40 protein-coding genes (2 of these 40 cut by a window edge) are annotated in these 57,671 nt (G+C 52.1%); 29 read left to right on the top strand and 11 right to left on the bottom strand.

The window, feature by feature from the left end; genetic code table 11:
- On the top strand, window positions 1-955 hold the 3' end of the coding sequence (locus EG028_RS18020; protein ID WP_162946336.1) for a C25 family cysteine peptidase. The gene continues 2,177 nt to the left of window position 1, outside the view; 955 of the gene's 3,132 nt are visible here — the last part of the coding sequence; its start codon lies beyond the left edge, outside the window; its stop codon occupies window positions 953-955.
- 105 nt (window positions 956-1,060) lie between these two features.
- Here EG028_RS18020 and EG028_RS18025 read toward each other — a convergent pair whose 3' ends face one another.
- The 6 genes from EG028_RS18025 to EG028_RS18050 form a co-directional block, all read right to left on the bottom strand.
- Window positions 1,061-3,709 carry an ABC transporter permease gene (locus EG028_RS18025; protein WP_221198109.1) on the bottom strand — a complete coding sequence of 883 codons (2,649 nt, stop codon included), beginning with the start codon at window positions 3,707-3,709 and terminating at the stop codon, window positions 1,061-1,063.
- A gap of 1 nt (window position 3,710) precedes the next feature.
- A complete protein-coding gene (locus EG028_RS18030) occupies window positions 3,711-4,043 on the bottom strand; it encodes a PadR family transcriptional regulator (RefSeq protein WP_120515732.1) in 333 nt (110 codons plus the stop codon).
- 162 nt (window positions 4,044-4,205) lie between these two features.
- Window positions 4,206-5,033, bottom strand: a complete 828-nt coding sequence (locus EG028_RS18035) for a hypothetical protein (RefSeq protein ID WP_120515733.1) — start codon at window positions 5,031-5,033, stop codon at window positions 4,206-4,208.
- A 13-nt stretch (window positions 5,034-5,046) separates the two neighbouring features.
- Window positions 5,047-8,370: a TonB-dependent receptor gene (locus EG028_RS18040; protein WP_162946337.1), complete on the bottom strand. Its 3,324-nt coding sequence runs from the start codon at window positions 8,368-8,370 to the stop codon at window positions 5,047-5,049.
- 216 nt (window positions 8,371-8,586) lie between these two features.
- Window positions 8,587-9,543 carry a FecR family protein gene (locus tag EG028_RS18045; protein ID WP_162946338.1) on the bottom strand — a complete coding sequence of 319 codons (957 nt, stop codon included), beginning with the start codon at window positions 9,541-9,543 and terminating at the stop codon, window positions 8,587-8,589.
- A 137-nt stretch (window positions 9,544-9,680) separates the two neighbouring features.
- Window positions 9,681-10,292, bottom strand: a complete 612-nt coding sequence (locus EG028_RS18050; RefSeq protein WP_120515736.1) for an RNA polymerase sigma factor — start codon at window positions 10,290-10,292, stop codon at window positions 9,681-9,683.
- Window positions 10,293-10,571: 279 nt separating this feature from the next.
- Here EG028_RS18050 and EG028_RS18055 point away from each other — a divergent pair, with 279 nt between their 5' ends.
- The 13 genes from EG028_RS18055 (at window position 10,572) to EG028_RS18115 (ending at window position 29,769) form a co-directional block, all read left to right on the top strand.
- Window positions 10,572-12,059 (top strand): S8 family peptidase, encoded by a 1,488-nt coding sequence (locus tag EG028_RS18055; RefSeq protein ID WP_120515737.1) that lies wholly within the window; start codon window positions 10,572-10,574, stop codon window positions 12,057-12,059.
- A gap of 405 nt (window positions 12,060-12,464) precedes the next feature.
- Window positions 12,465-13,463 carry a DUF481 domain-containing protein gene (locus EG028_RS18060; RefSeq protein ID WP_206614402.1) on the top strand — a complete coding sequence of 333 codons (999 nt, stop codon included), beginning with the start codon at window positions 12,465-12,467 and terminating at the stop codon, window positions 13,461-13,463.
- Between the two features lie 16 nt (window positions 13,464-13,479).
- Complete coding sequence (locus EG028_RS18065) at window positions 13,480-14,127, top strand: outer membrane beta-barrel protein (protein ID WP_120515739.1); 648 nt, start codon at window positions 13,480-13,482, stop codon at window positions 14,125-14,127.
- Between the two features lie 129 nt (window positions 14,128-14,256).
- On the top strand, window positions 14,257-14,988 hold the full coding sequence (locus EG028_RS18070) for a GntR family transcriptional regulator (RefSeq protein ID WP_120516012.1): 732 nt from the start codon (window positions 14,257-14,259) through the stop codon (window positions 14,986-14,988).
- 78 nt (window positions 14,989-15,066) lie between these two features.
- Window positions 15,067-15,975 carry an ROK family protein gene (locus EG028_RS18075; RefSeq protein ID WP_162946340.1) on the top strand — a complete coding sequence of 303 codons (909 nt, stop codon included), beginning with the start codon at window positions 15,067-15,069 and terminating at the stop codon, window positions 15,973-15,975.
- A 28-nt stretch (window positions 15,976-16,003) separates the two neighbouring features.
- On the top strand, window positions 16,004-17,773 hold the full coding sequence (locus EG028_RS18080) for a class I mannose-6-phosphate isomerase (protein ID WP_120516013.1): 1,770 nt from the start codon (window positions 16,004-16,006) through the stop codon (window positions 17,771-17,773).
- 47 nt (window positions 17,774-17,820) lie between these two features.
- Window positions 17,821-20,157, top strand: a complete 2,337-nt coding sequence (locus tag EG028_RS18085) for a GH92 family glycosyl hydrolase (RefSeq protein ID WP_262707118.1) — start codon at window positions 17,821-17,823, stop codon at window positions 20,155-20,157.
- Window positions 20,158-20,207: 50 nt separating this feature from the next.
- On the top strand, window positions 20,208-23,300 hold the full coding sequence (locus tag EG028_RS18090) for a SusC/RagA family TonB-linked outer membrane protein (protein WP_120515742.1): 3,093 nt from the start codon (window positions 20,208-20,210) through the stop codon (window positions 23,298-23,300).
- Window positions 23,301-23,348: 48 nt separating this feature from the next.
- Window positions 23,349-24,926: a RagB/SusD family nutrient uptake outer membrane protein gene (locus tag EG028_RS18095; protein WP_162946342.1), complete on the top strand. Its 1,578-nt coding sequence runs from the start codon at window positions 23,349-23,351 to the stop codon at window positions 24,924-24,926.
- Between the two features lie 41 nt (window positions 24,927-24,967).
- Complete coding sequence (locus tag EG028_RS18100; RefSeq protein ID WP_120515744.1) at window positions 24,968-26,113, top strand: SusE domain-containing protein; 1,146 nt, start codon at window positions 24,968-24,970, stop codon at window positions 26,111-26,113.
- Between the two features lie 24 nt (window positions 26,114-26,137).
- Window positions 26,138-27,343: a glycoside hydrolase family 76 protein gene (locus tag EG028_RS18105; RefSeq protein ID WP_162946344.1), complete on the top strand. Its 1,206-nt coding sequence runs from the start codon at window positions 26,138-26,140 to the stop codon at window positions 27,341-27,343.
- Between the two features lie 58 nt (window positions 27,344-27,401).
- The gene (locus EG028_RS18110) at window positions 27,402-28,568 is read left to right on the top strand and encodes a glycoside hydrolase family 76 protein (RefSeq protein WP_120516014.1); all 1,167 of its coding nucleotides are present in this window, start codon (window positions 27,402-27,404) and stop codon (window positions 28,566-28,568) included.
- A 22-nt stretch (window positions 28,569-28,590) separates the two neighbouring features.
- On the top strand, window positions 28,591-29,769 hold the full coding sequence (locus tag EG028_RS18115) for an MFS transporter (RefSeq protein WP_120515746.1): 1,179 nt from the start codon (window positions 28,591-28,593) through the stop codon (window positions 29,767-29,769).
- 82 nt (window positions 29,770-29,851) lie between these two features.
- On the opposite strand, the gene EG028_RS18120 is transcribed toward EG028_RS18115, so the two are convergent.
- Window positions 29,852-30,367: a GNAT family N-acetyltransferase gene (locus EG028_RS18120; protein ID WP_120515747.1), complete on the bottom strand. Its 516-nt coding sequence runs from the start codon at window positions 30,365-30,367 to the stop codon at window positions 29,852-29,854.
- 222 nt (window positions 30,368-30,589) lie between these two features.
- Between EG028_RS18120 and EG028_RS18125 the strand changes: the two genes are divergently transcribed.
- From EG028_RS18125 to EG028_RS18145, 5 genes are all read left to right on the top strand, one after another.
- The gene (locus EG028_RS18125; protein WP_162946346.1) at window positions 30,590-31,192 is read left to right on the top strand and encodes an RNA polymerase sigma factor; all 603 of its coding nucleotides are present in this window, start codon (window positions 30,590-30,592) and stop codon (window positions 31,190-31,192) included.
- A 144-nt stretch (window positions 31,193-31,336) separates the two neighbouring features.
- The gene (locus EG028_RS18130; protein ID WP_120515749.1) at window positions 31,337-32,506 is read left to right on the top strand and encodes a FecR family protein; all 1,170 of its coding nucleotides are present in this window, start codon (window positions 31,337-31,339) and stop codon (window positions 32,504-32,506) included.
- 243 nt (window positions 32,507-32,749) lie between these two features.
- Window positions 32,750-36,019: a TonB-dependent receptor gene (locus tag EG028_RS18135; protein ID WP_162946348.1), complete on the top strand. Its 3,270-nt coding sequence runs from the start codon at window positions 32,750-32,752 to the stop codon at window positions 36,017-36,019.
- A 23-nt stretch (window positions 36,020-36,042) separates the two neighbouring features.
- Window positions 36,043-37,485: a RagB/SusD family nutrient uptake outer membrane protein gene (locus tag EG028_RS18140; RefSeq protein ID WP_120515751.1), complete on the top strand. Its 1,443-nt coding sequence runs from the start codon at window positions 36,043-36,045 to the stop codon at window positions 37,483-37,485.
- A 391-nt stretch (window positions 37,486-37,876) separates the two neighbouring features.
- Window positions 37,877-41,950, top strand: coding sequence for a carbohydrate-binding protein (locus tag EG028_RS18145; RefSeq protein WP_120515752.1), 4,074 nt, complete (start codon window positions 37,877-37,879; stop codon window positions 41,948-41,950).
- An 81-nt stretch (window positions 41,951-42,031) separates the two neighbouring features.
- On the opposite strand, the gene EG028_RS18150 is transcribed toward EG028_RS18145, so the two are convergent.
- Window positions 42,032-42,814: an NIPSNAP family protein gene (locus EG028_RS18150; protein WP_120515753.1), complete on the bottom strand. Its 783-nt coding sequence runs from the start codon at window positions 42,812-42,814 to the stop codon at window positions 42,032-42,034.
- Window positions 42,815-43,335: 521 nt separating this feature from the next.
- Here EG028_RS18150 and EG028_RS18155 point away from each other — a divergent pair.
- From EG028_RS18155 to EG028_RS18185, 7 genes are all read left to right on the top strand, one after another.
- A complete protein-coding gene (locus EG028_RS18155) occupies window positions 43,336-43,887 on the top strand; it encodes a sigma-70 family RNA polymerase sigma factor (protein WP_206614404.1) in 552 nt (183 codons plus the stop codon).
- A gap of 94 nt (window positions 43,888-43,981) precedes the next feature.
- Window positions 43,982-45,094, top strand: a complete 1,113-nt coding sequence (locus EG028_RS18160; RefSeq protein ID WP_120515755.1) for a FecR family protein — start codon at window positions 43,982-43,984, stop codon at window positions 45,092-45,094.
- An 89-nt stretch (window positions 45,095-45,183) separates the two neighbouring features.
- Window positions 45,184-48,600 (top strand): SusC/RagA family TonB-linked outer membrane protein, encoded by a 3,417-nt coding sequence (locus EG028_RS18165; RefSeq protein WP_120515756.1) that lies wholly within the window; start codon window positions 45,184-45,186, stop codon window positions 48,598-48,600.
- A gap of 1 nt (window position 48,601) precedes the next feature.
- On the top strand, window positions 48,602-50,083 hold the full coding sequence (locus EG028_RS18170; protein ID WP_120515757.1) for a RagB/SusD family nutrient uptake outer membrane protein: 1,482 nt from the start codon (window positions 48,602-48,604) through the stop codon (window positions 50,081-50,083).
- An 11-nt stretch (window positions 50,084-50,094) separates the two neighbouring features.
- On the top strand, window positions 50,095-50,811 hold the full coding sequence (locus tag EG028_RS18175; protein ID WP_120515758.1) for a DUF4843 domain-containing protein: 717 nt from the start codon (window positions 50,095-50,097) through the stop codon (window positions 50,809-50,811).
- Between the two features lie 18 nt (window positions 50,812-50,829).
- A complete protein-coding gene (locus EG028_RS18180; protein WP_120515759.1) occupies window positions 50,830-52,326 on the top strand; it encodes a PKD-like family lipoprotein in 1,497 nt (498 codons plus the stop codon).
- Between the two features lie 18 nt (window positions 52,327-52,344).
- Complete coding sequence (locus tag EG028_RS18185; RefSeq protein WP_120515760.1) at window positions 52,345-53,433, top strand: TlpA disulfide reductase family protein; 1,089 nt, start codon at window positions 52,345-52,347, stop codon at window positions 53,431-53,433.
- A gap of 96 nt (window positions 53,434-53,529) precedes the next feature.
- Here EG028_RS18185 and EG028_RS18190 read toward each other — a convergent pair whose 3' ends face one another.
- A complete protein-coding gene (locus EG028_RS18190) occupies window positions 53,530-53,742 on the bottom strand; it encodes a hypothetical protein (protein WP_120515761.1) in 213 nt (70 codons plus the stop codon).
- Window positions 53,743-53,817: 75 nt separating this feature from the next.
- On the bottom strand, window positions 53,818-54,714 hold the full coding sequence (locus EG028_RS18195; protein WP_120515762.1) for a helix-turn-helix domain-containing protein: 897 nt from the start codon (window positions 54,712-54,714) through the stop codon (window positions 53,818-53,820).
- A gap of 292 nt (window positions 54,715-55,006) precedes the next feature.
- Between EG028_RS18195 and EG028_RS18200 the strand changes: the two genes are divergently transcribed.
- Window positions 55,007-55,564: a class I SAM-dependent methyltransferase gene (locus EG028_RS18200; RefSeq protein ID WP_206614405.1), complete on the top strand. Its 558-nt coding sequence runs from the start codon at window positions 55,007-55,009 to the stop codon at window positions 55,562-55,564.
- Between the two features lie 11 nt (window positions 55,565-55,575).
- Here the strand turns inward: EG028_RS18200 and EG028_RS18205 are convergent, their stop codons facing one another.
- Window positions 55,576-56,196, bottom strand: coding sequence for an RNA polymerase sigma-70 factor (locus tag EG028_RS18205; protein WP_120515763.1), 621 nt, complete (start codon window positions 56,194-56,196; stop codon window positions 55,576-55,578).
- A gap of 184 nt (window positions 56,197-56,380) precedes the next feature.
- On the opposite strand from EG028_RS18205, the gene EG028_RS18210 reads away from it, so the two are divergent.
- Both EG028_RS18210 and EG028_RS18215 read left to right on the top strand, forming a co-directional pair.
- Entirely contained in the window at window positions 56,381-57,382 is a 1,002-nt protein-coding gene (locus tag EG028_RS18210; protein ID WP_120515764.1) for a FecR family protein, read from the top strand.
- 201 nt (window positions 57,383-57,583) lie between these two features.
- Window positions 57,584-57,671, top strand: the 5' portion of a protein-coding gene (locus tag EG028_RS18215) for a SusC/RagA family TonB-linked outer membrane protein (protein ID WP_120515765.1). The gene runs 3,263 nt beyond the window's last position; 88 of the gene's 3,351 nt are visible here — the first part of the coding sequence; the start codon lies at window positions 57,584-57,586; its stop codon lies off the right edge, out of view.

A 57,671-nucleotide genomic window follows, 5' to 3' on the forward strand; every position in this document is an offset into this window, starting at 1 on the left:
GCGTGCCCAGGTGGATGCGGAGCTGCCGGTGATCAAACATTTCAACAGGTTATATAAAGACGTGCAAAGCCTTTCAACCGCCGGTGCCGTGCCTCCGCAGAGGCTCACCTACGAACGGCTGGAAGCCGCGCTCAACGAAGGGCAGCACTTTGTAAGCCTTTCGGGGCATGGCAACCAGTGGGGCTGCTGTGATCTGGGCACGGGAATGGCGGCCTCACTCACCAACGGACCACGGACTTTCATCGCTTATGCGGATTCCTGCCTTACGAATGGTTTTGATGAATCCGACGCCATGGGCGAAGCGCTCGTGAAGAACCCGAACGGTGGTGCGGTAGCTTACATCGGCAGCACGCGCTTCTCCTGGATCGGCCTGGGGGACGATGTACAAAGAGCATTTTTCAACGAGCTGACCCGCACCCGTCACCTGGGCCTGCTGCACAACAGCCGCCTTCGTTTTGCGCAGAATCATCCCGGCAATCACTATTACAAGTGGTGTGTGCTGGCCCTGAACCTGCTGGGTGACCCTGAAATGGAAGTGTGGAAACGCAGTCCCGATCCATTCAGACTGGAATACATCCCACTGGAGAAAGACCTGCGCATCAGGGTGCTCTACGAAACGGACCTTACGCGGCATGCGGTAAGAGAAGCGGAAGTAGTTGCCTATGCAGGGGATAACATACTTACAGTGACCGCGAATGCGGAAGGATATTTTGATCTGCCGAATGAGCTTGCGGAATCCGGGAATCTCCGGCTCCGGGTAAGCATTCCGGATGGATTAAGCCGGATGGTGAGCGGGGAGGAGCTGAAGAAAAAAATGGAGCAGTTCCGCCGGCCGGAAATTGAAGAGGTGCCGGTTGAAAATTTGCAGGATGGATTTTCATGTATGCAAACGGCTGCCGTGAAACAGGGGAATGGGCATATTAATCAGCAGGATCATATAACAGTTGAGCTATAGCAGTGAAGACTAAACGCCTGCCGGGTACAGGAAACTCATCAATTTCCTTCCCGGCAGGCATTTTTGCTGTTGCGTTCTGTTTTGCTTTCCAGCTGTTATTCACATTTATTCGTTCTTCAGAACGGCTACCGGATTGCTTCTCGCCGCTTTCAACGTCTGCGACCCGATCATAATGAATGCGATCAGCAATACCGCCAGTAAGCCCACAGACATCTCGGTGATCTGCACAGGTGTGTGATAGGGGAAATTGGGAAGCACAACGGTTTTGAAGAAGAAATAAGTTGCAGGCAGGGCAATAAGCGCCGATACTGACAGGAGGATTAGAAAACCGCGGCTCAGCAAGTGTATAAGGTTGCCGACGCTGGCGCCCATCACCTTTCGGATGCCGATCTCTTTTAGTCTTGTTTCCGTCGTGAATACCACCATTCCGAACAATCCCATTGATGCGACGGAAATGGCCAAAAACGAAAGGAAGCCAATGATTTTGATCATGGTGGAAAATTCGCTGTATGCATTTTCTATTTCTTCGGAATAGAATTCAGCCGTAAACGGATGGACAGGGTCGATCTTCTTCCAAACGGATTCTATCCTGGCTATGGTGGCCGGCATGTCGGCGCTTTTTATTTTGGCGCTGATGATGGCCCTGTCTTCCGGTGTCCAGAACGTGAATGCTACCGGTCCGATGAGGTTCTCCACTTTACCGTAGTGAAAGTCCTGCATTACGCCAACAATGGTCATTTTGCGTCCATTCAGGGTGATCTGTTCCCCGATTGCGTTTCCGGGGTTGTTGGCGCTTATGTTGAACCGTTTTAAAACCTGCCGGTTAACGATCACCTCGCCGGTGGCCTGGGCGGTGGCGGGGCGTGCAATAAAATTCCCGCCGGCAACGAGTTTATAGTCGTGCAGCGGCAAATAGTTTTCGTCTACATGGTTGGTCATGACCAGCGCAGAATCCCGCGAGTCTTTGTATTTCATATTGCCGCCCCAGGCATTCCCAACGCCTGTCGTGATCAGCGATCGTGACAGGCCGGTTACTTCCGGCATCTCACTGAGTTCCTTGAGCATAACGTCTGGTTTATTGTCCAGCATGTTAATGTTCAGGATGTTTGCCGTGCTGAATCCCAGGTCGAAGGCCAGTATGTTCTTATACTGTACATAACCGACGGCGGTTGTTGTAATAAAGATCAGTGTAACGGTGTATTGAATCACCACTAAGGCGCGCCTGAGCGTCAGGTGTTTGAACATCTTCACCGATGAAACACTTCCGAATGCATTGATGGGGCTGACTTTCGAAAAGAATATGGCAGGCAGGAAACCAGCAATAACTCCTACGGTGACTGCAAAGACGATGAAAGCAACCACCATGGATGGCGTGAGATTGAGTTTCACCATCTGCTGCATCTCCGGAGCCATGTTGATCAGCAGTGGCCGCAACACGAGAAACAGGAGGAATGAAAGAAGAAGGGCCGCCAGGGAGATCAGGACCGCCTCGGCCAGGAACTGTAGCTGTACCTGGCTCTTTCCAGCGCCGATTGTTTTGCGGAGGCCTATTTCCTTAATGCGGCGCATTGCGCGTGCTATCGAAAGATTGGTATAATTGAAACATGCCGATAATATCACAACAGCCGCCAGCCCGACGAGTATCCAAAGCACGGCAGGGGACATGTGAGGGCCCGCGAAGCCAGGGCCGCCCTCGGACTGACGGAGGCTTTCTCCAACCACGATATTGTATAAAGGAAGCAGTTCAAGTTCAATCCTGGTATTTTCTTCAGCGAGGTTTTCCTCCCTTGCAAATGCGCTGAGCTGCGACCGGATTGCCTCCATGTCCGCATTTTCCGAGGGAAGGAGGTACACGGAATTGGACCACATGTTTGTCCATTCAGCAAAATGTTTATCGCCTTTATTGGTTTGTTCTGCCGTGGACAATGATACCAGCGCTTCAAAACTGATGTGCGAAAAGAAAGGAACGTCCTTCATGATACCGGTCACCTGGTAAACGAGGGTATCGACCTGGATCGTCTTGCCGAGGGCAGCCTGGGTGCCGAACAGCTTCCTTGCCGCCGTCTCCGTGAGAACAACCGAGTAAGGGTCCTTCAGCGCCGTTTCAGGGTTGCCTTCCACCATTGGAAATGAAAAAACCCTGAACAACGAGGGCTCCGCCCAGAAACCGCTGATGGGGAGAATATTGTCGCCCACCCTGGCATCACCCGAAAAGTTGTTGCGCATAACGGTTACTTCTTCAATGCCGTTCACTTTCTCGCGGATGAGTTTTCCCGTCTTGATGGATGTGGTCGCAAACTTGCCGCTTTGTTCGCTGTTGGAGGTCAGTATGTTCGTGATGCGATGGATCCGCCCGCCATTTTCATGGAACCTGTCATAGGATCGCAGGTCGAGCAGGAACGCGATAAGCAGCAGCCCAACGGACATACTGATGGCAAGGCCAAGGATATTGATGAAGGAGAACAGCTTGTTGCGCATGATGTTGCGCCCTGATGTTTTGACGTAGCTTCCGATCATGATCCGGTTCATAAAAAGGTGGGCAAATATTGATTTCCTTACCGTATAACTTCTGAAGAACTTGAAGGCATCAATTATGTAGATCAGCTTTGCACGGCGTGGCCCGGCGGATCGTACATTCCGTTCGAAACATTCGTTGAGGTCCCCCGTAAGGTCCTCTACGAGCCCGGGCTTACAATACCATTCCACAAATCGCTGCGCCCAGGAGGGCGGATGGTGCTGCGGTTGTTCTTTCATGCTACAAATTTTCCCAGGCAAGCGACGGTATCCTGGCCCATAGCTGATCGCGCATTGATTTGGCGCTGACCAATGCGGCCTTTCCCTGCATTGTGAGTTGATAGAATCTTTTGCGTTTGCCGCCACGGGCTTTCGTTGCTTCACCCAGCTCACTTTTCACAAGTCCTTTCTCTTCGAGACGGTTGAGCACCGCGTGCACCACGCCAAGTTTCACAGAACGGCCGGTGTGGCTGGAGAGTTCGTCGCATATCGCTACACTATATGCTTCGTTTATCAACGCTGCGACGGTGAGTAATACCAGTTCTTCGAATTCTCCGAGGTTTGTACCTTTCATATCCGATATTAATTACGTAAATGTATGTAAAAGGATTGTATTATCCATACAAAATGTGAATAAATGATTTTCATAAAACAAGAAGTCCCGCCGTGCGGCGGGACTTCCGGGATTATAAAATAAGCCCTCCGGATCAGGCAATACCCGCCCGGGGAAATGATGTTACTTCGGGAAAACACGCACAAGATCATTCGATATGACAGCGCTGATACCGCTATAAGTTTTTCCATACAGGTGATAACTCTGCACCAGCCCATTTGTGGTATATTCATCAGGCAATTGCAGTTGCAACGAGTTTCGCTCTATGGTGGTGAATATCTCTTCATCCTTGTTCACCACGTAATACTCATTCTTACCCGCCTTCTTCACGCATATGTAGGGCGCAAAACCCGATTCCGGGTGTGTATTCGGCAGCGTAGGCATCATTGGCAATGTGACATACTCCGTCCATTTGCCCGGTTGTATGTTACTGGCTATCGGAACGGACGTAACTCCCAATATTACGGGGGTATTGCCATCCATCCTGTATTCGATCATTTCAAGCGAAATGTCCGCTGTGCCAGATCCTGCCGGGAAGTCCAGGTAGAAGTTCGCTGTATATTCCGCTCCCTGCGGGGTAGGGTAGGTGTAGGCAGGCTGCATTTTGGCACCATCGAAATACAACTTCGGGATCGCGTTGTCAGCGTCCTTGATGTCGAACGTCTTTTGATATACCGTTTCGCCGGTCTTTTTTCTTTTCAGTTCCATGCTGGCCCTGTCTTCTTCGAAAGCGATCCTGGTGGTTTCCCAGTCGGAACCTATCGGCCCAAAGTAATCACGCATTTTAACGCCATCGAAATATAAAGTGAGCGTATCGCCCAATACATAACCTCCGGCAAACGTAACCGGCTCAATTGCCTTCAACGGTTTTACCACAAAATCGCCTTCCTTTTTGCAGGCGGCGGCCAGCAATAAAATCAGGAGGCATACTATATTGATCGTTTTTTTCATGATGAGGGGTGGTTTAGAAATTGTACGAAAGAGAAAAACTGAACGTGCGGCCAATGTAGCGGGTAAAGGTCTCACGGTCGCCGATCCGTTCTTTCAAACCGTTGGCGGTACCGATATAACCTTTTTCAAACTTCTCGGAAAAACCATACTGATACTCATAACGGTCGTTCCATTCGAGGTCCGGCAATCCCTCCGATTCCGGCTTAATGCGGTAGGTACTGTGGTCGTTGATGAAGAAACGGAAAGGGGCATCGGTAAGGTTGCTGATATTCAGTTTGGCTTCCATTTTTCCATTCAGCAAACGGTAGCTGATCTGTGCATCCAGCTGGCCTCTCGGGCGTTCGTACTCTATCATGTTGGGATCGCTGCCTGTAATAAAGGTTTTATAGCCCATATAGTTATATACCACGTTTATGCCGAGTTTTTTGCCGGCATATTGCAGGCCAAGGTTGTACTGGCGCGGAATCTGGCCGTACAGTGCACGGCGGTATTTCAAATAGGTATAATACACCGAATCCACACCGTCCACTGTTTTTACATTACGGTCCCTGGACCTTACTTCAGACCGTTGGATGGTGAGGTTGCCGCTGACGAACATGTTTTTCAGGAAAGGAACGCCTTCGTATAAAAAGCCAAGGTTCTTGCGTATCTCAAACTCCCAGCCGCTTACTTTCGCCCAATCGGAATTGGTGATCAGTATGTCGTAATTGCCGGTGTTGCTCTGGTCGTAAGAGTAGTACTCCGCTGGTTTGTCAAAATATTTATAGAAGTAAGTGGCCGATAACAGCTCGCCCGCACCGGGGAACCATTCCAGCTTAGCGTCATAGTTCTGTATCCTGGTGCTTTCCACGCCACGGCTTCTCAGTACGGTGCCGTAATTGGGGCTGAACCTTACGAACTGTGAGTTTTCCATCAGTCCCGGGCGTATCATGCTCTCTGAATAGGCAAGCCTCAGGTTCAGGTTTTTAACCGGGGAGTAGGTGATATTTACGGAAGGCAGCCAGCGTGTTCTTACCGAATCGAGCAACATCATTTTCATATTGGCATATACCACGCTTTCGCTGGCATTACTATCAAGGGTATCCGTCCTGAAATACTCAGCCCTTATGCCACCTACGATCCGCAGGTTATCGAACAGCTTACTGTCGATCATAACAAAAGCGCCTTTGTTGATGCTCCTACCTTCAAAGCGATTGAGGGAATAACCAATGGGCCTGTAATATAGGTAATTGGTTTTGTCGTCCATTTTCATGTGGTTGCCCCATTCCTGGACAGAAAGCGCGTCTTTGAAGGGAGTAGTACCTACGATAGGTAATATCGTCCAGTCGAAACTGGCGTGTTTATCCAGGTAGTTACCGCCCACTTTAAAAGTATGCGAGGTTTTGCCCAGCCTGAATTCATAAGCGGCACTCAGTTCGGCCGACCGGTTGGTTTCGTCGTAGACATACTGGTCGCGGTGAAACCCACCGATTTCGGGAGCATAGGCGGAACCGGAATAATATTGGTACAGGGGAGCTTTATTAAGGATTTCAATGCCGCCTAAACTGGCCGTCACTGCGTCTTTCTCTACTGTATTTAACTGCGTGCGGGCCACGTTCCATTCCACGTTTATTTTACCCAGGCGATGCTGGCCGCTTATTTTATTCTGCAGCAGATCGCTGAACTTAGGCCGGTCATCTTCCCTTATCGAAGGGAATTTGGACAGGCCGTCATCTTTGGGATTTTCGTGCGACCAGCCTGTAATGCGGCTGAATTGATTATCGAATATATGGGTGTACAGGTTGTATACGTTGACCTGGTGTTTCTCCGTTTTAAAACCTCCGTTCAGCAGGGCGCCGAGGGTGGTGGTGAAACCATAGTTATTGCCGGTATTCTGGTCTGTAACATCGTCGATATTGGCGGGTTTGCGTGCCCAGCTGCCCCTGCGCATACTGGCTATATAATCGTTATTCTGCGTATTACGGTAGCTGAGAGAGCCTACAAAACCCAGGTCGCGTTTTTTGGTTTTGCTCAGGGAATACGCCCTGCCGATGGCCAGCTGGTAATTTTGTGAGGGCATGGCCTGGTAGGTGCGGGCGCCCAGTCTTTCCGTGCCGCCGATACGTTTGTTTTGCTCCGCCACTTCAGCCACTTTGATCTTATTGCGGGCATCTGTTTCCCTGGGATCGAAGCCGCTATAATAGTCGTAAGGGACGGGGAACAGGCCTTTGGGGAAATGGTTCCTGCCGCCGTCGTCGAAACCGAGATAGTCATATTTACCGCGCTGATAACCCATAAAGTCTTTACCAACGGTGCGGGAGTTGACAGAAGTACCTAAAGTGACAGACAGAAAGTTGCTGGTTGGCACCGATTTAGTAGTGATCTGCACCAGCCCGCCGGCAAAACCATAAGGCATGTCGGGTGTGATGGATTTGGCCACCACGATGTCTTCCACCATATTGGTGGGTATCATGTTAAATTCGAAGTCTCTTTCCTGTACGTCCGTACTGGGTAAGGTGCTTCCGTTTAAGGTAGATACGTTATACCGTTCCGCAATTCCGCGTACCACTACTTTCCGATTGTCCGTGGTGCTTACGCCGGTAATACGTTTGAGGGTTTCTCCTACGTGTTTATCGGGTGTGGCGCCAATCTGTTCGGCCGAGATACCATCGGAAAGCACGGCGCGGTTCTGCTGTTGTGCATACAGGGCTGCTATCGATGCTTTTTTATAACCGGAAGTGACCTTTACTTCTTTCAAACCCTTTGTATTCACCTTCATCGTAATACTCAACGGTGTGGTTTTACCTTCGGTGATTACCACTTCGGTAATCTGCCGGGTGACAAAAGAAACATAACTGATCTCCAGGGTATACACGCCGGGAGGAAGATTCAACACATAACTGCCATCTACCGCGGACTGTGTACCACCGCCGGTTTCAATCACCCTGATAGTGGCGCCAGGCAACGGATCACCTTTTTCATCGGTGATCCTGCCCGATATCCTGCCGGGTTTGGCTGGTATGGCTTTTGGCTGTACATCCGCTTTTGTGATGGCAATCATCCACCCGGACTGCTTATAACTTAATTTTTTACTGTTCGAAATCTCCCGCAACACCTCGTACAGGGAATGGGCATTTTTCGGGATCGTTACACCAGGAATGTTACCGATTTCCTCCGTAAAGTAAAAACTGAAGCCCGACTGCTTTTCCAGCTCGTCCAGCACGGTTTTCAGCGGAGCCCCGCTGCTGGTGACCTTTACCCTTACGTCCCTGAGGTCCTGAGACTTCACACCCGATGCCATCAGCACCGCCGAGGCGGTCATGATGAAGAGGAGGGACAGGCAGGTTAATCTCGACATAACGAATACCAGTTTAATTACATTTTTTTTTGTAAAATTGCGCATAGCTTTAATGTTGATTTCATGTATACCCTTACTGGAACCCGTAAAGCTTACAGGAGCGAAGGTGTGAGATACCTTCGTTCCTTACTTTCCAGGCCCTTTTAATTTCTTTGTGATAGTGGCTGTAGCTTTAGTTCATATACTCCGTTTTTAGGGTGAATAATCTGGTTATTTTTATTTCCACAGGACAATCGTTGTATCTTTTATGCTATACCTGAATTCGCCCGTAACCGCCAGCATTTTCAGCACACCGGCGATATCTTCCGTCCCTTTTGTACGCAGGTTCATTTTTTGTTTTTCAAGCGCGGGCGTTTTGATGTGGATCTTTACGCCGTAGTTGCGTTCGAGCGACCTGCATACTTCACGGAGTTCTTTATTCCTGAATACCTGCGCGCCTTTTTGCCAGCTCAGGTATGCACTGGCATCGACGGTATGTTCGTCCGCGACACCGTTTTTCTTATCATAGGTAAGCTGTTCGCCAGGCAATAGGGTATGAGCCGCCGCCGCGGGAACCGCCACCGCCACTTTACCCGATGCTACCGTAACAGAAGCGTCTTTATCTTCAGTATAGTTACTCACATCGAAGGAGGTGCCCAGTACCCGTACTTCCAGTTTGCCGGCGTAAACGATGAAAGGCTGTCCGTTATCATGCCTTACATCAAAATAAGCCTGTCCCTCCAGGTATACCTTCCGGGCCTGGTTGCCGGCGTTGAGGGGATACCGCAGGTGGGTGCTGCTGTTCAGCACAATGCGCGAACTATCCTGCAGGGTCACCATCTTTCGTTCTCCCGCTTTTGTATAGATATCTGCATACCGAATGTCGGGGACTTTTGCCGGCGGGCGGAAATTTATCTTCCAGACCAGGAGCCCTCCCAGGAGTACGGCTGCCACCGAAGCCGCGGCCATCCAGGGGCGGAGATGCCTTACCCTGGCCTGCTGCCCGTTGAAACGTTCGTGTAACGCCAGCCTCGAACGCCGCTGCTCATCAGCAAGCGTTGCTTCGGAGATATCTTCCCGCCGGATGTCCAAACCGGCCATCCACTGTACCAGTTTCTCTTTATCGCCGGGAGACGCCGAACCCTGGAATACTTTCCTGTATAGTTCATTAAGATCGTCTTGTTGATCATTCATAATCGGCATTTTTTTTCAGGCAGGCTTCCCATCATTGCTGCTGCCCGCATATATATAAAGCAGTAAACAGCGAAATGCCTCACAGCTTTTCGGGGAAATCCGGTGTAGTTAATAATTTCTTAACATTAAGAGAGGTGTCAGGAGAGGAGCCACAAGATGAACAGTACTTCCAGCGCTGTAGGATCATAACTCTCGGTAGATTTACGAAGGCGTGCAATAGCCCGTTCCAGTTGGTTCCTGACTGTTTTGGGGGAAATGTTGAGTTGTAAGGCGATGTCGTTAACGGATTGCTGGCCGCTCCGGTTGAGCAGGAAAACTTCCCGCATCCGTTCCGGCATGTCTTCGATCGTTTTTTGAATAACCGCCATTAGATCTTCATAGGAGGCGGTGAGTTCCCGCAGTTCCGCCGGGTCAAAGCGCAGCGATCCGGTTTCGGAGCCAAGATATTGCCGGAAGTTCTCCTGGTGTTTTTCCCTGAAGCCTTTTGTACGAAAATAGCCGGAGAGTTTGAACCATAGGCGTTTTTGGAGCCAGCCGCCCAATTCATCGCCGAAATGAAGCGTTTCCCGTTTTTCCCACAGTTCGATGAACATTTCCTGCAGGAGATCAAAGGTTTCCTGCCTGTCGCCTATTTTCCGGTAGGCCAGCTGATGCAGTTTTTGCCAATAGCGCCGGTGCAGCTCTTCAAAGGCTGCATAGTCCGACATACAGATCAGCCTGATGAGTTCTTTGTCCCCGGTTTGTTCCATGCGGCGACGAAATTACTCGATTTATGTTAACAGTGTATTATTGTTGTGGTAGTAACATACACCCGCCATCCCCGGGGTTTTCAATAAGTAAACTGCATTACCGGATCTGCATGGGGCTTATTTTAAGGATTCGTACAAACTGTAATATTATTTTGGTAAATTAGTTGTGTAAACCCAAAATTGTCAGAAGACCCTAAGCACAAAACTACCCCGCTAGTATAGAGCAAATCAATCTTTCATTTACGCTTTCCGATTTTGTTAATCATAAAATTGAGTGTTATGAGAAGAAATCAACATTGTTATTTGTTGCTGTTCCTCCTTATGGCGGCTTCCTGTGCCAAGGAGCCAAGGGGGATCATTGCACCGGCAGCAGACCGTCCTGCCGTTCAGCGTGACAGAGGTTTTATTGTGATCGCCAAAGAAGGCGCCAGCCTGGAGGGAATTTCAGAAGACCTGAAAGCATTGGGTGTAAAAAAATTCGTGTTGAGAGAAGCTATTAAAGAGCTGGGGCTCATCAACGTGCAAACTCCCGATCCTTCTTTCCCCGAAAAAGCCAGGAAGGTAGACGGTATACAATCTGTTGTAGTTGACCCGGTATTGAATTGGCGTTTGCCTGAGAAACACGTCAGGATCAACAAACAGGAACTGCCGGTCGCGGGCGGTAACGCCAGAGCGGCAGCGCCGGCATTTGATCCGTTAAGTTTCCTGCAATGGAACCTCAAATCCGTCAAAGCCGATGAGGCCTGGGCGGCAGGCTTCCGTGGCCAGGGCGCCAAAGTAGCGGTGCTGGACGGCGGTTTCCTCCTGAATGACCCCGACATAGCACCCAACATCATTCTTTCCCATAGTTTCATTGACGGGGAGGAAGTGCAGTATCACGGGGCAGAGGGTTTCAGCCATGGCTCGCATGTTGCCGGTATAATTGCCGGTGCGGACAATGAGCAGGGCATCGTCGGCGTAGCGCCGGAGGCCAAACTGATATTGGTGAAAGTACTTGGCGACAATGGAACCGGCCCCACGAGCGCCCTGATAAACGGCATATTTTATGCCGTGAACAATGGCGCCGATGTTGTTAACATGAGCCTTGGTGTGGAGCTTCCGCGTAAGACATACAAAGATGACAATGGTACGCCGGACGATCCATCCGATGACTATATAGTCGAATATGACCGCGATATCAAGGACTTAGTGATTGCCATCAACCGGGCTACTTTGTTCGCCACCCTGCTGGGCACCACTTGCGTAGCAGCCGCAGGTAATGAAGCCTATGACTACGATGTGGAGAAACGTTTTATCACTTACCCCGCCGCCGCGCTGGGTGTAATTTGTGTTGCCTCGAACGGCCCGCTGGGCTGGGGAATAAACCAGGACACCACTTTATACGTACCTTCCATTTTCACCAATAATGGCAAGAACTTCGTATCCTACGGCGCTCCGGGCGGCAATTATTCGATACCCCTGAATACGCAGATCGTAAACGTAGGTGGTATCGTCCGGCCGGAATATGTGTTTGACTTCGTTTTTAGTATTGGTGGCTATGACGAGTTTAGCGGCAGTTTCTTTTATATATGGTCTACCGGGACGAGCCAGGCTGCGCCCCATGTAAGCGCGGTGGCTGCTTTGCTGTATGGCAAATCTCCGCGCATTATGTCACCGGTGCTGGTGGATCTTATATTCAGGCGTTCAGTGGATGATTACGGTGCTCCCGGTAAGGATAAATACTTCGGCCTCGGACAGGTCAATGCGGGTAAAGCCGTTCGTCTTTAAACACAAGGTAATAATGGCTTTAATATAGTCACAGCAGGATCAAAGAGGTACGAGTATCCGTACCTCTTTTCATTTTAATCCCTTGATCAGCAAAGGATTTCCCGGAATGTGTTTTTTAAGCCGTATGAAAGTGCGGGAAAAATGTCCGATTTGGATATTTTTTGTCTGAACAAGCGCAAGGTAACAGATGTTATAGAGTTACATTGCCCATCAAACCGTGGCTGGCGGTATAATTCTCCTGGCATTTACATTGCATTCAACAAAAAGTGAAGCCGTTTCTTCAGGCACAGCCCTCTTGCTGAGGCCTGCCGACCGGTATTTACGGACGCTAAAAAGTTGATCATGCAATGTCGTTTAATTAGTGAAAAATTTTACAGCTTTCCGGTGGTTTTTTGCACATTACTTGTGCTTACATTGCTGTCATTCCCCAAAGTTGTATCGGCACAGAAAAAAGACTCCCTGGTCACGAAAAACGGGAACGTAATTGTCGGCGAGCTCAAATTGCTGGACAAGGGTGTTGTAACCATCGAAACAGACTACTCCAAAAATGATTTTACGATTGAATGGAACGAGATCACTGCGATCTATTCAGGCAGCCATTTTTTAATCACCTTAAAAGACGGGCTTCGTGTGAACGGAAGTGTGAAAACAGATACTGCGAACCATACCGTCATTATCACAAAGCTGGACAGCCAGGTGGTGGTCACCAAAGTCAGCGACATCGTTTATCTCAAAGGCCTGAAATCTGACTTCTGGAGCAGGGCAAACGCCAGCATAGATATGGGGATCAGCGTAACAAAAGCGAATAACCTGCGGCAATTTACCGTGAGGAGCAACCTGGGGTATATGGCGGATAAGTGGGAGGCGGCCTTGTTTTACAACGACCTCCGGTCCAAGCAGGACAGTGTGAACGAAACCAGGCGTACGGAATGGGGGCCTTCATTCAAATACTTTATGCAAAATGACTGGTTTGGCGCCGCATCCCTCAATTTCCTGTCGAATACAGAACAGGCGCTGGACCTTCGCACCACCGGGAAATTGGGGGTAGGAAAATATTTCATTCACACCAATAAAACATATATCGGGGCAGCCGCCGGTATTGCGTACAACAGGGAAGTATTCACGAACGAAACGGCTTCCAGGAGCAGCGTTGAGGCGTATTTTGGTTATGAGGTAAACCTGTTCGACGTAAAAGATTTCAGCCTCTTAACCAACGGATATGCATACCCAAGCCTCACTGAGTCCGGCCGGTGGCGCGCGGATTTTTCCCTTGATGCAAAATATGACCTGCCCCTGAATTTTTACCTGAAGTTCGGCGGGACCCTCAACTACGATAACCAGCCCGCGGTGGCCGGCAAGGATACGGATTATGTACTTGCCTTCACTTTCGGGTGGGAACTATAATATAAAAACATAAGACATGAAATTATTATTCCTGGTGACCATGCTCACTATCAGCATGCAAATCGTTACCGCGCAGCAACCTTCTCCCAAATTCAGGATCAACGCGCTGGCGGGTTATGTATTTGATGACAGCTTCGACTCCTACTATGACGCCAACAGTTATTATGACGGCACCCTCAACGGCGGATTTCAATGGGGCGTGGGGCTGGAATACCTGCTCCGGGAGCAGTACGGCCTGGAAGTCCTTTACCTTCGCCAGGACACCAAAGCGCCGGTCACCTATTTCCAGAACGGTGTCAAAAACACCGATTTCGACGTTGCTGTCAATTACATCCTGGCGGCCGGCAACCGGTATTTCAGGCTCAGCTCTCCGGTGGTTGTACCCTTTGGGGGTATTATGCTGGGCGCCGCCATATTTGATATTAAAAACCCGGACAACGGCAGGAATTCCAATGCCACCAAATTTGCCTGGGGCGTAAGGGGAGGGACGAACATCAATGTCTCGCCGCGGTTCGCCTTTAAATTGCAGGCGCAGTTGCTTTCCGCCGTACAGGGAGCGGGCGGGGGCTTGTATTTCGGCACTGGTGGTGTCAGTACCGGGCTTACCACTTATTCTTCCATATTGCAGTTCGGTTTCAACGGCGGCATCGCGGTGTCATTCTAGCTTTTGGGCATCTATGCCGAAAATTGCGCATGGGAACATATGAGAATCTATCTTATCATGTGGGATAAAAAAAATTTCCCTGGGGACTTGTTTTATGTTTCAAACTTCAGTATGTTTGAACATTCATACATGAGTTTAAAGATAGACCATAAGAGCAAAATGCCGCTCCACATACAGGTGGAAGAACTGCTGCGGAACCTGATCAGCCAGCCAGAATACCAGAACGGCACTTTCCTGCCAAAGGAAGTGGAACTGGCCAACCGGCTGGGCGTTTCCAGGAACACGATCCGGCAGGCCACCAATAAACTGGAGTATGAAGGTTTGCTCGCCAGGAAAAAGGGGGTAGGCACTAAGGTGGCGCAGCGCCAGCTCTCTACCAGTCTGCAGGACTGGCAGAGCTTTACCAAAGAGATGTCCAAACGCGGCATCATCACGTCCAACCTGTTGCTCACGCTTGAAAAAGTGAAGGCCGACGAAAAAATGGCTGGTTTCTTTAACATCCCGCTCAACACCTCCATCTGTAAACTCAGTAAACTCAAAGGCGTAAACGGTGAACCCATCGTTTACTTCGAAAGTTACTTCCATCCTCGTATCACCCTTACAGAAAGTGACGACCTGAACCGTCCGTTGTATCAGCTTCTGTCCGAAAAGTTCGATATCATTGTCGTGCGATCCAGTGAGCATATCAATGCCCTGATGGCCGGCCATGTGGCGAAAAAGCTGCAGGTGGACCCTAAGTGCCCCGTGCTCTTCAGGGAACGTTTCGTTTATGATCCAGGCGACAGGCCGGTGGAATACAACGTAGGTTATTACAGGTCCGACAAATTCACGTATTCCATTGAAATAAGATCAGAACGCTGATCTATTTGTAATCTCTCCTTTTTTTGCTCCACGCAGGAAAAGGATATTTTTTTCTTAATTTTTAATATGTTCAAACATATGAACAATAGCTATGTGATCGGTGCGGATATAGGAGGTTCGCATATAACGGCGGCCCTCGTAGACCTGGCCAGTGGTGCGGTGGTGGACGATTGTAAGTTCAAAGAACCGGTGAATGCCGCAGCCGGCGCTGAAGATATCCTTGCGCATTGGACGGCTTGCATCAGCCGGGTATTGGCTGCCGCCGGCACAGAACCCGCCGCCATTGGTATCGCCATGCCGGGGCCTTTCGATTACCCCGGAGGTATTTCGCTGATCAAAGGCGTGTCCAAATATGAATCGCTTTACGGCATGAACATCCGTGAGGCGCTGGAGGCGTCCCTGGAGTTTTCAAAAGGTATTTATTTCGAGAACGACGCTTCCTGTTTTGCCCTCGGCGAAGCTTGGTCAGGCGAAGGCGCGGGCTGCAGCCGCATGGTGGCGGTTACGCTCGGCACCGGCCTCGGCGGCACGTTCCTGCTCAATAACAAGATACAACACGAAGGCAAAGGCATTCCGCCGGAAGGGTATATCTATCATCTGCCCTATAAAACAGGTATCGCTGAAGATTACATCTCTTCCCGCTGGCTGATCAACGAATATCACCAACGCACCGGCCAGCGCCCGGGCGAAGTGAAGAATATCGGGGAACTGGCGGAAAAACAGGATGCCGTTGCATTGGCGCTGTTCGCGGAAATGGGTGAGGCTTTAGGCGAAGTAATGGTTCCCTGGCTCCGGGATTTTGATGCGGAACGAATGGTGATCGGCGGCAACATCCGCAAGGCGCATCCGTACTTCCTGCCGGCGCTGCAGGCCAGTTTACAGCATAACAATATAAAAACCAGCGTACATATTTCCGGCCGTGGTGAAAACTCGGCCCTTTCAGGGGCTGCATGGATATGCAAATCCATGCTCGTTACCAATCAATAACAACAATGCGCGATAGAAAATGAACACCATGATGAATTGGAGAAAAACAACCCAACCCCTGATGCCGGTTACAACGGAAGAGAGAGAACTTCCCCCGGCGGGTGATTACGACATGTATCCTTTCGCCAGGCTGGAAGCAGGCAGTATCCAGAGCGGATATGCCAGTCTTGCTAAATGGATGACCGGCCGTAATGTTATTTTGATAGACGGATATATTGGTAACGACTGGGAGTATATCGCCGGCTCCCTGGAGCGGGAGCTGAGTGCTACCGGAGTAGCAGTGAACCTGGTATATACTTCCTCGCTGCTGAAACCTGCCGAAGAGCTGGAAGCACTGGTGGCGCCGTTTCTCGGCGAAAAAGGAACGGTATGGGGCAGAAGAGCTTCTATTATATTAAAAGATCTTTTTGATAACGAAAAATTGCAGCAGGTGCAGCCGGCGGCGGAAGGCATCACGCTCGTCATCGGTGTGGGCGCGGCGCTTACCGGGCTGAATGCACCGGTGGTATATATAGATCTTCCCAAAAACGAGTTGCAATACCGCATGCGCGCCCGTACGGCCAATAACCTTGGGAAGGAACAGTGGGAAGATAACCAGGAAACCTACAAACGTTTCTACTTCGTAGACTGGGTTTTGCTCAACGAATACAAACAACAGATACTGCCTTCCATTGAAGTGATCGCGGACGGCCAGTGGAAAGAACAATTCACCTGGGCCAGCCACGCCGCCATCAATAAAGGGCTGCAATACCTTTCCCAAAACGCTTTCCGCGTCAGGCCATGGTTTGAGGCAGGCGCCTGGGGAGGAGACTGGATGAAGGAAAAGATACCGGGGCTCAACAAGGAGGAGGTGAACTATGCCTGGTCTTTTGAAATGATCGTTCCGGAAAACGGGATCGTATTCGAAAGCGACGGCAAGCTGCTGGAGATAGCGTTCGACTGGCTGATGATGAAACATTCCAAAGAAGTGCTCGGGCAGGATGAGCAGCGTTTCGGTATTGAATTCCCGATCCGGTTCGATTTCCTGGATACTTTCGACGGCGGCAATCTCTCCATCCAGTGCCATCCGCGCGTGCAATACATCCAGGAGCAATTCGGGGAAACCATCACGCAGGACGAAACCTATTACATACTCGATTGCGGCGAAGGAGCGAAGGTATACCTCGGCTTCCAGGATGATATTGATCCCGCCGGTTTCCGCCGTGTGTTGGAAGAAAGCGCCGCGGAAAACAAAGCCATCGATATAGAAAAATACGTGCAGGTACATGATGCCGGCAAACACGACTTTTTCCTCATCCCGAACGGTACGGTACACAGCTCCGGGAAAAACAACCTGGTGCTGGAGATCAGCGCTACTCCTTACATCTTTACGTTCAAGATGTACGACTGGGTGCGGCTGGACCTCAACGGGAAACCAAGGCCCATCAATATCGATCATGCCTTCAACAACCTCGATTTCAGCCGCAAGGGCGCGCGGGTAAAGGAAGAGCTGATTTCCAAACAGGAGGTGATCGCCAGCGGCGAAAACTGGCAGCTGGTACATGCGCCCACCCATGCGGAACATTTCTATGACGTGCACAGGATCGAGTTTACCGGTTCTGTAGCCGTGGAAACCGACGGAAAGTGCCATGTGCTGATGCTGGTGGAAGGGAAGTCTGTATTGGTGGAAACTGCCAACGGGTTCCGGCAGCGGTACAACTACGCGGAAACTTTCGCGATACCCGCCGCAGCGGGGTCTTACAGGATCATCAACGAAGGAGATGCCACTGCTAAAGTGGTAAAAGCTTTTGTAAAATAAAAAGGAAAGTCCGGGGAACGGTCCCCGGACTTCATCATCACAAAACAATGTCAGGTATGAGAAAGGAAAATTGGATGCTCTGGTTGTTGCTGATCGTTTCAGTATCCCATCTCAGCGCACAGGAAAAGAACGATCCGGTTGGATATGTAGACCCCCTGATCGGAACGGCGCATTGCCGCTGGTTCCATTTTGCACCCGGTGCTTCGCCATTCGGTATGGCCAAACCGGGTCCGTCCACAAACGGGCATTACGGCAATCCCAGCGGCTGGGAGGCTGTGGGCTACGATTACAGGCATACTTCCATTGAAGGGTTCCCCAATTTTCATGAGTTCCAGGTGGGCGGTGTTGTGCTAATGCCCGCCAAAGGAAGGCTGGTGACCGTGCCGGGAAACCTGGAAGACAGTCTCTCCGGCTACCGTTCCGCCTTTGACCGCGCGCAGGAAACAGCAACGGCGGGATATTATTCCGTACTACTGAAACGCTACGGCATCAAAGCCGAACTGACCTCTACCAAACGGGTGGCTTTTCAGCGCTTTACTTTTCCCGCCGGCAGCGATTCCCATATTCTTTTCGACATCGGTAATAAACAGGGTGAAAGCGGTGAAGTGAAGGACGCGCATGTGTATATGTCGGCCGACGGCCGCATCGAAGGCTACGTGATCACCCTGCCCGCATACGTACAAAAATACCAGCAGGGCGCTGAGGTAGCCATGTATTTCTCCGCTGTGGTGGACAAAAAACCAAGCTCCTTCGGCACTTTCCGCGGCGAAACGCAAACGGCTGGCGCCGCGGACATCCGTGGAAAAGGAGCGGGGCTTTATCTCACGTTTGCTACAAAAGACCAGGAAGCCGTAACCGTGCGCATCGGTCTTTCTTACACTTCTGTAGAGAACGCCCGCCTCAATATGCAGCGCGAGGCCGCAGTGATGAACTTCGACCAGGCAAGGCAGCAGTCGCACCGGCAGTGGAACGAATATCTCGGCCGCATTACCGTGAGCGGCGGCACCCGGGCAGACCGTACAAAATTTTATACCGGCCTGTACCATGCAGTGCTGGGGCGCGGCCTTGCCAGTGATGTGAACGGAGCTTATCCCAAAAACACCGGCGGCAACGGGCAAATTCCTTTGAACAAAGCAGGTGTGCCCGTGCATAATCATTACAATACGGATGCCGTATGGGGCGCATTCTGGAATCTTACGCCGCTCTGGGCACTGGCTTACCCCGAATATTATTCGGACTTCGTGAGCAGCCAGCTGCTGGTATACAACGATGCAGGCTGGCTGGGCGACGGAATCGCCTCCAGCAAATATGTATCCGGCGTGGGTACCAACTTCGTCAGTCTTGTGATGGCCGGCGCATACAACTACGGCATCCGCGATTTTGATGTGGCGAAAGCATACGCAGCGTCACTTAAAAACGAAATAGGTTACGAGAACAGGCCTGAAGGCGCCGGTAAAGATGACGTGGCCCGGTTCCGCAAATATGGTTACGTGGATCATATAGACCCGAAGCCGGGCGAGTGGGCGTTTTCCGGTTCGCACACGCTGGAATATTCTTTCAGCGCCTACGCGGTGGCCCAGTGGGCAAAAGCGCTTGGTAAAACCGGCGATTACAACACCCTTTTGAAACTGTCCAAAGGCTGGGAAAAGATCTTTGACCCAGCTACCAGGTATATGCGGCCCCGTTATGCCGACGGCCGCTTTGTGGACAACTTCAAACCTGCCGAGCCCTGGCGCGGCTTCCAGGAAGGGAACGCGGGACAGTACACTTTTTATGTACCGCACGACCCTGAAGGCCTGGTGTCCAAAATAGGCAAGGCCGAGTTTAACAAAAGGCTGGACAGCATTTTCACCGCCGCACAAAAAACAACGTTCGGCGGCGGCAATACCATTGATGCTTTCTCCGGTCTTTCCGCGCCTTACAACCATGGCAACCAGCCCTGCCTGCAAATGCCCTGGATGTTCAACTACTCCGGCAAACCGCAGCTTACCCAGAAATGGGTGAGGGCTATCTGCAATGAGTTTTACGGTACAGAGGGCGTGCACGGATACGGTTACGGGCAGGATGAGGATCAGGGGCAGCTCGGCGCCTGGTTCGTGATGAGCGCCATGGGGCTGTTTGATGTGCAGGGTGGGGCAGCAGCCAAACCGGTGATGCAGATCGCTTCTTCCCTGTTCGATAAGGTGGAGATCAAACTGAATAAAAAGTATTACAGGGGTAATACCATCGAGATCGTTGCGCGTAACAACAGCGCGGAAAATGTCTATCTCCATCAGCCAACATTCAACGGTAAAAAACTTCCGCAGAACTCTATATCGTTCGAACAACTGACGAAAGGAGGGAAGCTGGAGTACGAATTGTCTGACAAACCAGCCGCGTATTAATGCGGCTATCAAGAGAAATATTCCACTACTGATCAAAAAAAATTAAGCCTATGCTAGCTTATAGTCACGTTATTACAGAAAAGCTCCCGCGCAGGAGCAGGCTCCCGCTGATGGTGCTGCTGCTCCTGCTGATGATGGGCAGCGCCGCGTACGCCCAGGAACCACGTACCATTACAGGCCGCGTTACAGACGATGTTACGAAACAGCCTATCCCTGGCGTATCCGTTTCGCTCAAAGGTACCGGTGCCGGCACGGCTACGAATGCCGAAGGTGCATTCTCTTTAAAGATACCGGCCGGCAGCAACCAGCTGCTGGTGTTCTCCTCCATCGGCTACACCAGCCAGGAGGTGCCGCTCACGACCGCGGCGCAGGTGAACATATCCCTTAAAACGGCCAGCAGCACATTATCGGATGTGGTGGTGGTAGGTTATGGCACCCAGAAGCGCACCAGCCTTACGGGTGCGGTGAGCGTGGTGACCGCCAAAGACCTGGAAGGTAAACCGGTTACCAGCGCGGTACAGGCCCTGCAGGGCGCTGCGCCTAACCTTATCATCCAGCAGAACGCTACGGAGCCAGGCGCCGCTATCAATATCAACGTGCGCGGCGTGAGCACGGTCAACAACTCCAGCCCGCTGGTGCTGGTGGATGGTGTGCCCGGATCGCTCGATCTGCTCAATCCAAACGACATTGAAAGCATCAGTGTACTTAAAGACGCGGCATCGTCCGCCATCTATGGCTCCCGCGCAGCTAACGGGGTGATACTCGTCACCACAAAAAAAGGAAAACTCAACAAAGTGCCCCGCATTACCTACAATGGTATGGTGGGCGCGCAGCAGCCTACTTTCCTCATCAAACCGGTGAGCGGGGTGGAATACATGCAGCTAAAAAATGAAGCGCTGGTCAATTCCGGGCAAACGGCACAGTTTTCCCCCGAACAGATCCGCCAGCAGGGAGAAAAAGGCTCTGAAAAATGGTGGATGGACGAAGTGATGCGACCCGCCGCCCTTCAGCAAAATCACAACCTAGGGGTAACGGGCGCGGTGGGTAAAGTATCCTACCTGGTTTCCGGAGGGTATATGGACCAGAACAGCCTTTACCGCGGGCCTGGTTATGGCTACCAGCGTTACAATGCGCGCACCAACCTCAGCACACAGCTGGGCAAATTAAAGCTGGGCGGTAATTTTGCTTATGCTAAACAAGATATCCGGGAGCATGCCTATTATTCCGACTGGCTGATCTCCACAGCTATCCGCATTCCCCGCATTTATCCTATTAAAGACGCTGACGGCAACTACTTCCTGGCGCCTACTGCATCCAACAATCCGCTGGCACAGCTGGATCAGGGTGGCCGCAGGCGGTATAACAACGATAGTTACAACTACATGGCCAATGCGGAATACGCGCTTACTCCACACCTGTCCGCCAAAGTGGTATACGGTGCGGATATCCGCGTGAATAACATGGATGAGTTCCGCCGCTCGATCGACTACACGCCCTATTCCGGGTCGGACAACCAGAGTTCCAGGACGGTGAACCACGCGCGCAGCATACAGGACAACTTCCAGGCATTGCTTAATTATGACCGTACCTTCAACAAGGTGCACGAAGTAAAAGTGTTGCTGGGTTATGCCACCGAAGGCTGGAAGAACAAGTACAGCCAGACCCGCCGGCTCAACGTTGATAACATGACGGGCGATTCCATCGCCGGCACCGAAACCCTCAAGGGTTTCAACGATACGTATGATACCCGTATTGACCAATGGGCGCTCAACTCCGCATTCGGCCGGTTGAACTACGCGTTCAACAACCGCTATTATTTTGAGTTCAATTTCCGTTACGATGCTTCCAGCCGCTTTGCCAAAGGCAACCGCGGCGCCTTCTTCCCGTCGTTCTCCGCCGCATGGCGTATTACGGACGAGCCGTTCATGGAAACGGTGAAGGAAAAGGTGGGCGACCTGAAGCTTCGCGGTTCCTGGGGCCAGCTGGGCAACCAGCAGATCATATCCAATTACGGCTACATGAATGTATATACCACCGTGAGCAATATGTACGGCTTCAACAACCTCGCGCAGCCAGGCTCCTCGTTCGCGGTAGGCAACCCGGTGATCACCTGGGAATCCGCCAACTCCGCCAACATCGGTTTTGACCTGTCTATGCTTGATAACCGTCTTACTATCAGTTACGATTATTTCCACAAGATCACGGATAATATTTTGCTGCAACTGCCCGCACCCGGCCTGTACGGTGCCACGCCGGCCTTCCAGAACGCCGGCAAGGTGAAGAACCAGGGTTTTGAACTGGCCATTAACTACAAGGCCAAAACCGGTGCGTTCAATCATACACTGGGTGCGAACCTGGCGGACAACCTGAACGAGATCGTTGATTTCAAAGGCCGCACCTTCATCCAGGAAGGAGACGTAACCTACATTAACCGGGAAGGATACCCGATCAGCGCCTATTACGGTTACGAAGCCGATGGTTTTTACCAGAACCTGGACGATATCAAAAACAGTCCTAAACCGGCTTTCGCGGGCCAGGTAAAACCGGGCGACATCAAGTACGTAGATCGTAACGGAGACGGCGTGATCAATAACGACGATCGTTTCGTCATGGGCAATCCTTTCCCCCGCTTCACCTTCGGGCTCAACTACGGCGTTACCTGGAAAGGCTTTGATGCCAGCATCTTCATACAGGGCGTGGGTAAAAGGAACGTGTTCCTGCGCGGTGAAGGGGTAGAGGCATTCCATAACAACTGGGATAACGTGTATTCACAGCATATCGACAGGTGGACGCCGAATAACCCCGACGCAGGTTATCCGCGCCTTACTATCGGTACGGAATCTGTCAACAACAGGGCTAACTCCACTTTCTGGCTGGAGAACGCTGCTTATGCGAGGCTGAAAAATGCGCAGCTCGGTTATACACTGCCCGCCAGCCTGACGAACCGTGCAAAGATCCAGAAGGTAAGGGTATACCTCACGGGGCAGAACCTGTGGACCGTTACAGGCATGAAAAACGGAATGGACCCCGAACTAACGGAATTTAACAATACCCTCAACCTGAACCAGCTGGGCAGCTCTACAAGCGGCCGCGTCTACCCGGTTCAGAAAGTATGGGCGGTAGGACTGGATGTCAACTTTTAACCACGTTTAAATGATCGCATTATGAGGATAAAAAAATATTGTTCAATAGTGTTGGGAGTACTGCTGCTTGGAGCGGCGGGCTGTAAGAAGCTGGACCTGGGCCCATCCTACCAGGATACCGATCTTACCTTCTGGCAAAAGCCGGAAGCCGCGGCGCAGGTGCTTAACAACTGCTACGCCGGGATGTATTCAGATGACTATTATTTCTTCAACGAAAGTCTCAGTGATAATTCCTTCAGCTCCAGCTCCGTGAATGGCGGCGCTGCGCAAAGCATTGCCGCGGGCGCCTACGACGGCCGTACCAACCGCGTGGCAGGGGAGTGGGCATTCCACTACGGGGGCATCCGCAACGTAAATAATCTCATCGCCAATATAGATAAAGTGCCCGGCCTCGACGCCGGCCTGAAGGACCGGTACCTTGCCGAAGCCAGGTTTATCCGAGCCTTCCATTATTTCCACCTGATCAGCTGGTATGCGGACGTGCCGCTGATAAAGAATGAGATCTCTTATGAAGAGAGCTTCAACATTGCCCGCACATCCAAAGCGGAGGTGCTCGCCTATGTACTCACCGAGCTGGATGAAGTGGCGCCTCTGCTGCCATTAAAAGCGGAATATGGCGACGCCGAAAAAGGGCGCATCTCCAAAGGCGCGGCCATGGCGCTGAAGGCCAAAGTGTTGCTGTACGACAACAAGTGGAGTGAAGCAGCCGCCGTGCTGGAGCAGTTCATGGGAGGCACGTACGGCGTTTACACCCTGTTCCCTTCCTTCCCCGGCATTTTCCAGCCGGAGAATGAGAATAACAGCGAAGTGATCCTCAACCTGGAGTTTGTACCGGTGAGCAGAACGCATTCCATGCAACGATTTTTTATTCCTTTTACCGAAGGCACGCTCATCAGCGGCATGGCTCCATCCCAGTCCCTGGTAGACGATTTTATCATGACTAACGGCAAGAGCATCAGCGAAACGGGCTCCGGTTATGATGATAATGCCCCGTACCGCAACCGTGACCCGAGGCTGGAAGCTACTATCATTCACGATGGCTCTTCTTTCACCACCAAGCGTGGGGAAACCGTTACCATCCGGACGGCACCTGGCACTGGCGATAACGCTGCGGACAAAGCGGACGCCTCCAAAACAGGTTATTACTTCCGCAAGTACTATGACCGTACGGCGGATGGCAATAACAACTCCGGCCTCAACCTTATCCTCCTCCGCTATGCGGACGTGCTGCTGATGTACGCGGAGGCAAAAGTAATGATGAACCAGCTGGATGCGGATACCTGGGATAAAACCATAAAGGTCATCCGTCAGCGTGCGGGTTTCAGCGACCCTGCGGCCCTCAATTTCTCGAACTACGCCGGTTTAAGCAACACCGCCAAAACGGACCTCGTGCGCCGCGAGCGCAGGACTGAACTGGCGCTGGAAAGCCAGCGGATATTCGACATCCGCCGCTGGAAGATCGCGGAAACCGTGATGAATGGAACCCTATACGGCATGAAGGTGGGCAACAGCCATCTCATAGTGGACAGGCGTGTGTTCGATGCCGGCAAACATTACCTGTGGCCCGTGCCGCAGGCGGATATAGACATGAACAACCACCTGTTGCCTAACAATACCGGCTGGTGACCTGTACAACCTTTATCAATACACATTCAAAAGATACTATCATGATACGTACTCTCAATTTCAGGATATACAACATACTGGCCGCGCTTTTGGTCATAGGAGCGTTTGCTTCCTGCGAAAAGGACAAAACCATCAACAGCAATATTTCCACCGTCAACGAACTGTATTACCCGGAAATGGGCAAATACTACAAGTTGCAACCCGCCACCAGCGCCGTGGTGAACTTTGAGTGGAGCCCCGCCAGGGCGGAAGACGGCAGCCTCGTGATGTATGAAGTGGCGTTTGATACCATAGGCGGTGATTTTCAGCATCCCATCTATACTATTGCCTCCAACGGCAACGGGGTGCAGAACTCCCTTGCACTCTCCCATAAAATACTGAACTCCGTGGCCAGCAAGGCGGGCATTCAGCCCTCCACCGCCGGTTCCCTGCAATGGACGGTGATCGCCAGCAAAGGCCTCAACGCAAAGCGCGCGGATTCCACCAGGGTGATCGTGATCGAAAGGCCCTCCGGCTTTACGGAAATACCCGCCAACGTGTTCATCACCGGTGCAGCCACTGAAGGCGGAACGGACCTTGCCGCCGCTAAAGCCATGAAACTGGGTACTGATGGTGTGTTCGAAATATTTACCCGTCTGAAGGACGGCGCTTTCACCTTCGTTGACCGTAACAGCGGTACGCCGGTAACTTACTCCATGCAGGGCAACAGGCTGCAGGAAGGCGGAGAGAACCAGCAGACCGGCGATAAGGTATACCGCATCCGCCTCGACTTTGCAAATGCCGCCGCGGAAATGATTGAGATCACCGATGCAGGCGTGTTCGCATCCGCGTACAACAAAGTGGTCGGCAAACTTGCCTATACCGGTGACGGTACATGGACGGCGCAGGGTTTACCCATTGCTTACTTCGATTTCGGCAGCTGGAAAGATGACCGTTTCAAATTCCAGTTCACTACCGTGGATGCAGGCGGCACCACCGGCACAGCCTACTACGGCAGCGTGAACCAGGTCAATTCCACACCGCCCGATGCCAATACACCGGCCGCTTATTACAAACTCGTGCCGGTGGATAATTCACAGTGGGATTTCACCTATAAATACCCGGCAGGGGCTGATGGAAAAACAGGGGATTTTATCCTGCAGCTGAATGCAAAGGAAGATTATTCCTACAAACTGACCGTGCACTAATTGGTGAATTATTAAATCATGTACATGAGATCTAACATCTTAATCATAGCCGCAGCGGCGCTTACCCTTACCGTTACCGGGTGTTACAAGGAGCGGGAAGACACGCCCGTGAAAGTGGAAGGCGATACCACTTCGGTGGCATTGACCTACAAACTCAAAGCCAGCCAGGCGCTCGACGATATTTACAGGAACTACGGCATCAGCGGCAGCCACTATGTAAGGGAAAGTTTTCCGGTACAGCCCGGAGACCCGAAGTATGCCTACCTGTGGCCATACTCCGCGATGTTTACGGCGGCTACGCTGCTCAAACAGACGGGGTTTACCGATGAAGTGCACCAAGGGTATTATACCAGCACGCTGGCAGGCATGCAGGGTTACCTGGATGCGTCCCGCCAACCGGCAGGCTACCAGTCCGTTCCGGTAAGTGAAGGCCTGGCGGATCGTTTTTACGACGATAATGCCATTACCGGTATAGACATGCTGGAGGCCTACCGGCTCACCCGCGACGGCCAGTTGCTCAGCAATGCGAAGATCTGTTACGAGTTCTGCGCCTCCGCCGAAAGCCCTGAAGCGGGCGGTGGTCTTTACTGGAACGAAGGGGTGCGCAACAATCCTGACGATCCGAATCATATCAAGGCCACCAACGTGACCGCCCTTTCCGCCACACTGGCCCTGCAGCTGTACCAGCAGGAACAGAACGGAGCCTATCTTGCCTCCGCCAAACGGTGGTATAACTGGGTGAAACAGTATATGCTGGACCCTTCTGATCAGATCTTCTGGAACTCTGTCTGGATCAAGGATGGCAGCATCAATTATGCCAAATGGACTTATAACTCCGGCGCCATGATCCAGAATGCCGCCCTGCTGTACAAGATCACCGGGGAAGAAGCCTATCTCACGGACGCGAAAGCATGGGCACAGGCTTCATATAATTTCTTTACACGCGAGGTGAGTAATATCGGCCGGTTCTTCGTACCGCACGACCCCTGGTTTACCGCTGTATTGTTGCGCGGTTACCTGGAGCTGTATGAGGTAGATAAAAACGCTACTTACATCAACTCACTCGTAGCGAATGTAGACTACGCGTGGCAGCACAGCAGGCTGCCGGGCACCTTCCAGTTCTACGAGGACTGGTCTGGCTCCGATCTCGGGAGATACTATTCCCTGCTCACGCAAATTGGTATGGTAGAAATTTATGCCAGGATATCGATCTGGAAAAACGAACAATAAACCGGTGCTTCTGCTCGCGGTGATCGTACAGCGGGCGGATGCATCCCAACGGGGAATTATGAAAAGGATATTAATCAGCATGGTGTTGACCGGGATGGCACTATCGGTTGCAGCGCAGCAGGTACAGCCGGCAGGCGAGTATCAGCGCAGGGCAACGGAGATGTTCCACCGGGTATGGACACTGTACCGCGTACCACAGCATGGGCTTTTCTCGGAATATTACCCGCAGCAGTACAAGGATTCCCTCACTTACATGCAGGACGGGAACGTACAATCAAAAGAAGTGAGTTACCTCTGGCCGCTCAGCGGTGTGGTAACTTCCGCCAATGTCATGATGCGGCTGCCCGGTAAAAAGGCGGCTTATCAACCTTATGTGGACTCCGCCATGACGGCCATGTATCAATACCGCGATACCACACGCAAACCTGCCGGGTACCAGGCTTACCCGTCAAAGTTCGAGAAGGTGGACCGTTATTATGATGACAACGGCCTCGTGGCCATCGATTATATGGAAGCCTACGAAAATACCCGCAACCCGGTGTATCTTTCCAGGGCCCGTGAAGTATTCGCCTTCATTATGAGCGGGTGGACGGATGTACTTGGTGGCGGCGTTACCTGGCTGGAAGGCCACAGCGATCAAAAGCCGGCCTGCAGCAACGGCATGGCCACACTGGCCGCCCTCAAAATATATAAGGCCACGAAAGATCCGTATTATTTAAAGCAGGGCATTCAATTTTATGACTGGATGAACAGGCATCTGCGCGACTCCGCCGGCTTGTACCGGAACGACATAAAAACCGCTACGGGCGCCGTCAATCCAACTTATTACACCTATAATACAGGATCTATGCTGGAAGCGGCCATGATGCTTTATTCATTCACCCGGCAGCAAAAATATTACCGGGATGCGAAGCAGACCGCCCAATCAGCTTATCACTATTTCGGCCAGCCACAGGAAGGTATGCGGAGCGAATTTTGCGACCTGCCATGGTTTGCCACGGTACTGTTCCGCGGGTATGCCGCGCTCTACGCCGTTGAAAAAGATCCTGTATATCTGAAAGCTATTATTGCGCGGGTAGACCATGCCTGGAACAACCGGGACCGTTTCGGCCTGCTCAACCATAACTGGAGCGACAAAAGGGATGACGCCGGAAAGCCCAAATGGCTGCTGGACGAAGCCTGCATTGCAGAACTATACGCGCGCATGGCCCTGCTGAATTTATAATGAATACAACATCAGACAACTTATGACGCAAGTTACCAGCGATTCATCTCTTCCGCCCGCCAAAACAAGTGTTTTACGGCTGGCTCCCATATTGTCCGGCTTCTTCATCATGGGCTTCGTAGACGTGGTGGGCATTGCCACCAACTATGTAAAAAAGGATTTCGGCCTGTCGGATACCCTGTCAAACCTATTGCCCATGGCGGTTTTCCTGTGGTTCCTGATCTTTTCGGTGCCTACCGGCATGCTCATGAACAGGATCGGCAGAAAACGCACGGTGCAGCTGAGTCTGCTCATCACCGGCATCGGCCTGCTGGTGCCGATGATATCCTATACTTTACCCGTGGTGTTATCGGCCTTTGCGTTGCTGGGCATCGGCAATACGCTGCTGCAGGTGGCGCTCAACCCGCTGCTGACGAATGTGGTGAGTAAAGACCGCCTCACCAGCAGCCTTACTACCGGGCAGTTCATCAAAGCGGTATCTTCCTTCCTGGGCCCAATTATCGCGGCATATGCCGGCACACGTTTCGGAAACTGGCAGTTATTGTTCCCGTTATTTGCGGGCATCACCCTGCTGTCGTTCCTTTGGCTGGGCTCCACGCCGCTGCATGAAGGCGGGCGCAAGGAAAATACGTCTACCATTGCGGAATGCTTCGCGCTGCTGGGTGATGGCAGGATATTCCTGTATTTCCTCGGTATCCTGACGCTGGTAGGCATTGACGTGGGGCTGAATGTGTCCGCTCCCAAAATACTGATGGAGCGCACGGGCATGGCGCTTGAACAGGCGGGTTATGTAGCCAGCGTATATTTTGTTTTTAAGACCGCCGGCACGTTCCTTGGCGCCATTCTGCTGGCCAAATGGCCCGCTCACAGGTTTTATCTCGGGTCCGCCATCGCGGCGGTGGCCGCCATGGTGATATTGCTGTTCGCCCACAATGCCGGCCTGATCTACGCCGGTGTTGCACTGGCCGGATTTGCCTGCGCCAATATTTTTTCCATCCTGTTCTCCTTTGCATTGCAACGGATGCCGGAAAGGTCCAACGAAGTGTCGGGCCTCCTGATCATGGGCGTTTCAGGCGGTGCTATATTCCCGTTGGTGATGGGCGTTGCTTCTGATGCGGCTGGCGCGCAATGGGGAGCTGTGGCGGTGTTGCTGGTTTGCTGCGTATATCATTGGGTATTGGCGGTGAGGGAAATGCGATAACTGACACTCCATTCTAAAACCAAATAGAAAAAAGCGGCTGCATCCGATGGCAGCCGCTTTTTTATCCCGCAGCTATTTCTTTTTATAGCTGCAGCGCCATAACAAACATTTTCCTGTATTCGTTCCTGAGGGCTGTGTAATCAAGTTTTGTTTCGCCGATAACCCGGAACCCTCGTTTTTTATAAAATTCAACGGCCGTACTGCTGTCCATTGCTTTGAGCCAGATGACGCTTTTGTGTATTTGTTTTGCATAGTTCAAAACAAAATCTATCGCTTCTTTACCCAAACCTTTTCCCGCGGCTTCTTTTATAAAATATATGCGCTCCAGTTCCAATGCCGCGTCCGCGGAAAAGTCACCGGTCGCGCTGTCTATATTCAACTTCATAAAGCCCACATGTTTTTGCCCGTTATGGATCAAATAGAACGCCGCATTAGGGTCCGAGATCTCTTCTGCTAATTTTTCAGCATTAAAATTAGTTGCGATATACCATTCTGCCCCTCCATCTTCCCACAAGTAGGGGTAATGTTCCCGGTATGATTGTGCCGCAACCCGGATCAGGTCTTCTATGTCTTCTTTGGTGCAAGGTTTTATTGTCATGGCAGGTACGATGAGATGCGGCTAATATACAAAGAATATCAACGGCAGGGCTGTGTGAGGCGGGCATCATTGCCGTTTATACGGCTGTCCGGGGGCTGTGTTTCAGGCTGGAAGACAGTGGGAAAATCCTTTTTATTCGGCCGCCACCGAAAGAACGACTCCTTTTCAATAAATTTATTACTTTGGAGATCATTCAACCAGCAATCGCATCCACGTTCAGGCATGTTCGACCGTTCGCACACAGACAAAGCATTATTTCAGTTAATCGCTGAAGGCGACGAAGCCGCTTTCCGCGAGCTGTACCATGCCTATGTACCGCAACTGGAGCCGCTGGTAATGCACCTGACCAAAACCGCGTCCGTAACTGAAGATATCATCCAGGAGACCTTTTTAAGGGTATGGCTCAGCCGCGACAAGCTGCCCGGCATTGAAAATCCGCGTTCATGGCTGCTACGAATTGTCTTTTACCAGTCCTTTACCTGGCTGCGCCGCCGCAGCATACATCACAAAGCACTGGATGCCATGCCCCAGGGCGAGGATGAAATGCGCAGTACCACGGAAGAAGCGGTGGCATACGCGGCCATGCTGAGGTCAGTAGGAGAGGCGGTGCAGCAACTGCCTGCCCAGGCGAAAAAAATCTACAAACTCAGCCGTGAGCAAGGCCTTCGCATCCCTGAAATAGCGGAGCAGCTCCATCTTTCCCCCAGTACCGTAAAAAATTCCCTCGTCCGCTCCCTGCAAACCATCCGGCGGCATATGGAAGCGGGCGGGTTCTGGCTGCCGCTGGTGGTATTATGGTACCTGCCGGCTGTGCTGACCCTGTAAGGTCGGGTTACCGACCCGGCTTTCCCGCTACCATGGCTCATTTCTAAATTCCTGAAATTTTTTTTCATTCCGATAGGTCCTAAATATCCGGTTGCGCGTCTGTTAATATGAAAGCGCCACGTAAACTGAAAAACGATACCAAAATTGACTACTCCACAACGTATAGCCGAACTTCTTAAAAAAGCCGCGGACCACACGGCCACAGCGGAAGAATTGCAGGAGCTTGCCGACTTTGTGCAGCATGATCCCTCCGGGGAGCGCGCATTGGAAATGGAAGCGCTGCTGCGCAAAGATGCGGCGCCCCGGCAGGCATACGACCAGGCGCATTGGAACAAGCTGGCCGATCAGATCCTCGAAGCAGACCGCCCTCAACCGGCGAAAATAATCCCCTGGCGCAGTCGCGCGTGGGCGGCGGCCGTGGTGCTGCTCCTGGTATCTTCCACTACCTATTGGCTGCTGCGCAGGCCCGCTGCCGTAAAAGAACCTGTACTGGCTTCGCAACCTCAGAAAGACATTGCTCCCGGTGGCAACAAAGCTGTGCTCACGCTGGGGGACGGTACGGAAATATCGCTGGACAGTGCGGGCAATGGCATACTCGCGCAACAAGGCAACACCAAAGTGATCAAGACCCGCAACGGGGAATTACAATACGATGCGCCACAGCATGGCGGCCAAATGGTCTTTAACAAGATCGCCACGCCCCGCGGCGGGCAATACACCATTACCTTGCCTGACGGCAGCAGAGTATGGCTGAATGCTTCCAGCAGCCTGCGTTACCCCGCTGTTTTCAGCGGCAGGAGCAGGGTAGTGGAGCTGAAAGGCGAAGCTTATTTTGAAGTCTCCAAACAGGCAGGTCAATCCTTTGTAGTAAAAGTAGAGGAGATGGAAGTGAAAGTACTCGGCACGCATTTTAATATTATGGCGTACGATGATGAACCCGCATTAAAAACCACGCTGCTGGAAGGCGCCGTGGAAGTAAAAAAGGCGGATGTTGTCAGAACGCTGAAACCCGGCCAGGGCGCCAGCCTGCACCGCCAGAGCGGCACGCTCGAGTTGCTGCCGGAAGTGAATACCGAAGAAGCGGTGGCCTGGAAAAACGGTTTTATCCAGTTCGAAGGCAACGATATCCGTTCCGTTATGCGGCAGGTTGCGCGCTGGTATGATGTGGAGGTAGTATATAAAGGTAATGTGCCCGCGCACTTCAGGGGAATTGTGCCGCGTAATGTGCCTGTATCGCAGGTGTTAAAAATACTGGAACTGACAGGAGAAGTTCATTTTGAGATAGGAGACAGGCAAATCATTGTATCACCATAAAGCAGCGATCAACCAAATTTCGACGTTATGAGTCCCTGAGCTATGACACCACGATGGCCCGAATAAATGCCGGAAGCGTTCGTACCGCTCCCGGCGGGTTTGGGCGCATAAACCACAATCGTTTCGCAATTATTATTTAATTACCCACAACCGTACAAATGTATGCTTTTTTCCCAAAGCAGGCCCCGGCATGCCCGGCGGCAACTGAAGATTCCGCGATTATCAGCAAAAACGTTACTGATCATGAAATTGATAGTGCTTTTAATGACCACCGCCTTACTGGAGGTACATGCAGCCGGGTTCGCACAAACCGTGTCGATCTCAGCGCGCAGCACTTCACTGGAAAAGGTTTTTAAAGAGATCAGGAAACAAACGGGTTATACTTTCCTGTATACGGACGAGCAGCTGTTTCATGCCCGCGCTTTCAGCCTGGAGCTGAAAAACGTGCCGCTGCGGCAGGCGCTCGACCAGTGTTTTGAAAACCAGCCCCTGCACTATACTATTGAAAATAAAACCATTGTCGTAAAACGAAAGCCCGCCGCGGCCAGCGTCGCTCCCGCCGCTGATATGGTAGTGAAGGGAAAGATAACGGACGATAAAGAGCAGCCCCTGCCGGGCGCTACCATCCAGGTAAAAGGGACCTCGCGCGGTGTAACAAGTAATGCCGACGGGGAATACAGTATTGAAGTGCCCGGCCCGGATGCCGTGCTCATCGTCTCTTCCATCGGCTACGACCGCAGGGAGGTGCCGGTAAGCGGCAACGCGGAGCTGAATATCGCCCTCAATGTATCCGCCTCCAGGATTGCCGAGCTGGTGGTAGTGGGTTATGGCGAACAAAAGAGAGGCTCTCTTACCAGTGCCATTTCTTCGCTTACGGCCAAAGACTTTGAAGCCCAACCCGTGAACCGCATCGACCAGGTATTGCAGGGCCGCGTAACAGGCGTACAGGTAACGAATTCAGCCGGTTCGCCCGGTGGCGCGGTGCGTATCCGCATCAGGGGCGCCAACTCCATCAACGGCGATAACGGGCCTATCTACGTGGTGGACGGGTTTGTTGGCGCCGAGCTTTTTTCCATCAACCCGGATGATATCGAATCCATCCAGGTGCTGAAAGATGCGGCGGCCACAGCTATCTACGGCAGCAGGGGCTCCAACGGCGTTATTCTCGTTACCACCAGGAAAGGCAGCAAAGGCGGCCTTAAAGTGAATTTCACTACCCGCCTGTCTACCTCGCAGGTCATCAAAAAAATGGATCTGCTCAATGCCGCCGAGTTTGCCTCTACAGTAAACGAACGCGCCACGGCACTGGGTACCACGAAACCTTTTACGGACGAACAGATAGACGGTTACCGCAAAAACGGCGGTACGGACTGGCAGGATGAGATCTTCCGCAACGCACTCGGCCAGGAATACATGCTGAGCCTCTCAGGCGGTAACGACAAAAGCGGGTACTTCATCTCCGGCAACTATCTCAACCAGGATGGTGTGATCAACAATTCAAACTACAAACGTTACACCCTCCGCTCCAATATCAATTCAAAACTTACGAATAAAATTTCCACTTTCCTCAACATCACCGGCTCCTACAGCACGGCGCAGAACGTGGACATCCCGGCTGACGGGCCTCACAGCCCGCTCGCGCAAGCCGCTACCTGGTCGCCCACCGTGCCCGTGCGCAAGGCGGATGGCACCTACACCGCAACGGATCCAATCGGTTCCGTATTCTTCAACCCTGTAGCGCTCACCACCGAGCAGCTGTCTGAAAGGGAACGCATGCTGGTCAATACCATCGGCGGATTTAAGTTTGATGATATAGCGGTGCCTGGCTTGTCGTTCAGCATTCAGTACGGTGCGAACTATCTCGAGTACCAGGATAAATCTTTCGCGGGCAAAGTGGTGAACTCCGGCACGGCTACGGCCAGCCTCCGTACCAATAAGGAAACCAAGCTGCAAAACACCAATATGCTCAACTACCGGAGAACATTCAACGGGCACAGCATTGATGCCACAGGGGTCGTGGAATACCAGCAGATCGTATACAACTATATGTCCGCCGGTGCGTCCAACCTGACGTATGAATCTTTTCACTGGAATAATCTCACGCAGGGCACGCCCGGCAGCCCGGGTTCCGGCTATTCCAAATCATCTATTTTTTCCCTGGTGGGCCGTGTGAACTATGGTTATAAAGACCGTTACCTGTTATCAGCCGCTGTTCGCCGCGATGGTTCTTCCAAATTCCTGGGTGGGAATAAATTCAGTTATTTCCCTTCCTTTTCCGCTGGCTGGATCATCAGCCAGGAGCCGTTCATGAAAGGCCAGCAGTTGTTCAGCAACCTGAAGCTGCGCGGCAGCTGGGGCTTTACAGGCAACGATGGCGTTGGCCCGTACAGCACATTTTCCGCCTATTCCAACCGGAATGCTTCTTTCACCAACTCCACCTTCCAGAACGGCATCATCCTGGGCGTGATCGGCAATCCTGACCTGAAATGGGAAACCACTGAACAACAGAACGTCGGGATAGATGCATCGCTGCTGAACGGCCGTATTAACTTCAGCGCTGATTATTTCGTGAAAAATACCCGCGACCTGCTGCTGAATGAGAACCTGCCCATTTACCTGGGTGGTAATGTTATCACCCGCAACATCGGTTCGGTGCAGAATAAAGGCTGGGAATTTTTGGTGGACGGCGATGTTTTCGAAGGTGGCTCCGTTACCTGGAACACGGGTGTGAATGTTTCGTTCGTAAAAAACAATGTACAATCCACCGGCACGAAGTCCATCATTTTTGACCCCAACAACCGCCGTATCGGCGGTGGTATGTCCCCGCAATCCGAATTTGTGGTAATGGCGGGCAAGCCGCTGGGCGCTATCTGGGGCCTGCAATACCTGGGCACCTGGAAGCCGGGCGAAGAAACCGAGGCGGCCAGATTTGGCGCCAAACCGGGCGATGCGCGGTATAAGGATCTCAAGGAAGACGGGGTGATCGATGCGGGTGATTACAGCGTGATTGGTACCGGCATTCCCAGAACGACGCTGGGCTGGAACAACACAGTCAACTACAAATCTTTCTCCCTGAACATTTTTTTCCATGGAATGTTCGGATTCGACAAGCTCAACTACAACAATGCCGCGGCCATGTACCTCGGCGGCGACGCCAGGCAGGCTACGCTGCGCGATATCCTGGACCGGTACACGCCCGGCAAGAGCGAAACGTCCAACATACCGGCTTTCAGCGCTACCAATAAAAATTTCACGCAGTCTACCCGCTTCCTCGAAAAAGCAGATTTCCTGCGGCTGAAAAACATCAGTCTTTCTTACACCTTACCCAAACCCATACTGCGGCACGTAGGGCTGAAAGTATTTGTGAGCGCCACGAACCTGCTCACCTTTACTGATTATTCCGGCATCGATCCGGAAGCCAGCTCTTCGTCAGGCGATTTCAGGCAGGGGATAGATTACGGCTCGTACCCGAACGCAAAAACGATCACAGGCGGGCTTTCACTGAATTTTTAATGGTTTGATCCAAAACAGCAAACATGAAAAAGATATATAGTTTCTTACTCATCATCCTATTAGCCGGCTGCAGCAAATCACTGGAAGAAAATCCCCGCGGGCTGGTAATAGGCAGCGAGGGCCTGAGCAGCCAGGCCGGCCTGGAATCAGCGCTCACCGGCGCTTACGGCAGCCTGATGGTGCCCTGGGAAAGCGGTTTCACGACCGTCTCGCAGATTGCCATGAGCATGGGGGCGGACGATCTCACCACGCATCCCGGTTCCAATAAAGAGGAGTTCAGGGAGTTCGACCGCTTCAACGTATCGTCGCTCAACAGCCGTATGACGCCTATCTGGCGCGGTTGTTACAAAGTGATACAATCTACTAACAACATCATCAATAATTATACGGCGGTACAAGACGGCAACGAAGCCACCGTGCGCGCCATCGTGGGCGAAGCGTATTTCCTGCGCGCGCTCAGTTACTACTGGCTCACCCGCTACTGGGGTGCCGTGCCGCTGGTACTCAGTGAAAAATATACCTCCGACCAGCTGGCCATGCAGAAGAGCCAGCCGGCCGACATTTACAAACAGATCGAGGCCGACCTGCTGAAAGCGGAAGAATGGGTGCCCAATGCCAAACGTGATCCCGGAAGGCCGAACAAAGGTTCCGTAAAAGCGTTGCTGGCCGATGTTTATCTCACCGAAGGCGGATGGCCACTGAAAGATCAGGGCAAATACGCGATGGCTGCGGCGAAAGCGAAAGAAGTGATCGACAACAAGGCAGCCTATAATTTCGATCTTTACCAGGCCGGTTTCCTGAAAATATTTGCGGGTGGCACCTCAGAAGACGTATTTACGCTGTTCACCCGCGGGCAGTGGTCTACTTACAATTCCTTCTACGGCCTTTCCACCATGCCGGAAAATGAAGGCGGCTGGTCCGACTTTTTCCCCGAGCTGAACTTCTTTAGCAACTTTCCCGCGGGCAGCAGGAAAGACGCCACTTTCTCCACCTCTTTCGTGGTGGGCGGCGTTACAATCCCCTGGCAGGAGGTTACAACAAAACATCCCTATTACAAAAAGTTCACGATCCAGAGCGGGCAGAAAGACACCTACATGTCCAACAATCCCGTGATCATGATCCGTTATGCGCATGTGCTGCTCACGTATGCTGAAGCGCAGGCCCGCTCTGCCACCACTCCTTCGCCTGAAGCCTATGCCGCAATAAACGCCGTGCGGCTGCGCGCGGGGCTGGGGGATCTTACGCCCGGGCTTGGCAGTGCCGCATTCGCAGATGCCGTGGTAGATGAAAGGGCCTGGGAATTTGCCGGCGAATGGTGCCGCTGGTTCGATCTCATTCGCCTCGAAAAAGTGGAGGCCGCCAACGCCTCCAAAGACCCCGGCGACCTGTCTCCAGGCCCCATCACAAAAGCAAAATACTGGCTGCCCATACCCGGTGCGGACGCGCAGGTAAACCCAAATCTTTGATAAAGTTCGTCATTGTGCAAAAGTTCGTCATTGCGAGGAGCAGCGGGGATTTGTGCAGGAGCGCGACGAAGCAATCTCCCAATACTGGGTACATTAGTCCAATCCGGGAGATTGCTTCGTCGCCCCACCCGCTTAGCTCCGCGGCTCCTCGCAATGACGAGCTTTACCTTATCGGTATAGCAGATAAAATAAAAGCGATTATCCGTTGACCAGCGAATGCCGTCCTCGCAAATGCGAACGTGCTATTCACTTTAGCTCCGCGGCTTCCCGCAATGAAGGGCTTGATATTCGCTTTAGCTTTGCTGCGCAATGACGGCCTTTTCCCGAATCGGTATAAACAAGCGAATTATCACTCAGAAAGTTAATTATCCACTCATGAAAAACACCCGTTATGAAAAAACTTTTACTGCTCCTCCTGGGCGGCTTGTTATGCTGCAATATGCTGCACGCCCAGTTCCTCCTTGTGGATGACATGGAGGGCCATGGCCCCGGCTCTGGCAGATGGTCCTATTATGCCGGCCCCAACGCCACAGGCAATGTATTGTTCAATGTGCCCAACCCGGCCCCTTCATCCATTAACCCAAGCTCGCATGTAGCGAAATTCACGAAAGACACGACCTGCTTCGAGTACATGAGCGCCAGCTGCGGCCTGACCAGTACCTTCGACCTCAGCGGCGGCGCCGTGTTCAAAATGCTGGTGTACAGCAACGTACGTGAAGAAGTGATGTTTAAGCTGCAACCCGGTACCGACTACACGAAAGCGGTGTTTTTTACCTACAAGGTGAAAAACGTCAACCAGTGGGAAGAAGCTGTCTTTAATTTCCAGAGCGTGGCGAACAGGACGGATTTCAACCGTATCGCGATACAGTTCATCGATGGCCGCAAAGCCAACGGCATCCTGTATTTCGACCTGGTGCAGGCGCCCAACCCCATCAACATCACCTTCCTCAATACCCGCATCCCGATGGGGCATGAACATGGCGCGGTGATACCGGTGAAACTGAATGGCGCGGTCTTTAAACCGGCGCTTACCTCGTTGAACTGGTACGCGGAGAACCTGCCGCCGGGTGTGAGTATCGACAGCATTCAGCGCGTAAGCGATACGACGGCGAACATCGTGCTTGCCGGTAATTCCCCCGCCAACTATTCCCGCACCACGCTCAAACTCACGGTAGCAGGGCAGGAGGTGGAAGGCGCCAACACGCCGTCCTATTCAGTGAAAGGCAATGCCATTTTTGAAGGCAACCCCGCCTGGACGATGATCTACAACGACGAGTTCAACATAGACGGTGTGCCTGACCGCAGCAAATGGACGGTGGACCCGCAGCCGAAAGGCTGGATCAACGGAGAACAGCAGGTATATACCGATTCCACGCACGACAATGCGCGCGTTCGAAACGGGGACCTGGTGATCACCGGTAAAAGAGATTTTCCGAACGGCACGACCACCGAGCCATGGTCATCAGCCCGCGTCATATCACAAAACAAAATGGACCTGCTATACGGCAAGGTGGAAGTGCGGGCTAAACTGCCCAAAGCAAGAGGCTCCTGGCCCGCCATCTGGATGATGCCCACCAGCAGCGTATATGGCGGATGGCCGAAAAGCGGCGAGATAGATATCCTGGAGCATATCGGGAACCAGCTCGGCAGGGTGATGTCCACCGTACACACGGAAAACAATAACTGGACCAACGGTGGCCATCTTACCGGCTTCCGCAATTTCCCCGATGCACATACCGCTTACCATACGTATTCGGTGGAATGGTCACCGGATTCATTGAGGTTCACTTTCGACAGCCTGCATATTTACACTTACGTGAACCCGCAGACTGATTGGAAAGACTGGCCTTTTGACCAGAAATTCCACATCATCCTCAACCTCGCCATCGGCGGCGGTATGGGTGGTACAATCGTACAGGGCGACTGGCCGGACAGTATGAATGTGGATTACGTACGTGTATACCAGAAAGGCCTGGGCACGCCATATCCGGATACGGTGATCGTAACGCCTGCCAACCAGCTGGTGCTGGCTGGCAAAACGGTGCAGTACACCGCCAAAGTGCTGGATCAGAACGGGCATGTAATGAGCCTGACGCCCCAATGGAGTATTACCGGCGCCGGCAATACCATCTCCGCGACAGGGCTTGCCGCCTTTGATACTTCCGGCATCGTTACAGCCACCGCCGTACTGGACACGATATCGGTCAGCGGCTCGGCATACGCCAATGTGCGTATACCCAACTACAAGCCCATCCCCGCAAGAATAGAAGCCGAAGCATTCGATAACTCCAACTCCTGCTGCACCGAACCCACGCAGGACACCAGCGGTACGGTGAATGTAAGTTACATCGGCAAAGGCACCTGGTTTGATTACGACATTGATGTGCCCGATGGCAACCGGTACCGTGTACAGCTCAGGGCGGCGGTAAGCGCGGCTACCAGTGCCAATATTTACCTGGACACTGTTTTACTGGCTACCATGAAACTACCCGCAAGCGGAGGCTGGCAGAAGTGGATCACCGTATCCTCACCCAAATTCAGATTAAAACAGGGCAGGCAAACTATCCGCGTTTATTCCAATGCATCCGGCTGGAACTATAACTGGCTGCGGATCGTGGATGCGGACAGCGTGGTCGTTTCGAACGTAGTGGTAACCCCCGATTCCGTAACGCTTAAATATGGCGAAACCCAACAATACAGCGCCAAGGCATTTGACCAGCGCGGCGATATCGTATCATTCACGCCTGAGTGGAAATTGACCGGGGGCGACACCGCGAATGCGGTCAACCAGCAAGGACTGTTTACAGCGGGCAGTTCTACCGGGTGGTTTAAAGTGAAAGCAAGGGACGAAGGGGCGACTGGTATGGCCACGGTAAAAATAGTGCCCGTGCCGGTTTTAACAAGGGTGACCATTTCCCCGCGCAGCGCTACGGTGCCGGTGGATGCCTCCCAGGCGTTTTTGATCACCGGGTACGACCAGTTCGACAGTATAATGCCGGTGCCGGCGCAAAGCGGCTGGGCAGTCACCGGGCCGCGTAACCGTGTCAGCTCTGCCGGCGTGTTCACTGCGGGCGATTCTATCGGCACATTTATGATCACCTTCACCAGTGGTTCCGCGAAAGATACCGTGTACGCCACTACGGCCTGGACCTGCACGGTGAACGATCATTACGAGGCGGAGTCCGCTTCGTCCGTGGCCGGAGGGTCCACCCTGCAAGCCTGTACGGACGTGGGCGGCGGCCAGAACTATACCAACCTGGCAAGCGGCCACCGCTTTACCTACAGTAATCTCAACGTGCCTTCCCCAGGCAGGTATATTTTCCGCATCAGGATATCATCCACCTACCCGGGAGAAGCAAGGATAGGGCATAGCGGCATGGTGTTCGGTGTTATTAAAATACCCAATACCAGCGGTCAATGGAGGACCATTTCAGATACGGTTACATTGCCTGCTCTCACGACCACGAATATCACCGTGGGTACCGGCGGCTTTAAGTTTAACTGGTTCAGCCTTGAGAACTGCGCGCCGGAAATCGTGCGGGTAGACCTGAGCCCGGATACAACAGACGTTACCAGTGGTAACACGCTGCCGTTCAAACTGACGGCTTATGATGCGGCCAATAACGCGGTGATGCTGCCAGTTACAGAATGGACCACCACAGGGGCCGGCAATGCCGTGAGTTCCCTGGGCATGTTCACAGCCGGAGCAACGGCGGGCAGTTACACGGTGACGGCGAAGGTGCGCGGCTTCAGCGTTTCAGCGCTGGTAAACGTGGTAAATACCCTCTGTACTGTCAATAACAGGCACGAAGCGGAAGTTTTCTCCAACCGCCATGCGGGCCCTTACCTGCAACCCTGTACGGACGTTGGCGGCGGGCAAAATTTCGCGGGCCTGGCCACGGGCCACTGGTTCTCCTATGATGACCTGAATGTGCCCACAGCGGGCGTATACACCGTCAGCGTGAGGGTCAATTCCACATCAGCCGGGCAGATCGGTATCGGCCACGGGGGCGTTACGTTCGGGCTGATAGATGTGCCCAATACCGGCGGCACCTGGCAAACGGTGAGAGACACAATGACGTTGCCCGCATTGACTTACACCGGCGTAAACGTAAAAGCAGGCACGTTCAAATACAACTGGTTCAGTATCGACAACTGTTCCGCGATTCCGGTTGAACCCGCACCGCTCATCGCAATGGCTCACAAGGCTGAACCGGAGGATGCAGCGCCGCAGACGGCCAGGGCTTATCCCAACCCCGTTTCGGGCAACGTGACCATCGACCTGCCTGAAGGATTCCGTACGGTAACCTTATTTGATCTGCAGGGCCGTGCGATCAGGCAATGGAGCATACAGCAGGGTGAAACCAGGCTGGTGAGAGATCTCAGTTTCCTGAAAGATGGTTTCTACTTTATCAAGCTGGAAGGGAAGAGGAAAACGGAGATGATCAGGATAATAAAACAGTAATAAAAATTGTGCTTTGTGAAGCGGGTGGGCTGATAGCTCACCCGCTTCTTTGCGTAATAACCGGACCGGGAACTGCCGCCCCTATATTTGTGAATAGGCTGCCGGAACCAGGAAGGTGTTGATGATTTTAGAAATGGTATTTGCATATTGGGGATCCGCTAATAATTTTTTCCATTCGGGATCAGCCACGAAAGCAGACCATCCTTTGTTACGTTCTTCCATGCTGTTGCAGGTGATCATATAGGTAAGACAAGGCAGCTTGTCGCCGGCAATCACTTCGCCAAAGAATACCGGGTTTAATTTCGCGCGCTTAAAAATGGGGAACTCGCCTTCATTGAACATTTTAACTTTTCTTCTTACCGCATCTTCACTATAACCCTCATACGTTCTTAATTCAAATATGCGGGGTTCGCCCGAGGGGACGGCCATTGCGGGGAAACCATCAAAAGCAGTCATCAAAGAAGAGGTAAAACGGCTGTATACGGGTTTGTCAGCCGGGATGCTGTTATAGGCCGCGCTGTTTTTAATATAATCCGGGTCCGCTTTTACTTTTGTATTGACAGAAAGGTAGTTGTCGAGAGAAGAATAGGGCGTCAGCAGATAAAATTTAGCTGGTTCCGAGGGGTTCCATTCCCTGAAAACACCCACTGTTTTTACACCATATTTATTTAATGCGGGAATCAGCGCCGTCTTAAAATAATTTTCCAGTTGGCCCTGGTCGGAGCCGAAGCGCATTTCATATACACGCCATTCGTATACTTCCTTTTGTGTTGGATTCTTATCGCCCGCTATTGCGGGGTGGGTGGTTACAGCCAAACCTGCGGTAGCCGCAAGTGAAGATTTGAGGAATTTCCTGCGTTGCATATTGATTAGGTTTTAATGGTAAAGTAATAATTTAGATGTTGGGTACACAAAATATAAGACAACTTTTTGGGATTATATCCCGGGGGTATTACAAAGTCTGAGCTATCGCACCTTTTTTGACGGCGGCGGATTCATAGAAGCAATGCTGGTTTTTATTGAATAAAAGGGATTTGACGGAATTAAAGGGATTCGATGGAATTCACAGGGGGGCAGCACTGACATTTTTACTTAAAGAGAGGATCAAAATGGCAGTGGGTGGGGGTAAGTATGCTTTTGATACGCTTTTGATATGCTTTTGATACGCTTTTGATATGCTTCAGCTACGCCGCGGTTTAATACACTCTTGCGGCTACTAAACGGCGGCTGGCGAAAAACATTCGTCCGCCGAACGGCCGCCGGTCACCCCATTCTCTCACGCTGGCGGGCTTCGGGCTTTTTTAAAGGCAATGCAGGAAAATAAGTGAATAGTTGTATTTTGTGCAAGGAATCAACCATTTGTATAGAATCAATCAACCATTTCGGTGCTTGCTTTGGAGGATATTGAATTAATAAAAAGGATCGGAGAAGACGACCACCAGGCTTTTACAGCGCTGTACGACCGGTACTGGGACCGGCTGTACGCTTCCGCATATTTTCACCTGAAAGATGCAGCCGCAGCGGAGGAGCTGGTGCAGGACGTTTTCGTGACCATCTGGCAAAAACGCCGTGAGCTGGTCATCCAATCGCTGCAACCTTACCTTGCCGCCATGCTCCGTTATGCCATATACCGCCACCTTGATAGCAGCCGTCGCCGCCGTGAGCATCTCCGGAAAGTGGCGGATGCCGCTCCGCTTACCCAGGCCCCCGAGGAAATAGACGAAAAGCTCCTGCTCGAAATGGTCGGCAGGCTCAGCGACCAGTTACCCGAAAAATGCAGTCTTGTATTCCGCGCCAGCAAACTGCAGGACCGCGCCCTGGGTGAAGTAGCCCGGGAAATGGGTATTTCCCTCAAAACCGCCGAAGCGCATCTTTCCAAAGCCCTTAAATCGATACGGATCAGCCTGGGAAGGGCGTTGCACCTCTTTTTCTGGTAAGTGCAGTTGCCAAACCCCGCCGTCTTTTTACCTCAAAAAAATTTCGACCTCACTAAGGGTATCCTGTTTCGGGATGTCTCTTTAATCATAGCAGATGGATCAACAACGCATTAAAGAGCTGGCCGGGAAGTTCCTGGCAGGCACCGCCACCGAGGCGGAGCAGCAGGAACTACATGCCTGGTACGATAGCGCGGCTACTGCCGGCGAACTACCCGGCGAAGAAGAAACCGTGCGCAGGCGTATGCTGGCGCAAGTGCGGCGCCGTACACAACCGGCCTCCCAGGTTTGGCGGATGGCTGCCGCTGCCGCAGTGTTCGCGGCGATCGCTGCCGCGGCGTTGTTCCTGCTTCGGCAACCGCATGCTGACGCGCCCTCGGTTTCGTCCGGCTATGGTGCGGACGCGTTACCGGGAGGTGACAAGGCTACCCTCACACTGGCTGACGGCACTGTAATAGCGCTGGATACGGCGAAAAACGGTACGCTTGCTGCCCAGGGAGGGGCGCAGATAGCGAAGTCGGCCGGGATGCAGCTGGTGTATATAGAAGATGGTGCGCGGGAAGATGGACCGCCGGTATACAACACCATTACAACGCCGAAAGGCGGGCAATACCAGGTGCAATTGCCGGATGGCAGCCGCGTATGGCTCAATGCAGCCTCCTCGCTGCGTTTCCCCGCTTCATTCCATGGCGGCAACCGCCGGGTGGAATTACATGGGGAAGCTTACTTTGACATAAAAGGGGATGCCGCTCATCCTTTTATCGTAACCATTCCGGACATGGAAGTAACGGTACTGGGTACGGAGTTCAACGTTTCCGCGTACGAGCGTGGGAAACAGAAAACGGTACTGATAAAAGGGGCGGTAAAAGTGCAGGCGCCGCATAACACTGCCGTGCTGCGGCCGGGGCAATCGGCTGAATTGCAGGGTGGGAGCCGCCTGCAGGTGGCGGACGATCCATATGCGGAAGATGCCGCGGCATGGAAAGACGGCATGTTCATCTTTACGAACGAGCCGTTGGATGAAATTATGGCGCAGTTAAGCAGATGGTATAATATCGAATCAGACTACGAAAAAGAATCATTAAAAGGGAAAATATTTACGGGACAGATCTCCCGGGGGGAAAAATTATCAGAAGTACTTAAAATGCTGGAGATGACCGGTACCATTCATTTCCGGATCGAGAACGGAACCGTGACGGCAATGCCCTGAGCGGTCCGCATACACCAAAATCGGGACGCTGTTCCTTCGCTTTGCTTACGCAGTTGCTATTTGTAATGTTTTAAACGTACTGTATTAGTATGAGAAAAATCTACTATCTCAATTCGCCCCCCGGGGCGGGCAGGCGGCGCTATGTCCGTACTGTGCTGATCTCCCTGATGTTGATATTCGCTGCCGGGCAGGCGGGCGCACAGCAGGTAACCCTGACGGTGAAAGACATGCCACTGGCCGGATTTTTCCGGGAACTGCGCAAACAAACAGGGTATTCTTTTCTTTATAACAACGCCACCCTGAAAGACGCGCGCCCCGTAACCCTGCGGGTGAGCGGCGCCAGTCTCCGCGAAGTGCTGGACGCCGCGTTGAACGGGCAGCCGCTCACTTATTCCATCAGCAACAAAACCGTCATACTGAAAACGGCGCCGGTACGCAGGCCAGATCAGCCACTGGTATCCGCACAGGACCCCGTGGAAATAAAGGGCCGCCTCACCGACGAAAAAACAAAGGAACCCGTAGTTGGGGCCACAGTAATGGTAAAAGGTACGAGTACCGGCATGGTTTCCGGTCTCAAAGGCGAGTTTGCCATACGCATGCGCCCGGGCGACCAGCTGCAGGTCAGCTACATGGGTTATGAAACGGTACTCGTAACACCCAAAGCCGGCGAAACGCAGAACATCACACTGCGGGCTTCTCAGCAATCCATCAAAGATGTGGTGGTCACCGGGATGTTCAGCCGGCCCAAACAGAATTTTACCGGCGCCGCATCCTCATTCACCCGCGACGATCTCAACAAGGTGACCAACGGCAACGTACTGACCGCACTGAGCGCGCTCGATCCCTCGTTCCAGATGCCGGACAACCTGAACTTCGGCTCCAATCCCAATATGCTGCCGGAAGTGACGCTGCGCGGCGGCAACAGCCTGGTGGACATCGGAGGGGCGGGCAATACCAATACTTTTAATTACGCCAATTCGCCGAATGTTCCCCTCTTTATCCTCGATGGTTTTGAGGTGAACCTTCAGCGCATCAACGATATAGATCTCAACCGCATCGCCAAGGTGGACATTCTTAAAGATGCCGCGGCAACGTCCATCTACGGCTCACGCGCCGCGAACGGGGTGATCGTGATCGAGACCATCCGCCCTCAAAGCGGCAAACTCACCGTAACCTACAACGGCAACGTAAACGTGGAACTGCCGGACCTGCGCGGCTATGATCTGCTCAATGCCCGCGAGAAACTGGACCTGGAACTTAAAACCGGCGCATACAATTATTCCTGGAATACGGTGGATGAACAGTTGAAGCTGTACTATCAGCACCGCTTGTCCGAAGTGGAGCGGGGTGTGAATACAGACTGGCTCAGCCAGCCGCTGCGTGCAGCGTTCGGCCAGAAACATAACATCTATGTGGAAGGAGGGGGCAACGATGCGCTGTATGGGGTGAACCTTAGCTATGACCAGCGCGAAGGCGTCATGAAAGAGTCCGACCGCCGCAACATCATGGCGGGCACTTACCTGAGCTACCGCTACAAGAACCTCCAGTTCCGTAATGATCTCAACCTCGGTTTTAACAAATCGACCAATTCGCCCTACGGGCATTTCCGGCAATATACCCAGCTGAACCCTTACTGGACGCCATACGACACGGAAGGCAACATGAAGGTGTTCCTCGAAGAAGTGTACGGCCCCACAGGTAACCGCCTCACAAATTTCGACCAGTATGATAACCTGGATGGTCAGAAAGCCGGGCGGGCGGTGAACCCCTTATATAACACCAGCCTGAACCTGGTAGACCAGAAAACGTACTACAACATCACCAACAACTTCGCCCTGATCTGGCAGGCGAAGCCCTGGCTGCGCGTCAATGCACGGCTGGCGTATAGCCGTCAGAACGATGAGGCGGACAATTTTAAACCGGCGCAACACACTTCGTTCGTCAACACCCAGACCTTCGAAAAGGGCAGCTACTCCCGTTCCACCGGCTCCAGCACCACGCTGGAAGGTTTCCTGGGCGCGGATGTCAATAAATCCATCGGCCGCCACCTGTTCTTCGGCACGCTTGCCGCGAACGTCCAGGAACAGTCTTATAATTATGCTACCGTAAGGACGGTCGGGTTCCCGAACCCACGGATGGATGAATTCATCCTCGGCAGCAAATACGCGGAAGGGGACCGGCCTTTCGGGATGGAGAACCGCTCGCGCCTCGCGGGCTTTGTGGGCAACCTGAGCTATGCGTACGATAACCGCTACCTGCTGGACTTTTCTTACCGCGTGGACGGTTCCTCGCGTTTCGGCGCAGAACGCAGGTTTGCGCCTTTCTGGTCTACCGGCATCGGTTACAACCTGCATAAAGAGACTTTCATTCAAAACATCGCCTTCATCAATCGTCTGAAACTCCGTTATTCATTCGGTTATACCGGCTCACAGAATTTCGACAGTTACCTTGGCGTGACCACCAGCCAGTACTACCCGATGTCCGATTACCGGGGCGTGATAGGCACCGGCCTGATGGGGTACGGCAATACCGCGCTTGGCTGGCAGCAAACCCGCAAAAACAACCTGGGCGCGGATATCACGCTGTTCAACCGGCTTGATATCACGGCCAATTATTTTATCGAACGCACACAGGGCAGCATCGCGCGGATTTCCACCGCGCCGTCCACCGGCTTCTCGTATTATTACGAAAACATGGGCGATGTGCTCAACAAAGGCTGGGAAGTGAATGCGCGGCTGAATATCATCAACAGCCAGACGAACCGGGACAACTGGTCCGTCTTCGTCAACGCATTTCATGTCAAAAACTCCATCGAACGCATTTCCAACACGATTGCTCAGATGAACAAACGCGCCGATACAACGCTTTCATCCACACCGCTGCCACGTTACGCAGCCGGGCAATCCACTTCGGCGATCTGGGTAGTGCCCAGCCTGGGGATAGACCCGTCAACGGGCATGGAGATCTTTGTAACCCGCGACGGCAGGCTCACCAACACCTACAGCCCGCTGGACCAGGTGATCATGGGCGATTCACGGCCTGAAGTGGAAGGCACTTTCGGTACCAACGCGGAGATACGCGGGATCGGGCTGAATGTGTATTTCCGGTTCCGTTTTGGCGGACAAACCTACAACCAGACGCTGATAGACCGGGTGGAAAACGTAAATGCGGCTTATTATAACGTGGATCGTCGCGTGGCTGAAGAACGGTGGATGAAACCCGGAGATGTGGTCTTTTTCAAAGGCGTCATCAATGCCGGCGGTTTTGTAAACGGGCTCACGCGCGCATCCTCGCGTTTTGTGCAGGATGACAACGAGCTGAGCTGCGAAAGCCTTTCTATATACTACCGTTTCCCGGACCGGATGCTCAATAAGGCGCATTTGAAGAATACAAGGATCACTTTCTTTACAGCCGATCTTTTCCGTTTTTCCAGCGTGAAACGCGAAAGAGGCCTGGACTATCCTTTCTCCAAATCTTATACGCTGCAAATTCAAACTTCTTTCTGATATGAAACATTACCGCATACTGATATTGAGCGGGCTGCTGGCGGCCACGGCCCTGCTGGGCGCATGTTCGAAGTGGCTGGACGTATCGCCGAAAACACAGATGAAGGAAGACGAACAGTTCTCCAACCGCCAGGGTTTCATCGACGCATTATTCGGCGTATACCAGCGCACTGCCGCTGATTCGCTCTATGGCAACAACCTGTCTTTCGGCATGATCGACATTCTTGCCGGCCGATATGAAAACAAGGCAGGTACAGGTAACTGGTACGGCCAGCTTGCCCGGTACAACTATACTTTCAACGCTTCCGGCCTGAACGTGGAACGTGAGACCAGCGAAGTCTGGGCCACGGCTTATGCCGCCATCGCGCAGGCGAACTTTATCCTGCGCAATGTGGACGATAAAAAATCTATGCTCGGAGAGCAGACCTACCGGATCGTCAAGGGCGAATCGCTGGCGCTACGTGCCTTCCTGCATTTCGACCTGCTGCGGCTGTACGCGCCTGTACCCGGTGCGGCCAACAATGGTCAGCCCGCCATCCCTTATATGGATGCGTTTACCATCCAGCCGCGGGCCCGGCAGACGGTGGGTGAGATCGTAAGCCGGTGCGAACAGGAGTTGCTGGCGGCCGAGGAATTACTGTCGGTTCATACCGAGATCGACCAGATCGCCGGCAACCAGAATTCCGTTAACCCGGACCTGTTCCTGATGTTCCGGCAAAACCACCTGAATTACTGGGCCGTCAAGGCGCTGCTTGCGCGCCTCTATCTTTACAAAAGTGATAAGGTCAATGCGTTCAAATATGCGCAGGAAGTGATCAACAGCGGTAAGTTCCGCCTCATGACCAGCGCGGACCTTGCCAGTACGGACCCGGTGTCGGAAAATTCCGACCTGACCCTTACGCGGGAACATGTGTTCTCCATCTATGCCTCGCAGTTAAAACGCGTAGCAGACGATCTCTTTAAACAAAGCCCGAACACTAACAACGAAGACACCCGCGACCTGTACAATACACAAACGAAGATCAACACCCTGTATGAATCCTCGGTGCCGGGTTACAGTACAGACATCCGGCTGCCCATCCAGGCCAAATCGCTCTGGACCGTTGTAAATTCACTCGGTAACGTATATACGAAAAAGTACCATGCGGACAACCAGCGGAACGTGCGTCAGCGCCTTATCCCCGTCATCCGCCTGCCGGAAATGTATTACATCTCCGCGGAAGCGGCTCTTACGCCGGAAGAAGGGCTTGTTTTCCTCAATGCCGTGCGTACCGCGCGCAGCCTGCCAGAACTGGCCACCGCGGCGAACCTGGAGGCAGAGATCATGAAAGAGTACCGCAAGGAGTTTTATGCCGAAGGGCAACTCTGGTATTATTTCAAGCGGAAAAATACCACCACCATCCCCGATGGCGTGGGAAACCCGATGACAGCAACGAAATACATTTTCCCATTGCCGCTGGATGAGATCCAGTTCGGTAAATAAATAAGTGAATCATGAAACTACATCATATAGCGATATTGTTCGCGCTGCTGGGCCTCGCGGCCTGCAGCCAGGACGAGCGGCTCGTGTACCAGGAAGATCCGAGGGTTTATTTCTCGAAATTCAGCACGAACCCGGACAGTACGGACTATTCCTTTGCAGTGAAAGATGCCAGCCTCCTGCAGGACACCGTTTGGCTCACTATGCGCGTCATGGGCTCCGCGGCCGTAAAAGACCGGGAGATCAGGCTTAGGGTGTCAGACACTTCGAAAGCGCGGGAAGGGTATCACTTCAATTTCGGCCCGCTGGTAATGCCGGCAAACGCATTCGAAGCGCGGCTTCCCGTCATTCTTTACCGCAAGCCCGGCCTGAGAGACAGCGTGCTGACCATCGACCTGGCCGTGGAAGAATCGAAGGACTTCAAACCGGGATACAACGACCGGCCCACCACTTCCAGCCCGATAGACCGGCTGCATTATAAGATCAGCGTAACCGACCAGCTGCTGAAACCCGCCCGTTGGGACGTGAGCCTGGCCGCCAGCTTCGGGACATATTCCCAGGTAAAGTTCCGCTTCATGATCCTGGAAACGGGCAAAACAAACTGGAACGAAACCATTTTCCCCGGGGACATGCAATTCCTCATCCAGACCGTGAAATACGCGCTGTACAAATATGAAGAAACCAACGGCCCCCTGCTGGATGAAAATGGCGTGCGCGTCGTATTTCCCTAACCGCTTAAATGCAATGCAATGAAAATTCAGATATTATCCTTGCTCGCGGTCGTAGCCCTGGCAGGATGTTATAAAGACAAAGGCAATTATGATTACCGGCCGGTAAATGAGATCGTGGTAGAAAACGGCAAAGGGCCGGAGGCGCTGAGCGTATCATTCAACGACAGCCTGAAGCTCTCGCCATCCTTTACCCAAACGATGCCGGGCCACGATACCAGCCTGGCTTTCGAGTGGACGGTGTTTGACAACAGCCCGGCCAGCTCGTACACCTTGCCGAGGAGTGTCGTGTCCACAGACCGTAACCTGGCTATCAGGATCACCAGTCCTGTTTTCACGCTTGGGCAGAATTACCGCCTGGGTTATAAGGTAAGCGATAAACGCACAGGGCTTGCCGGGTATCATTTTTACGACCTCACGATCGTCAACAAATACGCACGGGGCTGGATGTTCATGGAACAGTTCGGCAATAACGGCGACTTCTCCATGATCCTTCCCGACGGCACAGCGGAGTACCGGGTATATTCCGCCATCAATACGAACTACCCGATGGGGCGGCCGGTGAAGCTGGAGATCACGCCGTTCCAGGTGACGGACGATCTTTCGCCTTCTTCCCGGAAGATCTACCTGCTGTGGGAAAACGGCGCCGCGGAACTGGACTACCAGACGCTGCAACGGAAATTCGACTATGGTTACCTCTTTTATCTCGCGCCCGAAGTGGTGAAACCAGCGGTACACACCTGGATGAGCACCAGCACCGGGGCCACGCTTTCGGCTTCGCTTGGCGTGGCTATCAACGACGGGAAAGTACATGCTAATCTTGTCGGTGGTTTCCCGGGTTCCAAAAAATGGGGCGGTGTATTACTAGAGCCCGAAGGAACGCCGAATTACAGCGTTGCGCCTTTTGTGGCGGGCGGCACCACATACACGGCCCTGGTGCACGACAATACGGGCAAACGTTTCCTTTCGGTGACCACCACCGGGTTGCTAAGGCTGCCTACCCAGGCGAGTACTGAGTTTGATATGAATAACACCGGTATGGAACTGGTGTATATGGATTCCGCGAACGTACCTCGTTATCACAACGCGGTGATGAAAGATGCAGGCGGCGTACCGTACCTGTTGCAGTTCAAGGCGATCGTGGCCACGGGAGAATCGCCGGTGCTCACTCTCGGCAAAATGCAGATGAACGCACCCGGCATCCTGCAAATGAGCGCGGCCGCGGGCTCTACCACAACGCCTCACCTGTATTATGCGGCCGGCAACAAGATCCAGCGGTTCGAGACCACCTCCAATACGACTGCGGAGCAATATGTTTTCCCGCAGCAGGAACAGGTTGTGCGCATGAAGTTCAAACGCGAGCCCACGGGCATATCACAACTTGCGGTTGCCACCTGGAATGGCGCCGAAGGGCATGTATATTTTTTCAACGTCTCCAATCTCGGCGATCTGACACTGACGGCTCCGTCCTACGGCGGTTTCGGCAGGATCGTGGACATGGGATACAAAGTACCTTAAACTGTTAAACCTGGAAATATGAAAAAAACACTTATCCTGATAGGCTGCCTCGCGGCGGGCATGCCTATGCTGAAAGCCCAGTCTGGTTACAACCTGAAAGGACGCGTAGCCGGCATTCATGACCGTAAGATCTACCTGAGCTGGTCTGAAGGAAAAACCAACAAAATAGATTCCGTGGTGAGCAAGGATGGTTCCTTTGCTTTCAACGGCAACCTGAAAGGGCCTACACTGCATTTTTTGCGGGTAGAAGGCATTCGCAACGGTTTCAGCTTCATGGCTGAAAACAAACCACTGATCTTTACCGCCGACAGCACGCTTGCAAATCCCGTACTGACCGGGTCCGCTTCGCAGCCGCAGTGGGAAGAATGGAACAAGTCCTGGAGCGCGGTCACGAAAAAAGCGGGCGGGCTGTACCAGCGCATTGATTCCGCTACAAAGGCGAAAGATACCGTGGCGCTCAATCTCGCGCGCAAGGGTTTCGAAGATCTCGACCTTGAACTGGATTCGGCCGTCACCCAATTTGTGCGGCGCCATCCTGCTTCGCCGGTATCGCCGCTGATCATCATCCACCGCTATATCGACTACCCGAACCCCGCCAGGGCAGAGCGCCTGTACGGCATGCTTGCGCCCGGGGCGAAAAGCTCCGTATATGGAAAGGAGATAACGGAATACCAGCGCATCGCCGCTAAAACCGGCATTGGCGCCCGGCCGGAATTTACGCTGACCGACACCAGCGGTAAGCCCGTTCAACTCTCATCCTATAAAGGCAAATATGTATTGGTGGACTTTTGGGCCAGCTGGTGCGGACCCTGCCGGAAAGAGAACCCTAATGTGGTAAAGGCCTATCAGCAATATCACGAAAAAGGTTTTGAAATAATTGGTATTACGCTTGATACCAAGAAGGATGCCTGGATGGCAGCCATCGCCAAAGACGGCCTCACCTGGACGCATGTGGGTGATCTTGAGGGGTGGAAGAGCCCTATCGTGACTGAATACGGGATCCGCGCCGTACCTACAAATTTCCTGCTGGACCCTTCGGGCAAAGTGATTGCCAAAGACCTGCGCGAGAAAGCGCTCCAGGATAGACTGGCGGCAATCTTCAAATAAAAACCAACCATTAATATCCGGAACCAGGGCTGGCAAAAAGGCCAGTCCTGGGTTTTCGTCAGTGTTTTATGGTAAGAATTTGTTTATAAGCCCCGCTTAACCTTCCATTACCCGGCATTGGAAACCACTTTCATTCACCAGCGTCATTATTTTTCCGGGCAGGAAATCATCTCCTTCCACCCGCAATACCTTGTCACAGTCTTCCAGGTCAAAGTTGATCTTAACGTCCGGGAAATTCCTGCGCAACAAGGCCAGGATTTCCTTTGCAGCCGCTGCCCGTTTGACGTTTGTTACAAAGACTTCTACCATCCGGCAAAATTTAATTTTAGCGTTTCCGTTGTTTTGCACCAGCAACGTGGTGCGGATTTCTGATGGTTTCTCTTTTTATGCTGTTAACAAGCTGATACCGGTTAAATCCGCTTTCCCGTTTTTCAGGAATTCGTAAGTCATCCGGTCTGCCTGGCAGTCTATAAACCGGATCCCTTTTAAACTTTTGTTTTTAAAGAAAGTGTTGGTAAGCGTCAAATTCTGGAATGTCACCCTGGTGAATGTGCAGTTTTCAAAATAACAGTCCTCCATGGTGCCATCGAAAACGACATCGGAAATATCCGTGGCATTAAAAGAAGTACGGTTCAGCACTGCGTTTGTTATTGTGTTTTTCTGGAAGGAAGAGGACCTGAGCGTCATCCCTGTAAGATCCGCGCCGGAGAAATTGCAGCCTTTGATATGACTTCCTGTAAACTCTGCGTCTTCCAGTGAACAGTCATGAAACAGATTATTCACCAGGTGGGAATGCTGAAAATGGCTGCTGCTGATGTTGGAGCCGGAGAAATCGCAGCTGTCGACATTATTGCCTTTTAAAAGAAGCCCCGACATGTCTGAGCCGGCAAACTTGCAACGCTGCATATTGGAAGCGCTGAATTTTTCATGCAGATTTTTCAGCCCGGAAAAGTCCGCGTCCACCCAGTTTCCGCGTGACATATCCCAGGTAAGTTTTTTCTCCTGTTTTCCGGAAGGCAATTCCACGGGCTGTTTTGCCAAAGGTTCGGCGGGTGCCGCCGTGGGGCCTTCAGAGGGGAAACTTTCCGAAAAATAGTTAAGATCAACTCCCAGGATCTCCGCGAGGCGGTTAATAGTAGTAATGTCCGGGCTTGATTCCCCGCGTTCCCATTTTCCTACTGCTTGTGCGCTAATGAACAGGCGTTGAGCAAGTTGCGCTTGAGAAATATTTATTTTCTTTCTTGCGGCGGCAATTTTGTTGCCAATCATCCTAGTTTCCATAAATGCTTTTTTTTTTCTGTTTTTTTGACACTACAAAGGTATCCAGATCATTCTCAGAATCAGTAAAAATGCGGCAACCATTAGTTGTTATTACACTATTTATGGTTGTTTTTCAGCAACTAACGGTTGTATATCAATGCTGTTACAGATCACAAGGCTACCGGATCTTAATTCCCGGAATTATTATACTTTTAAAATCGCCTGAATTGAAGGGTGATTAAATAACGCTTATGGTGAATGAAACCGAAAACCCGGAATTCTGGGAATCCGCTTTTAATGAAAAGCAGGAGATGTGGGGCTTCGAACCGGCAAAGTCCGCCGTATTGACGAAGGACCTTTTGTCGAAAAGTCGGTGAGAACCGTCCTGATCCCCGGAATCGGCTATGGGCGGAATGCGAAGATCTTCAATGACAACGGGATGTCCGTAACGGGGATTGAAATATCAAAAACCGCGATAGACATGGCGGCAAAACATTATGGCACGGACATGCTCATCCACCATGGTTCCGTGACCGATATGCCATTTGATAACAACCATTATGACGGCATATTCTGTTATGCTTTGATCCACCTCCTGGACAGCGGAGAAAGGGAAAAACTGATCCGTGACTGTTACAATCAACTGTCTGAGAACGGTTATATGGTGTTTACAGTGATTTCAAAGGAAGCTCCTACCTATGGTCAGGGCACACTTATCAGCAAGGACCGCTATGAAATGTTCGGAGGGGTCAGGATGTTCTTTTACGACAGGGCATCCATTCATGCGGAGTTTGACCAGGTTGGATTATTTGAGATCGCTGAGCTTACGGAGAATTATCCTTTTTTTCTGATCAAATGCAAAAAGGTTTAAGCTAACCGCTGCTACAGGGTTGCGGAGAGGTAAAGGCCGTCCGCGGCTAATAGCAACAGCAGGGTTACATCGTTCCCCAGGGAAGCGCGCAGGATACGCAACGCCTTGCGCATATGCTGCTCCACCGTATTTACCGAGATATTTAGTTTTTCCGCTACTTCCTTATTGGAGAGTTGCGCCTCGCGGCTCAGCAGGAATACGGTCCTGCATTGGGGCGGCAGCTCTTCTATGCGTGCCTTGAGATAGGTATGGAGTTCTTTCATTTCCAGCTGCAGATTTACTTCCGGCGTATGGAAAAAGGGGGCTTTCCACAGCGCCTGGTCTTTCCGCAGTTGCAACAACTGCTGGCGGTGATAATTTAAAATACGGTTCTTAAGCGCGATAAAAAGATAGTTCTCTGGTATGGTGTCTTCACGGAGGGTTGGCATCTGCCTGTGGAAGGAGAGGAACACGTCCTGCGCCAGTTCTTCCGCGGCGGCGGTATTACCGGTTTTTTTATACGCAATATTCACCAGGCGGATGAAGTGGCGTTCATATATGATATTGAACGCTTTTTCATCTCCCTGCTGCCATAACGCGAATAATTCAGGATCACTATAGTTGGCGTGCCGTGCTATGATGATAAAGTTTATTCAAATTTAACAATATTTCGTACTTTTTTATCGCTTTGCTGAATCGATTCAGCAAAAAATAAAAAACCTGCTTATTAAACAGATTACCAGTTAGTTATAATAAAATCCCTAGGAAAATAAAAAAAATACCCTGAAGGACTAACGGTAAGTACCGGAAATAGTGTTTTTATCTACAGTTATACTTATGGAAGCACACGCTTTATATAAACTTTTAGAAAAATACCGGCAGGGCAGTTGCAGTCCGGAAGAGCTGGAGCTGCTGGAGCGCTGGTATGCGTCGCTGGGCAAAGACCGGCCGGACAGTTTGCTGGAAGAGGGTAGCGAAGCCGCCCGCCTGCTGACTGACAGGAAATTGCAGGAGCTTCGTACCGCCGTCACCCGGGAGTCCCGGGTGCTGCCTTTCCGTAAAAGAGTATTGCGCTGGGCCGCCGTCGTGAGCGGGCTGATTTTGCTGGCCGGAAGCGCCGCATATTATTTCAAACCTGCTTCGCGGCAAAATGAGCTGGTGAGGGATCACCGCATACCGGCCCCGCATAGCAGGCATATCACCCTTCCGGACGGCAGTCTCGCCGTATTGCAGGCGGGCAGCCGCCTCGAATATCCTTCAGCTTTCAGCGGCCGCATCCGCGAGGTTACATTGACTGGTGAAGCTTATTTCGACATCAGGCCGGATGCCGCCAGATCTTTTGTGATCCATAGCGGCAGCCTGCGTACCACGGTACTGGGCACGGCTTTTAATATCAGGGCGTACGAAGGTTCGCCGGAAATAACGGTGTCGGTTACACGGGGAAAAGTAAAGGTGGAAACAGAGCAGGAGGGGAGGTTACTGGCAGTATTAACACCGGACCAGCAGGTGGTGTACAATAATATGGAGGCCACGGCCATCAGGCAGCCCCTGGCTGCGGATTCCGCCATACAGTGGCTGCGGAAAGACATGGTGTTTGAAAACCTTCCTTTCGCCGTAGTGGCACAGGCCATCGGTAACCGTTACCACGTCAATATCCGGTTTGAGAGCGAGGAGCTTGCCAACTGCCCGATCAGGGCCTCGTTCAACGGAACAGAGCCGCTGGAGACCGTTTTGTCTGTAGTCTGCGGCATTCGTAATGCGTCATATACCATAGAAGATGATAACAATGTACTGATAACAGGGAAAGGATGTCAGCAACCAAATAATACTGCTAAGTAAAGAAGAACAGCAACACTATTCGTTAACAAAAACCGCGTTTTACACATGAAATGGGCCGTCGTAATGCCCGTTTAGGCCCCGCTTTGCCTAATCTTTCAAACCTGTAGACATATCCGGAACACGACAATTGTATTGTCACAGGGTGACGTATGCCCGAAAGTCAACCAGGATTATTCTGTAACAACTAAACTGACACTAGTTATGAAAACACACGTAGCTGTGCAAAAACAGCTGAGAGGCTTCCTATTGCCTTTACTGATCTCAACTTTCCTTGTGCTGCCTATGCTCC

Origin of the sequence: Chitinophaga barathri (assembly GCF_003807585.1) — a bacterium.
GTDB lineage: Bacteria > Bacteroidota > Bacteroidia > Chitinophagales > Chitinophagaceae > Chitinophaga > Chitinophaga barathri.

Bases quoted from the DNA above. Each gene is read 5' to 3' on its own strand.
- EG028_RS18040 (WP_162946337.1), bottom strand. From the start codon at position 8,370: ATGTCGAGATTAACCTGCCTGTCCCTCCTCTTCATCATGACCGCCTCG.
- EG028_RS18145 (WP_120515752.1), top strand. From the start codon at position 37,877: ATGAAAAAACTTTTACTGCTCCTCCTGGGCGGCTTGTTATGCTGCAAT.
- EG028_RS18190 (WP_120515761.1), bottom strand. From the start codon at position 53,742: ATGGTAGAAGTCTTTGTAACAAACGTCAAACGGGCAGCGGCTGCAAAG.
- EG028_RS18170 (WP_120515757.1), top strand. From the start codon at position 48,602: ATGAAACATTACCGCATACTGATATTGAGCGGGCTGCTGGCGGCCACG.
- EG028_RS18065 (WP_120515739.1), top strand. From the start codon at position 13,480: ATGAAATTATTATTCCTGGTGACCATGCTCACTATCAGCATGCAAATC.
- EG028_RS18030 (WP_120515732.1), bottom strand. From the start codon at position 4,043: ATGAAAGGTACAAACCTCGGAGAATTCGAAGAACTGGTATTACTCACC.
- EG028_RS18100 (WP_120515744.1), top strand. From the start codon at position 24,968: ATGATACGTACTCTCAATTTCAGGATATACAACATACTGGCCGCGCTT.
- EG028_RS18175 (WP_120515758.1), top strand. From the start codon at position 50,095: ATGAAACTACATCATATAGCGATATTGTTCGCGCTGCTGGGCCTCGCG.
- EG028_RS18210 (WP_120515764.1), top strand. From the start codon at position 56,381: ATGGAAGCACACGCTTTATATAAACTTTTAGAAAAATACCGGCAGGGC.
- EG028_RS18160 (WP_120515755.1), top strand. From the start codon at position 43,982: ATGGATCAACAACGCATTAAAGAGCTGGCCGGGAAGTTCCTGGCAGGC.
- EG028_RS18080 (WP_120516013.1), top strand. From the start codon at position 16,004: ATGATGAATTGGAGAAAAACAACCCAACCCCTGATGCCGGTTACAACG.
- EG028_RS18140 (WP_120515751.1), top strand. From the start codon at position 36,043: ATGAAAAAGATATATAGTTTCTTACTCATCATCCTATTAGCCGGCTGC.
- EG028_RS18105 (WP_162946344.1), top strand. From the start codon at position 26,138: ATGAGATCTAACATCTTAATCATAGCCGCAGCGGCGCTTACCCTTACC.
- EG028_RS18180 (WP_120515759.1), top strand. From the start codon at position 50,830: ATGAAAATTCAGATATTATCCTTGCTCGCGGTCGTAGCCCTGGCAGGA.
- EG028_RS18125 (WP_162946346.1), top strand. From the start codon at position 30,590: ATGTTCGACCGTTCGCACACAGACAAAGCATTATTTCAGTTAATCGCT.
- EG028_RS18120 (WP_120515747.1), bottom strand. From the start codon at position 30,367: ATGACAATAAAACCTTGCACCAAAGAAGACATAGAAGACCTGATCCGG.
- EG028_RS18035 (WP_120515733.1), bottom strand. From the start codon at position 5,033: ATGAAAAAAACGATCAATATAGTATGCCTCCTGATTTTATTGCTGGCC.
- EG028_RS18150 (WP_120515753.1), bottom strand. From the start codon at position 42,814: ATGCAACGCAGGAAATTCCTCAAATCTTCACTTGCGGCTACCGCAGGT.
- EG028_RS18185 (WP_120515760.1), top strand. From the start codon at position 52,345: ATGAAAAAAACACTTATCCTGATAGGCTGCCTCGCGGCGGGCATGCCT.
- EG028_RS18135 (WP_162946348.1), top strand. From the start codon at position 32,750: ATGAAATTGATAGTGCTTTTAATGACCACCGCCTTACTGGAGGTACAT.
- EG028_RS18045 (WP_162946338.1), bottom strand. From the start codon at position 9,543: ATGAATGATCAACAAGACGATCTTAATGAACTATACAGGAAAGTATTC.
- EG028_RS18085 (WP_262707118.1), top strand. From the start codon at position 17,821: ATGTCAGGTATGAGAAAGGAAAATTGGATGCTCTGGTTGTTGCTGATC.
- EG028_RS18070 (WP_120516012.1), top strand. From the start codon at position 14,257: ATGAGTTTAAAGATAGACCATAAGAGCAAAATGCCGCTCCACATACAG.
- EG028_RS18025 (WP_221198109.1), bottom strand. From the start codon at position 3,709: ATGAAAGAACAACCGCAGCACCATCCGCCCTCCTGGGCGCAGCGATTT.
- EG028_RS18075 (WP_162946340.1), top strand. From the start codon at position 15,067: ATGAACAATAGCTATGTGATCGGTGCGGATATAGGAGGTTCGCATATA.
- EG028_RS18165 (WP_120515756.1), top strand. From the start codon at position 45,184: ATGAGAAAAATCTACTATCTCAATTCGCCCCCCGGGGCGGGCAGGCGG.
- EG028_RS18050 (WP_120515736.1), bottom strand. From the start codon at position 10,292: ATGGAACAAACCGGGGACAAAGAACTCATCAGGCTGATCTGTATGTCG.
- EG028_RS18055 (WP_120515737.1), top strand. From the start codon at position 10,572: ATGAGAAGAAATCAACATTGTTATTTGTTGCTGTTCCTCCTTATGGCG.
- EG028_RS18115 (WP_120515746.1), top strand. From the start codon at position 28,591: ATGACGCAAGTTACCAGCGATTCATCTCTTCCGCCCGCCAAAACAAGT.
- EG028_RS18090 (WP_120515742.1), top strand. From the start codon at position 20,208: ATGCTAGCTTATAGTCACGTTATTACAGAAAAGCTCCCGCGCAGGAGC.
- EG028_RS18195 (WP_120515762.1), bottom strand. From the start codon at position 54,714: ATGGAAACTAGGATGATTGGCAACAAAATTGCCGCCGCAAGAAAGAAA.
- EG028_RS18110 (WP_120516014.1), top strand. From the start codon at position 27,402: ATGAAAAGGATATTAATCAGCATGGTGTTGACCGGGATGGCACTATCG.